Origin of the sequence: Streptomyces sp. CC0208 (genome assembly GCF_003443735.1) — a bacterium.
Classification (GTDB): Bacteria; Actinomycetota; Actinomycetes; order Streptomycetales; family Streptomycetaceae; genus Streptomyces; species Streptomyces sviceus.
On the sequence record NZ_CP031969.1, the window covers coordinates 5,415,984 to 5,473,654 of the forward strand.

The 57,671-nt window shown below is 70.8% G+C and carries 45 protein-coding genes, 1 other RNA gene and 2 pseudogenes (1 of these 48 only partly in view); 31 read left to right on the forward strand and 17 right to left on the reverse strand.

Translation table 11 applies throughout. The features are described 5' to 3' along the window. Positions 1-85: 85 nt before the first annotated feature. Entirely contained in the window at positions 86-724 is a 639-nt protein-coding gene (locus tag D1369_RS24905; RefSeq protein ID WP_037900289.1) for a TetR/AcrR family transcriptional regulator, read from the forward strand. A 109-nt stretch (positions 725-833) separates the two neighbouring features. Here the strand turns inward: D1369_RS24905 and D1369_RS24910 are convergent, their stop codons facing one another. Together D1369_RS24910 and D1369_RS24915 are read right to left on the reverse strand one after the other, a co-directional pair. Further along, the gene (locus tag D1369_RS24910) at positions 834-1,781 is read right to left on the reverse strand and encodes an ADP-ribosylglycohydrolase family protein (protein ID WP_007382440.1); all 948 of its coding nucleotides are present in this window, start codon (positions 1,779-1,781) and stop codon (positions 834-836) included. Between the two features lie 618 nt (positions 1,782-2,399). Further along, the gene (locus tag D1369_RS24915; RefSeq protein WP_007382439.1) at positions 2,400-2,813 is read right to left on the reverse strand and encodes an organic hydroperoxide resistance protein; all 414 of its coding nucleotides are present in this window, start codon (positions 2,811-2,813) and stop codon (positions 2,400-2,402) included. 120 nt (positions 2,814-2,933) lie between these two features. Here D1369_RS24915 and D1369_RS24920 point away from each other — a divergent pair, with 120 nt between their 5' ends. Both D1369_RS24920 and galE read left to right on the forward strand, forming a co-directional pair. Further along, positions 2,934-3,419: a MarR family transcriptional regulator gene (locus D1369_RS24920; RefSeq protein ID WP_037900287.1), complete on the forward strand. Its 486-nt coding sequence runs from the start codon at positions 2,934-2,936 to the stop codon at positions 3,417-3,419. Between the two features lie 278 nt (positions 3,420-3,697). Beyond that, complete coding sequence (galE, locus tag D1369_RS24925) at positions 3,698-4,678, forward strand: UDP-glucose 4-epimerase GalE (RefSeq protein ID WP_007382437.1); 981 nt, start codon at positions 3,698-3,700, stop codon at positions 4,676-4,678. A 141-nt stretch (positions 4,679-4,819) separates the two neighbouring features. On the opposite strand, the gene D1369_RS24930 is transcribed toward galE, so the two are convergent. The 5 genes from D1369_RS24930 to D1369_RS24950 all read right to left on the reverse strand — a co-directional run bounded on the left by D1369_RS24930 (position 4,820) and on the right by D1369_RS24950 (position 15,105). Then, a complete protein-coding gene (locus D1369_RS24930) occupies positions 4,820-7,078 on the reverse strand; it encodes a bifunctional glycosyltransferase family 2 protein/CDP-glycerol:glycerophosphate glycerophosphotransferase (RefSeq protein ID WP_118082614.1) in 2,259 nt (752 codons plus the stop codon). 140 nt (positions 7,079-7,218) lie between these two features. After that, positions 7,219-8,127, reverse strand: a complete 909-nt coding sequence (locus tag D1369_RS24935) for a carbohydrate ABC transporter permease (RefSeq protein WP_007382435.1) — start codon at positions 8,125-8,127, stop codon at positions 7,219-7,221. Further along, the gene (locus D1369_RS24940) at positions 8,124-9,467 is read right to left on the reverse strand and encodes a sugar ABC transporter permease (protein WP_082319399.1); all 1,344 of its coding nucleotides are present in this window, start codon (positions 9,465-9,467) and stop codon (positions 8,124-8,126) included. The genes D1369_RS24935 and D1369_RS24940 overlap by 4 nt, the downstream gene beginning before the upstream one ends. A gap of 4 nt (positions 9,468-9,471) precedes the next feature. Further along, the gene (locus D1369_RS24945; protein ID WP_007382433.1) at positions 9,472-10,863 is read right to left on the reverse strand and encodes an ABC transporter substrate-binding protein; all 1,392 of its coding nucleotides are present in this window, start codon (positions 10,861-10,863) and stop codon (positions 9,472-9,474) included. 189 nt (positions 10,864-11,052) lie between these two features. Next, entirely contained in the window at positions 11,053-15,105 is a 4,053-nt protein-coding gene (locus D1369_RS24950) for an FHA domain-containing protein (protein WP_118083152.1), read from the reverse strand. Between the two features lie 328 nt (positions 15,106-15,433). On the opposite strand from D1369_RS24950, the gene D1369_RS24955 reads away from it, so the two are divergent. From D1369_RS24955 to D1369_RS24970, 4 genes are all read left to right on the forward strand, one after another. Then, complete coding sequence (locus D1369_RS24955; protein WP_118082615.1) at positions 15,434-17,140, forward strand: serine/threonine-protein kinase; 1,707 nt, start codon at positions 15,434-15,436, stop codon at positions 17,138-17,140. A 105-nt stretch (positions 17,141-17,245) separates the two neighbouring features. Continuing rightward, positions 17,246-18,499, forward strand: a complete 1,254-nt coding sequence (locus D1369_RS24960) for a serine/threonine-protein kinase (protein ID WP_118082616.1) — start codon at positions 17,246-17,248, stop codon at positions 18,497-18,499. Between the two features lie 60 nt (positions 18,500-18,559). Continuing rightward, complete coding sequence (gene prfB, locus D1369_RS24965) at positions 18,560-19,666, forward strand: peptide chain release factor 2 (RefSeq protein WP_007382427.1); 1,107 nt, start codon at positions 18,560-18,562, stop codon at positions 19,664-19,666. 293 nt (positions 19,667-19,959) lie between these two features. Continuing rightward, positions 19,960-20,622 (forward strand): hypothetical protein, encoded by a 663-nt coding sequence (locus D1369_RS24970; protein WP_007382426.1) that lies wholly within the window; start codon positions 19,960-19,962, stop codon positions 20,620-20,622. 104 nt (positions 20,623-20,726) lie between these two features. Here D1369_RS24970 and D1369_RS24975 read toward each other — a convergent pair whose 3' ends face one another. Continuing rightward, positions 20,727-20,918: a hypothetical protein gene (locus D1369_RS24975; protein WP_007382425.1), complete on the reverse strand. Its 192-nt coding sequence runs from the start codon at positions 20,916-20,918 to the stop codon at positions 20,727-20,729. 237 nt (positions 20,919-21,155) lie between these two features. On the opposite strand from D1369_RS24975, the gene ftsE reads away from it, so the two are divergent. The 5 genes from ftsE (at position 21,156) to ssrA (ending at position 25,214) form a co-directional block, all read left to right on the forward strand. Further along, positions 21,156-21,845 (forward strand): cell division ATP-binding protein FtsE, encoded by a 690-nt coding sequence (ftsE, locus tag D1369_RS24980; RefSeq protein WP_007382424.1) that lies wholly within the window; start codon positions 21,156-21,158, stop codon positions 21,843-21,845. A gap of 42 nt (positions 21,846-21,887) precedes the next feature. Then, positions 21,888-22,805: a permease-like cell division protein FtsX gene (gene ftsX, locus D1369_RS24985; protein WP_007382423.1), complete on the forward strand. Its 918-nt coding sequence runs from the start codon at positions 21,888-21,890 to the stop codon at positions 22,803-22,805. Positions 22,806-22,873: 68 nt separating this feature from the next. After that, positions 22,874-24,046 (forward strand): S41 family peptidase, encoded by a 1,173-nt coding sequence (locus D1369_RS24990; protein WP_205574489.1) that lies wholly within the window; start codon positions 22,874-22,876, stop codon positions 24,044-24,046. Between the two features lie 139 nt (positions 24,047-24,185). Further along, the gene (gene smpB / locus D1369_RS24995) at positions 24,186-24,728 is read left to right on the forward strand and encodes an SsrA-binding protein SmpB (protein ID WP_007382420.1); all 543 of its coding nucleotides are present in this window, start codon (positions 24,186-24,188) and stop codon (positions 24,726-24,728) included. A 99-nt stretch (positions 24,729-24,827) separates the two neighbouring features. Beyond that, positions 24,828-25,214, forward strand: a transfer-messenger RNA (tmRNA) gene (gene ssrA / locus D1369_RS25000). Positions 25,215-25,300: 86 nt separating this feature from the next. Here the strand turns inward: ssrA and D1369_RS25005 are convergent. The 6 genes from D1369_RS25005 to D1369_RS25030 all read right to left on the reverse strand — a co-directional run bounded on the left by D1369_RS25005 (position 25,301) and on the right by D1369_RS25030 (position 33,229). Beyond that, positions 25,301-26,311, reverse strand: a complete 1,011-nt coding sequence (locus tag D1369_RS25005) for a LacI family DNA-binding transcriptional regulator (RefSeq protein ID WP_007382419.1) — start codon at positions 26,309-26,311, stop codon at positions 25,301-25,303. After that, a complete protein-coding gene (yicI, locus tag D1369_RS25010) occupies positions 26,311-28,560 on the reverse strand; it encodes an alpha-xylosidase (protein WP_007382418.1) in 2,250 nt (749 codons plus the stop codon). The genes D1369_RS25005 and yicI overlap by 1 nt, the downstream gene beginning before the upstream one ends. 13 nt (positions 28,561-28,573) lie before the next feature. Further along, positions 28,574-29,398 (reverse strand): carbohydrate ABC transporter permease, encoded by an 825-nt coding sequence (locus tag D1369_RS25015; RefSeq protein WP_007382417.1) that lies wholly within the window; start codon positions 29,396-29,398, stop codon positions 28,574-28,576. Continuing rightward, positions 29,395-30,339 carry a sugar ABC transporter permease gene (locus D1369_RS25020; protein ID WP_037900277.1) on the reverse strand — a complete coding sequence of 315 codons (945 nt, stop codon included), beginning with the start codon at positions 30,337-30,339 and terminating at the stop codon, positions 29,395-29,397. The genes D1369_RS25015 and D1369_RS25020 overlap by 4 nt, the downstream gene beginning before the upstream one ends. Beyond that, positions 30,336-31,628: an extracellular solute-binding protein gene (locus tag D1369_RS25025; protein ID WP_007382415.1), complete on the reverse strand. Its 1,293-nt coding sequence runs from the start codon at positions 31,626-31,628 to the stop codon at positions 30,336-30,338. Before D1369_RS25025 ends, D1369_RS25020 begins: the two co-directional genes overlap by 4 nt. Before the next feature lie 257 nt (positions 31,629-31,885). Further along, positions 31,886-33,229 (reverse strand): MFS transporter, encoded by a 1,344-nt coding sequence (locus D1369_RS25030; RefSeq protein ID WP_082319398.1) that lies wholly within the window; start codon positions 33,227-33,229, stop codon positions 31,886-31,888. Positions 33,230-33,312: 83 nt separating this feature from the next. On the opposite strand from D1369_RS25030, the gene D1369_RS25035 reads away from it, so the two are divergent. The 4 genes from D1369_RS25035 (at position 33,313) to D1369_RS25050 (ending at position 39,155) form a co-directional block, all read left to right on the forward strand. Further along, complete coding sequence (locus D1369_RS25035; protein ID WP_037900271.1) at positions 33,313-34,308, forward strand: LysR family transcriptional regulator; 996 nt, start codon at positions 33,313-33,315, stop codon at positions 34,306-34,308. A 442-nt stretch (positions 34,309-34,750) separates the two neighbouring features. Beyond that, positions 34,751-35,725: a hypothetical protein gene (locus D1369_RS25040; RefSeq protein WP_240436095.1), complete on the forward strand. Its 975-nt coding sequence runs from the start codon at positions 34,751-34,753 to the stop codon at positions 35,723-35,725. Between the two features lie 74 nt (positions 35,726-35,799). Continuing rightward, a complete protein-coding gene (locus D1369_RS25045; protein WP_086023203.1) occupies positions 35,800-37,947 on the forward strand; it encodes a glycosyltransferase in 2,148 nt (715 codons plus the stop codon). Further along, positions 37,944-39,155 (forward strand): acyltransferase, encoded by a 1,212-nt coding sequence (locus D1369_RS25050; RefSeq protein ID WP_007382410.1) that lies wholly within the window; start codon positions 37,944-37,946, stop codon positions 39,153-39,155. The genes D1369_RS25045 and D1369_RS25050 overlap by 4 nt, the downstream gene beginning before the upstream one ends. 88 nt (positions 39,156-39,243) lie before the next feature. Here the strand turns inward: D1369_RS25050 and D1369_RS25055 are convergent. After that, positions 39,244-39,560, reverse strand: a pseudogene (locus tag D1369_RS25055) (hypothetical protein); the annotation flags it as partial. Between the two features lie 245 nt (positions 39,561-39,805). Between D1369_RS25055 and D1369_RS25060 the strand changes: the two are divergent. The 3 genes from D1369_RS25060 to D1369_RS25070 all read left to right on the forward strand — a co-directional run bounded on the left by D1369_RS25060 (position 39,806) and on the right by D1369_RS25070 (position 42,936). After that, positions 39,806-40,090, forward strand: a complete 285-nt coding sequence (locus D1369_RS25060; protein WP_007382408.1) for a hypothetical protein — start codon at positions 39,806-39,808, stop codon at positions 40,088-40,090. 210 nt (positions 40,091-40,300) lie between these two features. Further along, positions 40,301-41,683 (forward strand): nitrate/nitrite transporter, encoded by a 1,383-nt coding sequence (locus D1369_RS25065; RefSeq protein WP_007382407.1) that lies wholly within the window; start codon positions 40,301-40,303, stop codon positions 41,681-41,683. A gap of 98 nt (positions 41,684-41,781) precedes the next feature. Further along, positions 41,782-42,936, forward strand: a complete 1,155-nt coding sequence (locus tag D1369_RS25070) for a uroporphyrinogen-III synthase (protein ID WP_007382406.1) — start codon at positions 41,782-41,784, stop codon at positions 42,934-42,936. A 37-nt stretch (positions 42,937-42,973) separates the two neighbouring features. Here D1369_RS25070 and D1369_RS25075 read toward each other — a convergent pair whose 3' ends face one another. Then, the gene (locus D1369_RS25075) at positions 42,974-43,456 is read right to left on the reverse strand and encodes an anthrone oxygenase family protein (RefSeq protein ID WP_237557630.1); all 483 of its coding nucleotides are present in this window, start codon (positions 43,454-43,456) and stop codon (positions 42,974-42,976) included. Between the two features lie 226 nt (positions 43,457-43,682). Between D1369_RS25075 and D1369_RS25080 the strand changes: the two genes are divergently transcribed. From D1369_RS25080 to D1369_RS25105, 6 genes are all read left to right on the forward strand, one after another. Further along, complete coding sequence (locus D1369_RS25080; protein WP_007382404.1) at positions 43,683-44,267, forward strand: ABATE domain-containing protein; 585 nt, start codon at positions 43,683-43,685, stop codon at positions 44,265-44,267. 319 nt (positions 44,268-44,586) lie between these two features. After that, a complete protein-coding gene (locus D1369_RS25085) occupies positions 44,587-45,108 on the forward strand; it encodes a sigma-70 family RNA polymerase sigma factor (protein WP_010039908.1) in 522 nt (173 codons plus the stop codon). 59 nt (positions 45,109-45,167) lie between these two features. Further along, positions 45,168-45,935, forward strand: coding sequence for a zf-HC2 domain-containing protein (locus D1369_RS25090; RefSeq protein ID WP_158680207.1), 768 nt, complete (start codon positions 45,168-45,170; stop codon positions 45,933-45,935). A 63-nt stretch (positions 45,936-45,998) separates the two neighbouring features. Then, entirely contained in the window at positions 45,999-48,446 is a 2,448-nt protein-coding gene (locus D1369_RS25095; protein WP_007382401.1) for a UvrD-helicase domain-containing protein, read from the forward strand. 301 nt (positions 48,447-48,747) lie between these two features. After that, positions 48,748-50,163: an NAD-dependent malic enzyme gene (locus D1369_RS25100; RefSeq protein WP_007382400.1), complete on the forward strand. Its 1,416-nt coding sequence runs from the start codon at positions 48,748-48,750 to the stop codon at positions 50,161-50,163. Positions 50,164-50,490: 327 nt separating this feature from the next. Further along, a complete protein-coding gene (locus D1369_RS25105; protein ID WP_007382399.1) occupies positions 50,491-50,772 on the forward strand; it encodes an HU family DNA-binding protein in 282 nt (93 codons plus the stop codon). A gap of 101 nt (positions 50,773-50,873) precedes the next feature. On the opposite strand, the gene murA is transcribed toward D1369_RS25105, so the two are convergent. Next, complete coding sequence (gene murA, locus D1369_RS25110; protein WP_007382398.1) at positions 50,874-52,220, reverse strand: UDP-N-acetylglucosamine 1-carboxyvinyltransferase; 1,347 nt, start codon at positions 52,218-52,220, stop codon at positions 50,874-50,876. Between the two features lie 254 nt (positions 52,221-52,474). On the opposite strand from murA, the gene D1369_RS25115 reads away from it, so the two are divergent. From D1369_RS25115 to D1369_RS25140, 6 genes and pseudogenes are all read left to right on the forward strand, one after another. Further along, a complete protein-coding gene (locus D1369_RS25115) occupies positions 52,475-53,047 on the forward strand; it encodes a YqgE/AlgH family protein (RefSeq protein WP_020139023.1) in 573 nt (190 codons plus the stop codon). A gap of 29 nt (positions 53,048-53,076) precedes the next feature. Further along, positions 53,077-53,355, forward strand: a complete 279-nt coding sequence (locus D1369_RS25120; protein WP_020121221.1) for a DUF3039 domain-containing protein — start codon at positions 53,077-53,079, stop codon at positions 53,353-53,355. Positions 53,356-53,627: 272 nt separating this feature from the next. Beyond that, a pseudogene (locus tag D1369_RS25125) lies at positions 53,628-53,869 on the forward strand (carbohydrate ABC transporter permease); the annotation flags it as partial. Between the two features lie 8 nt (positions 53,870-53,877). After that, positions 53,878-55,509 (forward strand): beta-N-acetylhexosaminidase, encoded by a 1,632-nt coding sequence (locus D1369_RS25130; protein ID WP_007382394.1) that lies wholly within the window; start codon positions 53,878-53,880, stop codon positions 55,507-55,509. Between the two features lie 235 nt (positions 55,510-55,744). Further along, positions 55,745-56,638, forward strand: a complete 894-nt coding sequence (locus D1369_RS25135; RefSeq protein WP_037900260.1) for an FAD binding domain-containing protein — start codon at positions 55,745-55,747, stop codon at positions 56,636-56,638. After that, positions 56,635-57,671: the 5' portion of a (2Fe-2S)-binding protein gene (locus tag D1369_RS25140; protein ID WP_007382392.1), read on the forward strand. 847 nt of this gene lie beyond the right edge of the window; 1,037 of the gene's 1,884 nt are visible here — the first part of the coding sequence; it begins with the start codon at positions 56,635-56,637; the stop codon falls past the right edge of the window. The genes D1369_RS25135 and D1369_RS25140 overlap by 4 nt, the downstream gene beginning before the upstream one ends.

Genomic DNA, 57,671 nt, shown 5'->3' on the forward strand with positions numbered 1-57,671 from the left:
TGCCGTCGTGGTGTGCGCCGTCGCGTCGATACGGCTCCGTCGCGGCCACCCGCGTCGGAACGGGACCGTTTCGTCGCTACGCCCTATGCTGGTCCGCATGACGACCAACGCCGACGCGCCGCAGACCCCTACGCGCCGCCGTGCCCCGGCAGGAGCCGCCGTACTCCGTGAGGATGTGACGGAAGCCATTCGGGCGGCCGTCTTCGAGGAGCTCGCGGCCTCCGGATACGCGCGGATGTCGATCGAGGGCATCGCACGTCGGGCGGGCGTGGGCAAGACCGCGGTCTACCGCCGTTGGCGTTCCAAGCTGCATCTGGTCCTCGACGTCGTGTCGGAGATCGCGGTGATGGGTCTGCCGGTGCCGGAGACGGGCTCGCTGGAGGACGACCTGCGGATGCTGTACGAGGTGACCTCCCGGGCGCTGCGGCACCCGGTGGCCTCGCAGATCATCCCGGACCTCCAGGCCGAGGCGGCCCGTAACCCCGAGATCGCCGAGGCCCTGCAGAACGCGTTGCAGAAGGGCCAGGAGGGTGTCGCCAGCAAGATCATCACGGCGGCGGAGCGGCGCGGGGAGCTCCGCACCGGCTTCAACGACGAACTGGCCCTCGACCTGATCTCCGGCCCCCTGTACTGGCGCTCGGTGGTGATCCGGAGCCCGAAGCTGCCGAAGGGGTATCTCGCGGCGCTGGCCCGGGTGACGACGGAGGCGCTGAAGGCGCTCTGAGCCTCAGTGGCCCGGAGGACTGCCACTCCGGGCAGGCGGGGGCGGCCGGCCTCGCCCGCGAGGGGAGTCGCATGTCGGCAAAGGCCCGCGCCCCTTCCGGGCGCTGCCGTCAGCCGGTGAAGGGACAGCCGGTGAGGAGAAGGGTGAGGGCAGCCAGGTCGGCCGCCCTCAGCACCCGGTCGGCGAAGCCCGGCAGCGGGACATGCAGGGGTGTCGTCCAGCGCTCCGGGACGGCCGTGACGCCGTACACCGCTCCGGCCAGGCCGCCCGTCACCGCGGCCACTGTGTCCGTGTCGCCGCCCAGGTCGATCGCAGCGCGTACGGCTGTCTCGTACGAGGTCGTCGTACGCAGCGCCCAGACGGCGGAGCCCAGGCAGGGCCATACGGCACCGTTGAACTCCGTGGCCTGGTCCGGGTGCCAGTCGGGGGCCAGGACGGTGGCGTAGCGTCCGCGGTGGTCTTCGTGGACCGCGTCCAGGGTGGCTTCCACGGCGTCCAGCGGGTCGTCGCCGGCCAGGGCCACTCGTACCAGTTCGTGGAAGACGGCCGTGCCCTCCCAGGCCGCCCGGTCGCCGTGGGTGAGGGCGGCCAGGCGGCGGCCGGCGGACATGGTGGCCTCGCGGCCGTGGGCAGCGAAGTACACGGCGGACGGGACCGCCCGCATCAACGCGCCGTTTCCCGCCGCCCGTTGGCTCACCTGGAAGTGGAGAGCGGCGGCGCTGTCCCAGGGGTCGCCGCTGCTCAGTACGGCCTCGGTCTGAAGGCCGATGTCCTTCGGCTCCGCCGCCGCCCACCGCTGGAACCGCCGGAAGACGTCCGGGAGTTCGAGCCCACCGCACTCCACCAGGGACTCGGCGACCAGGACCGCCATCTGTGTGTCGTCGGTCGCCTCACCCGGCTCCCAGCCGCCACCCCCGCACATCTCGCCGCCGTGCCCGGGCTCCGGAAAGCGGTCCGAGAAGGCACCTTCCGGCCCGAACTCGAAGGGGGCACCCAGCGCGTCCCCCGCAGCGGAACCGACGACGGCGCCCAGGGCGCGCTCTGCGCGTACGACCATCCGTGCAGGCTAGTCGCGAGCAGTTACGGCGACTGCGCGGGCCGACCGAACCGTCACGGCATCCGCGCGGGCCCGCCCCGAGCTGCTAAGGCTTCGCGCGCGAGCCGGGGCCAAATTGCCGTGCCCGTGCTGGGGCCGGCCCCGAGCCGCTGCGGCTCTCCGCCTGGTCGAGCCCTGAGTGGCCGGTACGCCGGTACGCCGGTCGCCGCGCGGCCAAGCGCCCTGGCCCAGGGTGCGACGGCTCGTGCAGGGCGCCCTGAGCAGTCATCGTTCTCTCCCGGAGCCGTTCCCGGATGGCTTCCCGTGCGGGCCGGCGCCAAGACCGCTGTGCCCGTGCTCGGGGCCGGCCCCTAGCCGCTGCGGCTCTCCGCCCGATTCGGCCCCGAGCCGCTGAGAGCCCGCGCGGACAAGCACGCCGGCTCAGAGTGCGACGGCCCGCCCAAGGCGCCCCTGGGCAGTCACCCTCGTCCCCCCGAGCCGCCCGTGAACCGAGACGGCCTCGCGCGCGGGCCGGCGCCAACCCCTGCGCCCGTGTGGGCGGGGTGGGCCCCAAGCCGCCGCGACCCACCGCCCGGTCCGGTCCTGGGTCGTCAGATCCCCAGGGCTACTCGATGACCCCTACTCGATGACGAGGTCGACCTCGATGTTGCCGCGGGTGGCGTTGGAGTAGGGGCAGACCTGGTGGGCCTGCTCGACGAGCTTGCGGCCGGTCTCCGCGTCCACGGAGTCGGGCAGCTCGACGCGGAGGGCGACCTTGAGGCCGAAGCCCTCGCCCTGCTTGCCTATGCCGACCTCGGCGGTGACGGCGGCGTCGCTGACGTCCACCTTGGCCTGGCGGCCGACAAGACCGAGGGCGCTGCCGAAACAGGCGGCGTAGCCGGCGGCGAACAGCTGCTCCGGGTTGGTGCCCTGTCCGTTGCCGCCCAGCTCCACCGGCGGGGCCAGAGCGACGTCGATCTTGCCGTCGTTCGTGTAGGCGCGGCCGTCGCGGCCGTGGGTGGCGGTGGCGACAGCGGTGTAGAGCGCGTCCATGAAAACCGTCCCTCTCGAAGTTCGTTCCGGCGGCTCTTCCGCGGCCGCCTCACGGCCGTAAGTAGAGCACACAATTCAATTGCGCACAACTAAATGGCTCGCAAGGGCTATCCTGGACGCATGGACACGTCCCCGGCCACCACCGACTGGCTCCGCCTCGACCAGCAGATCTGCTTCTCCCTGAACGCGGCCTCCCGCGCCTTCGGCAGCGTCTACCGCGTGATCCTCAAGGACCTGGGGATCACTTACCCGCAGTACCTGGTGATGCTGGTGCTGTGGGAGCACGGCGATCTGCCGGTCAAGAAGCTCGGCGAGCACCTGCGGCTCGACTCGGGCACCCTCTCCCCGCTCCTCAAGCGACTGGAGGCGGCCGGCCTCGTCCGGCGCGAGCGCAGCGCCCGCGACGAGCGCTCGGTGGAGGTGCGGCTCACCGAGGAGGGCGTCGCCCTGCGCGAGCGCGCGGAGCGGGTGCCCCGCCGGATCGTCTCAGCGACCAGTTTCGACGTGGACGAGATCAGCGCCCTGCGGGCCCGCCTCGACCAGCTCACCTCGGCCCTGGACGCGGCGGTGCACGCCGAGCTGCCCGACGAGGACTTCAGCCGGTGAGGGCTCGTGGTCACCTGAGTGGCCGTGGCCGTGGCCGCTGTCGTCGTCGCCTTGGCCACGCCAGGGCAAGGCCGACGGGCTCGCGGTGCTGGGGTTGCCGGCCCCGCAGATGCCGAGTCCCTGCCTCCTCGAGTGCCGCTGGGCCTTCACGAACACGCACTGATTCTGATGAGAGGGCTGAAAGGGCTGCGAGCCAGAACCGCGTGGCACCCGCCCGACCCGGCCGCCTGGTTCACTGATACGCGCACACGGGTCAACCGAAGAGGGGACGGCCGTACATGACCTGGCTGATCACCGGCGGCGCCGGCTACATCGGGGCGCATGTCGTGAGGGCGATGACCGGGGCGGGCGAGCAGGCGGTCGTGTACGACGACCTGTCCACCGGCATCGCCGAGCGCGTGCCGGCCGACGTGCCGCTGGTGACGGGTTCCACGCTGGACGCCGAGCGGGTCGCGCACACCCTGGCGGACCACGAGGTCACCGGTGTGGTCCACCTCGCGGCGAAGAAGCAGGTCGGCGAGTCGGTGGACCAGCCGCTGCACTACTACCGGGAGAATGTCGAGGGCCTGCGCGTCCTCCTGGAGGCGGTGACGACGGCCGGGGTCCCCTCCTTCGTCTTCTCGTCCTCCGCGGCGGTGTACGGCATGCCGGACGTCCCGTTGGTGACGGAGCGGACCCCGTGCGCGCCGATGTCCCCGTACGGCGAGACCAAGCTGGCGGGGGAGTGGCTGGTCCGCGCCACGGGCCGGGCGACCGGCCTGTCCACCGCGTGCCTGCGCTATTTCAACGTGGCGGGCGCGGCGAGCCCCGAGCTGGCCGACACGGGCGTCTTCAACATCATCCCGATGGTGTTCGAGAGGCTCACCCAGGACGCGGCCCCGCGTATCTTCGGCGACGACTACGACACCCCCGACGGCACCTGCGTCCGCGACTACATCCACGTCGCCGACCTGGCCGAGGCCCACGTGGCTGCCGCCCGCACTCTGCAGTCCTCCCCGGGACGCGACCTCACCGTCAACATCGGACGCGGCGAGGGTGTCTCCGTCCGCGAGATGATCGACCACATCAACGCCATCACGGGCTACGACCGCCCCCCGACCGTCACTCCCCGCCGTCCCGGGGACCCGGCCCGGGTCGTCGCCTCCGCCGACCAGGCGGCCACAGAACTCGGCTGGAAGGCCAAGCACGACGTCCAGGACATGATCACCTCGGCCTGGGAGGGATGGGTGCGGCTGCATCCGGAGGCGGCTCGGGGCTAGGACCGGTGCCGTTGCCTGAAGCCGGCCTGATCCGCCGGACAGGCCCTAGCGGCGGCGCCCGCGCCCCGGCCGTCCCACCGGGCGCCAGGTGGACGGACGGGTCGGTGTGGGATGGGACGGGCTGGACGGCATGGGCCCCTCCTAACGGGTCTCGGTGACGGGCGTGTGCGTCGCGGGGCGGGGGACGGTGGCCAGCGGGGAGCGGTCGAGCGCTGCCGCCGCCGACGGCACCGGGTGGCGCTCCGCGAGCGGCACCACGGCCGGCGACCCGGACTCGCCCAGGACGACATGGCGTACGACGCGTTCGGCGGCGCGGCCGTCGTCGTAGGGGCAGAAGCGTTCGCGGAAAGCCGACCGCAGCTGGGTGGAGCGGGAGCCGCGCCAGTGGCCGGTGGCGAAGATGTCGATCAGTTCGTCCTCGTTGCGCGCGACCGCGCCCGGCGCGAAGGACCGCAGGTCGAAGTAGGTGCCGCGGGCCGCCTCGTACGCCTCACGGTCGTCGGCGTGGATCACGATCGGGCGGTCCAGGTTGGCGTAGTCGAACATCAAGGACGAGTAGTCGGTGACCAGGGCGTCCGAGGCCAGACACAGGGACTCGACGCTCGGGTGGTCGCTGACGTCGATGACCCGGCCGGTCGCGGGGGAGACGAGCGGGCCGCCGTGGCGGTGGTGGGCGCGGGCCAGCACGACGAAGCGGGGGCCCAGACGGCGCAGGACGCGGTCCAGGTCGAGGGTGGTGCGCTGGGTGCGGCGGTAGTCGCGGTGGGTGGGCGCGTACAGGATCGCCACCGAGCCCTCGGGGACGCCCAGGGACTCGCGCAGGCGCCGTACGTCCTCCGAAGTGGCCCGCTGGAACACGTCGTTGCGGGGATAGCCGTAGGGGAGCGTGGTGTAGCGGCCGGGGTAGACCCGCTCCCAGGTCAGGGTGGTGTGGCGGTTGGGGGACAGGAGGTAGTCCCACTGGTCGACGCCCCTCAGCATCGCCTCGAAGTCCACGTCCCCTGCCGCCGCCGGGCGTTCCTGGAGGTCCAGGCCCATGTGCTTGAGGGGCGTGCCGTGTTGGGTCTGGACGAGGACCTGGCCGGGGCGCTTGACCAGGCGGCGGTCGAAGTCGGTGTTGTCGACGAGGTACTTGGAGCGGGCCAGCGCCGTCCAGTAGGCAGCCGTGCCCGGGCGCAGCCTGAGGGTGGCCGTCGGGATGGTGTGGTGGTGCTCGGGACGGGCGATCCACGCGGTGCGGATGTGCGGGGCGAAGGTGCGGAACGCCTCCTCCAGCGCGCCCGGGTTGCAACTGTGGCCGCGGCCCCCGTACGCGGCGAAGACGGCACGGTCCTCGCGCAGCGGGAGGCGGAGCTGGACGCGGTAGTGGAGCCGGAGGGCCACCGCGTGCAGGGACTTGGCGAGGCGTACGACCGGGCGGGCGGTCCGGCGGCCGAGGCTCAGGGCCAGTTCGGTGAGCCGTTGGGTGCGGTAGAGGCCCAGGCGGATCACGGTGTGGCGCAGCCGGGAGCGCGCCGGGACCGGGTGGCCCGGGACGCGGTGGGCGCGGTAGTGGTCGCGGGCCCGCCGCAGGAACTCGGCCCGGGTGCCGTGCGGGAGGCGGTGCCGGTCGGTGAACACCGCCGAGAGGTGGTCCACCATGAGGCGGAACAACACCGGCCGCCACCGGGCGAGTTCGGGGCGCGCGTCGATGTGTGCGAAGACCCTGTCGTACTGGTCGAAGAGGTCGAAGTGGCCGGCCGCGTCGGGGAGTTCGCCTCCGCGGTGCCGCCGGTGGTGGACGCAGACGCGGTCCAGGGTGGCGATCGACTCGGCGGCCGTCAGGGCCGGGTAGGTCCAGGGCAGGTCCGTGTGGTGACCGGGCGGGAAGGTGAGACCCGCACGCTCGACGAACTCCCTGCGGTACGCCTTGTTCCAGGCCACCGAACGCACCCGCAGCAGCCCCGGACGGTCCTCCAGGCGGAACGGCGCCGGGCCCCGCTCGGTGAGCCGGCCCGCGAAGGCGTCGCGGACGCTCTCGCCCGACCAGTGGACGAGCGCGTGGTCGTGGACCAGGACGTCCGGCTCGCCGGTCTCCTTCAGCCGGTCGGCGATCGCCCGCAGCGCGTGCGGGGCGAGGGTGTCGTCGCCGTCGAGGAACAGCAGGTAGTCGCCGCTCGCCTCGGCCGTCCCGGCGTTGCGGGCGGGACCGAGTCCCGCGTTCTGCGCCAGGTGGACCGCCCGGACCCGTGGATCACGGGCCGCGAACTCGTCGACGATCTCGCCGCACGCGTCCGGCGAGCGGTCGTCGACCGCGATCAGCTCCAGATCCTCGTACGACTGTGACAGCACCGATTCCAGGCACGCCGGCAGGTACGCCTGAACCTTGTACGCGGGGACGATGACACTGAACCTGGGCACGGCACATCCAAGGGTCGGCGCGGGCGGTCTGCCCGGGAACGCCCCACGGCGGCGCGGGGTTACGGTCCGTACGGCATTCGGGCGAACGCGAGGGGGCGGGCCGGTGCCGGCCCGCCCCCTCAATCGGGCTGTCCCACGCGCTACTTGACCGCGCCCGCCATCACGCCGGACACGAACTGCCGCTGGAACGCGAAGAACACGATCAGCGGAATCACCATCGAGATGAACGCGCCCGGTGCCAGGACGTCGACGTTGTCGGCGAAGGCACGCATCTGGGTCTGCAGGGCGACCGTGATCGGCTGGCTGTCGGCGTCCGTGAACACCAGCGCGATCAGCATGTCGTTCCACACCCACAGGAACTGGAAGATGCCGAGGCTCGCGATCGCGGGCCCGCCGAGCGGCATCACCACCCTTGCGAACAGGCGCAGTTCACCCGCGCCGTCGAGCCGTGCCGCCTCCAGGAGTTCGCGGGGGATCTCCGCGAAGAAGTTCCGCAGCAGGAACACCGCGAACGGCAGGCCGAAGCCCACATGGAAGAGGATCACTCCCAGGATGTTGCCGAACAGGCCGATCTTGCCGAAGAGTTCGGCGATCGGGATCAGCGCCACCTGCACCGGCACCACCAGCAGACCGACCACGCCCATGAACCACCAGTCGCGGCCCGGGAACTCCATCCACGCGAACGCGTAACCCGCGAGCGCGCCGATGACGATGACCAGGAGCGTCGCCGGGACCGTGATCAGGATGGTGTTGACGATGGAGTGCGTGATGTCGCTGTTCTGCAGGAGCTTCTGGTAGCTGTCGAGGGTGAGCTGGGACGGCTCGCTGAAGACCTTCCACCAGCCGCTCGCCGTGAGGTCCTCCGGGCTGCGCAGCGAGGAGATCAGCAGCCCGATCGTCGGCACCAGCCAGAACAGGCCGACGACCACGAGGAGGACGCTGATCAGGCCGCCGCTGACGCGCTCGACGAGCCGTGAGCCGAGCGACTGCTTCGCCTTCGCCCTGTCCGCCGGTGCCGTCTCGGGAAGCCTTTCGGCCTGAGTGGTCATCGCCGTACCTCCCGCCTGAGCCGACGAATGTTGAACCACATCACCGGGATCACCAGCAGCAGCAGGAACACCGAGATGGCGCTCGCGATACCCGGCTGGTCCTCGGCGAAGCCCTTGCGGTACAGCTCCAGCGCGAGGACGTTCGCGTCGTCCTGCGAGGAGCCCGGGGGGATGATGAAGACCAGGTCGAAGATCTTCAGGACGTTGATCATCAGGGTCACGGTGACGACCGCGAGGACAGGGGCGAGGAGGGGGATGGTGACCCTGCGGAAGACCTGCCACTCGCTCGCGCCGTCGACCCGGGCCGCCTCCAGGAGTTCGCGGGGGATGCCCGCGAGCCCGGCCGCGATCAGCACCATCGCGAAACCGGCCCACATCCAGATGTACGACCCGATGATCGCCGGCGTCACCAGCGACGGGCCGAGCCAGTCGATCCCGTTGTAGGCCTCCTTGAAGTTGCTCGCCGGAAGCCGCAGTTGGGCCCCGTCGGCCTTCTCCGAGAAGGAGAACGTGCCGTCGTCCCCGGCCTTCGCCGTCTCGACGACCTTGCCGTCCTTGACCGCCTCGATCTTCATGCCGGGGTAGCCGAGTTCGGTCGGGTCCACCCCGCCGAGCTTGCCGACGCCCTTGCCGCGTGTGAAGTCCTGCCAGGTCGTCCCGGTGATCCTGCCCGGGTCCGCCTGCGGCGCCACGGCCTTCTTCGCGTCGCCGGGCATCTGGTCCGGGGCGACGCCCACCAGGGGCAGGGTGATGGTGCCGCCGGTGTGGACCGTGGTCTTGGTGATGAAACCGCCGCCCTGGGCCACCAGTGGCGAGTTCCGGCCCGGGTGGGCCTTCGGGAACGCCGAGGCCTGCGCGAACGTGTCGTGCACGCCCACCCATACCGCGTTCGCGAACCCCTTGTCCGGGTCCTGGTCGTAGACGAGCCGGAAGATGATGCCCGCCGCCAGCATGGAGATCGCCATCGGCATGAAGACGACCAGCTTGAACGCCGTTCCCCAGCGCACCCGTTCGGTCAGCACCGCGAAGATCAGACCGAGCGCGGTGGAGATCGTGGGCGCGAACACCACCCAGATGATGTTGTTCTTCAGGGCCGTGCGGATGCCGTCGTCGGTGAACAGGGCCTTGTAGTTGTCGATTCCGGCGAATCCGTCGCCGGACTGGTTGTAGAAGCTGCGGACGATCGAGTACCCGATCGGGTAGACCACGAGCGCGCCCAGCAGCACGAGGGCGGGCAGCAGGAACATCACTGCCACGGTCCTGCGTGTGCCGGTCACGCTCTTGCGCGACTTGGGGGAGGCAGGGGCCGGTGGGACCCCTGCCTCGGTGACCGATGTCATCGCGTCAGTTCCCGTAGGCGGCCGCCGCGTCGGCCTCCAGCTTCGCCTGCGTGCCCGCGACGTTCTTCGGGTTCGTCAGGAAGTCCTGGAGCGCCTTCCACTCACCCTTGCCGGGGGTGCCGCCGAAGGCCTGCGGGGCCTGGTCGGACATGTCGAAGCGGAAGTCGTCGCCCGAGTCGATCAGCGCCTTGGCGATCTTCTGCTGCACCGGGTTCGGGTACGACGAGATGTCCACGTTCTTGTTCGGCGAGAGATAGCCGCCCAGCTTGGCCTGGATCGTCGCCGCGTCCGGGGAGGCCAGGAACGTGGCCAGTGCCTGCGCCGCCTTGGAGTCCTTGAGGATCACGGCCGCGTCGCCGCCGGAGACCACGGGGGCGGTGTCACCGACCTTCGGGAACGGGAACACCTTCGCGTCCGTGCCGACCTTCGCCTTGGCGGTCTGGATGTTGACCTGCGCGAAGTCACCCTCGTAGACCATCGCCGCCTTGGGCTGGTCGCCGCCGGTGAAGGTCTGGGTCACCGAGGCCGGGAAGTCGGTCTGCAGCGCGCCCTTGGCGCCGCCCGCGACATAGTCCTTCTTGCCCCACACCTGGGCCAGCGTGGTCAGGGCGTTCTTCACGGACGGGTCCGTCCACTTGATCTCGTGCTTGGCGAGCTGGTCGTACTTCTCCGGGCCCGCCTGGGAGAGGTAGACGTTCTCGAACCAGTCCGTCAGGGTCCAGCCCTCGGCACCGCCCACGGAGAACGGGGTCACGCCCGAGTCGTAGACCGTCTGGGCGGTGGTGAGCAGTTCGTCCCACGTCTTCGGCTCGGTGGCGCCCGCGTTCTCGAAGACCTTGGCGTTGTACCAGATCAGCGACTTGTTGGCGGCCTTGTAGTAGACGCCGTACTGGGTGCCGCCGACCTTGCCGATGTCCTGCCAGCCCTGCGAGTAGTTCTTGGCGAGCTCCGCCTTGGCCTCCGTGCCGAGGGGCTTGGCCCACTTCTTGTCCACGGCCTGCTTGATCGCGCCGGGCTGCGGGAGCATCGCGATGTCCGGCGGCTGTCCGCCCGCGACCTTCGAGCCCAGGAAGTTCACGATCGGGTCCTGGGCGGGCACGAAGGTCACCTTGGCGCCGGTGCGCTTCTCGAACTCCGCCAGGACCTTCTTGAAGTTGGCCTGCTCCTCACCGCTCCAGACGGCGGCGACCTCCAGGCTCTGGCCGTTCAGTTTGGGGAGGGTGACCGTGGTGCCGGTCTCCTTGCCGCCTGTGGCGCCCGAGTCACTGCTCTTGTCGTCGTCTCCGCCGCATGCGGTGAGCGACAGGGCGAGGGCCGCCGCCAGGGCGGCGGCCGCCGATTTCGCAGCCCTGTTCGCTGACCTTGGCTTCCGCTGTGTGCTGCTGGTGCTGCGCATCACGACCCCGTTCTTCGTTCCTCGTCGAACGTTCGAGGGCTGTCCCGTGCGATCTGGTCTACGCCGGGGGAACGAGGTCGGCAAGTGGGCGTCCACTGTCAAGCGGGTGATCGTAATGGCGTCGTGACCAGTGCCGGTGCGTCGTGGCATGCGTCGCCCGGGGGCGGTGCCCCCGGGATCCCTCGACGTCTAGAGCAGTGACGGGACCTCTGCTGCTGCCACTTCCCGCGCTGCCCGTTCCAATGCACTCGCCAGCAGGGCAAGATCCGTCGGGCCGTTGCCCAGTTCCCGGACCGGGCGGCGGGCCGGGGGGTCGCCCATGCGGTCCCATTCCAGCGGGACGACCGTGGGCCGCAGGGTCGCGGTACGGGGGATGCGGCCGGTGACCCGGCCGGCCTGGAACGCCGTGATCCGGCCGTCCGGCCAGGTCAGCCGGCCGCGGCCGGGTGCCGGTTCGTCCGGTCCGGTGGCCGGGGGGTCCAGGCTGACGCGGAGAGTGGCCCGGCGGGCCGCTTCCGACTCGGCCGTACGGCCGCCCGGGCCGGTCGCGACCACCAGGTGGACGCCCAGGCGCTCGCCCTCACGGGACACCGCCTCCAGCGCGCGTATGACCGAGCCGGCGGCCGGCCTGCCCGGGGAGCCGAGGGGCGGGGAGACCAGGGCGTCCAGGTCGTCCACGATCACGACCAGACGGTGGAGCGGGGGTGCCGTGTCGGTGCGACGGCGGGCCGCACCGGGGCGCAGGCGGATCGTGGAGCTGGGCGGCGAGTCGAGGTCGCCGCCGGCCTCGTCGCCGGAAGGACCCGCGGTGCCGGTCGGGTTGCGGGGGGACGCCGTGCGCTGGGCGACCATGCGGCCCGACAGCTCCCGGCCGGTGTGCCACTCCGCGAAGTCGCAGCGGCCCAGCAACTCCGCGCGCCGCTTCAGCTCGGCGCTCAGGGACTGGGCGAACTCCCGCATGCGGACCGGGTCGTTGGCGGTGAGGTGGGTGGTCACATGCGGCACGTCCGTGCACACGCGCAGGCCCTCGCCCTGGCCGCCGCTCACACTGTCCCGTCCGTCCATCAGGACGACGCTGAGACGGTCGGGGCGCTCGGCCGCGGCCAGCGAGGCGACGACCGCCCGCAGCAGTTCCGTACGGCCGCTGCCCGCGGGGCCCTCGATCAGCAGATGCGGGCCCTCGGCCACGAGGTCGGCGCAGACCGGGCCGCGCGGTCCGGCCCCCAGCACCGCCCACGCCCGGCCGCCGAGCGACTCCGGGTCGTCGGCCGCGTCCGCCCAGCGGGTCATCAGCGACGGCGGGGTGGCCCGGGCCAGCCCCAACTCGTCCAGCAGGCGCGCCGACTGGGGCAACGGCGAGGACACGCGCGCGTGCCCCGCACCGGCGGTGCCGTCCGTCCGCAGCGGCGCCAGCGCCCGTGCGAACCGCTCGGCCCAGGCCGCGGAGACGGCGTCCACGGCGGCGACCGTGCCGTGGCCCACAGGGGTGGGGGCCGCGGTGAGGTGCAGGGTGTCGGCGTCGGTGCGCGGGCCCGGGCCGGTGGGACGGGCCTTGGCGCCGCTGCGGGACGCGTCCGCGTGACGGGTCTCCGCCGGGCCGGGGCGGTCGGGCCCGGGGTGGTTGCGGGAGGCGCCGGTCACGTCGGTCTCGGCGCCCGCCCCCGCGGGAACCCCGGTCCGGGCCACCCGCATCAGCCGCAATGCCGTCGCCACGTCCCCGCTGAGCAGGCCGACCGCCCCGCACTCGCGGAAGGTCGGGGCCGCCGCGCACGCCGCCTCGTACGTGTCCGTCACCGGAGAGGCGGGCGAGGCCGGGGCCGTCTCCGCCAGGCACACGATGTGGATGCCGGCCCGGGGGCCCTCTGCCGCCAGCCGCGCCACGGCCCTGCGCAGACCCGCGCCGCCGGGGTCGCCGTCCACGACGACCACGGTGTACGGCCCCGGGAAACCACCGCTCGTCTCGTCCTCGGCGTCCTCCCGGGCCCAGGAGGGCCGCCGGGCGGTGTCCCGGGGGCGGTCCTGCGGGGCGGCGGAGCGGGCGGCCGGAACGGTCCTGCGCCCGGGAGCGGGCTCGGCGTCGGCCAGGTGGTCGTCCAGGCGCCGCAGAAGTTCGTCGGTGCGGGCCGCCGCCTGTTCGCGGTCGTGGGCGAGGAGGAGGCGGCAGTCCTGGCCGTGGCCCGGACGGACATGGGGGAGCCAGCCCAGCCAGGACCACTCGGCGGTGCGCTCCTGCGCGGACCGGGAGCGGTCCGTGCTGATCAGGACGATCTCCAGGGTCTCGGGCGCGTGCAGGGCGGCCAGCTGGGCCACCACCGCGCGGGCCAGCCCGGACAGGCGGGCGCGGGGACCGGCCAGGCCCAGGGCGCCGGCCTCGCGCAGATCCGCGGTGACCGGGACGGCCGGCAGCAGCCCCGAGCCGTCCGGGGCCGCCCGGTCGGCGGTGCCGAGCCGCACGGTGAGCGCCTCCGGATGCCCGGGCCCGCGCTCCCACAGACGCGCGCCGGGACCCAGCGCCGTCAGCAGCAGGGCGGCCGGGTCGGGCCAGACCTCGGGCACCTGGGGCGCGTCGGCCGACGGCACCGCGGTGACCGGCGCTGCCGTGCCGTCGTACGCCTCGTCCCGCTCGGACGGCTCCTGTTCGCTCCGCGCCCCGGCCAGCCGCCGGGCCCACGCGGACAGCCCCCCGCGCCGCCGCACGCCCTGCGGTACGTCGGTCCCGCGCAGGGGGGTGCCCTTGCGACGGCCGGCAGCGGGGGCGTCCGGGGCGTCGGAGGCGGGGGTGGAGGACGGGCGGGCGGAGGAAGGGGAGGGCTGGTCCTGGTCGGCAGGCGGAGGTGGGGGGAGGGCGGTCGTGCGCGTGACTTCGAAGGAGCCGAGCCCGGACCGGCTGCCGTGGGTGTCGCCGCCGGAATCCCTGCCACGTCCGTCGGCGGGAGCGTCGGAGACGGCTCCGGCCCGGGGCTTGCCGTCGGTGTCCGGACGGCCGCCGCCGACGTCGTCCCGGCGCTCGATCCGGGGCGCACCGCCCTGGCCGGGCACGACGACCGGTGACTCGGTGGGGCGGTGGCCCTGCGCTCCCGTGGATTCGGGGCCGCCGCCCGAGGAGCCCCAGCTCCCGGAGCCGTAGGCGTGATGGGTCCGGTCGGTGGGCGGCTGGGGCGAGCTGTCGCCGCTGTCCCGGGCGCCCCGCGCGCGGGCCGAGCTCTCGGTCGAGGCCGACGCGGTCCTGCCGGACCTGGACTCCGCGGCCGCCGCCGACACCCTGCTCCGCGCGCGTGGCGAGCGCTCGGCATGTCCGGGGACCGTGCCCGTGACACCTCTGCCGTCCTCGTGGGCTTCCGTGGTCCCGCGCTCCTGGACGGCGCCCGGCGAGTACCCGGCCGGACCGGATTCCGCGGCGGGCACGCTCGGTCCCTGCCGCCCACCGCCCGGCTCCCCGGCCGGTGCCGAAGCTCCGTGTGCCCGGCTGCCGCCCGGTGCGGGCCCGACTCGGCCCACGCGCGCGGCCGCATCCGTACCCCCGCGCCCCCGCTCGTCGCCCGGCACGGTCCCGGCCTCGACGGAGATCACCCGCACATGGCCCTCGCCGTCCGGTTCCGTCCCGAGCCGTCGCCCCCCGCTCGGCGACAGCCGGAGCACCGACTCGCCGATCCTCAGGAGCGCCCCCGGAGGGAACCGGACCGGACGGGTGCCCACGCGGGTGCCGTCCAGGGTCGTGCCGTTGGTGGAGTCGAGGTCGGCCACGGAGACGCGCCCGTCGGGGGCGACCGTGACCGCGCAGTGCAGGCGGGAGACGTCGGGGTCGTCCAGCGGGACGTCGGCGTCAGCGGACCGGCCGATGTGGATCTGGCCGCCGTGCAGCAGATGGACGCCGCCGGCGTCGGGGCCGGCGACCACGTGGAGCTGGGTGGGGGCGTCGTCGAGCTCCGGGTGGGGCTCGGGGGCCGCCGGGGCGCCCAGGGACAGCACGGCACCGTCGATCAGCGGGGGCTCGCCCAGGGTGGCGCGCTGGGCGTCCAGCCGCTCACCGTCCGCGTACAGCACGACCGGACCGCCGCCGCGCTCCGTCTCGCCCGCGCGCGAGGTCCCCCCGTCCCCCGGGACCGCCGAGGCGAGGGCCGTGGCCACCGCGGCCAGTGCGGTGCCGACGGGAGCGGTGACCAGCACGTCGCAGCTCGCGGCGCGGCCCCGGGCCCGGTCGGGCGGGCCCAGCGGGTCTACGACGGTCAGCCGGATCTGCATCGCCGTCAGCGGTCCCTTCTGCTCGGACGCGGACATCCCCACCCCCGCACGAGCACCATCGGCCAGTACTGCAGGCATCCTCGCACCTGCCACTGACAACGCGCCCGTCGCCCGAGGGCAAGTGATCTTGATTGGTCAGCTCTGCCCCCAAAAGTGCCTGACCAGTGCAGCGCCGGCGATCACTTGAGATCGGTCACGTCAACGTCCGGCAACCAGGAGCCCGGGCGGAGCGTCTTTCCTGCGAACGTGCTCGGGAACGCTTACGCGGTGCCAGGAGGAGCGGCACTACAGTGGGTCGGAACGACAGCAAGCAGCAGGGAGTGCAGACGTGCGGCCGGTAGGCAGCAAGTACTTCCTCGAGGAGCCGCTCGGACGCGGTGCCACGGGGACCGTGTGGCGGGCCCGCCAGCGGGAGACCGCGGGCGCCGAGGCCGCCGTTCCGGGACAGCCCGGCGAGACCGTCGCGATCAAGGTCCTCAAGGAGGAGCTCGCGAGCGACCCGGACATCGTGATGCGGTTCCTGCGCGAGCGCTCCGTCCTGCTGCGGCTGACCCATCCGAACATCGTGCGGGTGCGTGACCTGGTCGTCGAAGGCGATCTGCTCGCCCTGGTCATGGACCTCGTCGAGGGCCCCGACCTGCACCGCTACCTGCGCGAGAACGGCCCCTTCAGCCCCGTCGGCGCCGCCCTGATCACCGCCCAGATCGCCGACGCGCTCGCCGCCAGCCACGCTGACGGCGTGGTCCACCGCGACCTCAAGCCCGCCAACGTGCTGCTGCGCCAGTACGGCGGCCAGATGCACCCTCTGCTGACCGACTTCGGCATCGCGCGCCTCGCGGACTCGCCGGGCCTGACCCGGACCCAGGAATTCGTCGGCACGCCCGCGTACGTCGCGCCCGAGTCCGCCGAGGGCCGCCCGCAGACCTCCGCCGTCGACATCTACGGCGCCGGCATCCTGCTGTACGAGCTGGTCACCGGCCGTCCGCCGTTCGCCGGCGGCTCCGCCCTCGAAGTCCTGCACCAGCACCTGAGCGCCGAGCCGCGCCGCCCCTCCACGGTCCCCGACCCGCTGTGGACGGTCATAGAGCGCTGCCTGAGCAAGAACCCGGAGCGGCGCCCCAGCGCCGAGAACCTCGCGCGCGGGCTGCGGGTCGTCGCCGAGGGCATCGGCGTGCACGCGAACTCCGCTCAGATCGCCGCGGCGGACAACGTCGGCGCGCTGCTGCTGCCCGACCCGGACCCGGCCGCCGTGCCGGACACTCCCGGCGCCGCCGATCCGACGCAGGTGCTGCCGCACGGCGCGGGTGGATACGACCCGAACGCCGCGACCAGCTTCCTGCCGCACACCGGCGCCGGGAACCCCGTCGGCGCCGCCGACCCCACCGCCGTACTCCCGAACCGGGGCGCGGCCGATCCGACGGCCGTCATGCCGCCGGTGCCGCCCGGGCAGCCGGGACAGGGGCAGTACGGGCAGCCGGGACACCAGTCGGGCGGGCCCGAGGACCCGCACCCCTGGCAGAACCAGCTGCGCGCGGCCCGGGACCGCAACGAACAGACGCAGGTCCAGTACCTCGACCCGAACGAGGACCCGCTGCGCCGCCGCCCCCAGCGGCAGGTCGCCAGGCCGCAGCAACAGCAGCCGCCGCAGCCGCCCCAGCGGCAGCAGCGGCCCCAGCAACGCCCGCCGCAGGGCGGTTACGGCCGTCAGCCGCAGCAGCAGCCCCAGCAGTACGCCCCGCAGCAGCAGCCGCAGCGGTACGCGCCCCCGCCGCAGCCCGAGCGCCCCGCGCGCGAGCCCCGGCAGCCGCGGCAGCGCAGCGCCAACCCGATGAAGATTCCCGGTCTGGGTTGCCTCAAGGGCTGCCTGTTCACGATCGTCATCCTGTTCGTCGCGAGCTGGCTGATCTGGAAGCTGAGCCCGCTCCCGGAGTGGATCGGAACCGGCAAGAGCTACTGGCAGCAGATCGGGGACATCATCGACACCGTGAGCGGCTGGATCGGGGACCTGGGTGGAAAGTCCTCAGGTCAGCCGTAACTCTGGGGATTTGTCGACTCTCGGCGGGTGATTTCCGTCTCCGCGGTGAAGGTTGGCTCTTCCGGCGCGTAGTTTTAGCGACAACACGCGTCTGTAGGAGCAGCCTTGGCACGGAAGATCGGCAGCCGGTACACCGCCAACCAGATCCTGGGGCGGGGCAGCGCCGGCACGGTGTGGCTGGGCGAGGGACCCGAGGGGCCCGTCGCCGTGAAGCTGCTGCGCGAGGACCTCGCGTCCGACCAGGAGCTCGTCGGACGCTTCGTCCAGGAGCGCACGGCCCTGCTCGGCCTGGAGCACCCCCATGTGGTCTCCGTACGCGACCTCGTCGTCGACGGCAACGACCTCGCGCTCGTCATGGACCTGGTCCGGGGGACCGATCTGCGCACCCGGCTCGACCGGGAGAAGCGGCTCGCCCCCGAGGCGGCGGCGGCGATCGTCGCGGACGTCGCGGACGGGCTGGCCGCGGCACACGCGAAGGGGGTCGTGCACCGGGACGTGAAGCCGGAGAACATCCTGCTGGACATGCAGGGCCCGCTGGGGCCCGGGGGCGCGCATCCGGCGCTGCTGACCGACTTCGGTGTGGCGAAGCTCATCGACTCGCCGCGGCGGACCCGGGCCACGAAGATCATCGGGACGCCCGACTACCTCGCACCGGAGATCGTCGAGGGACTGCCGCCGCGGGCGTCCGTGGACATCTACGCCCTCGCGACCGTCCTGTACGAGCTGCTGGCCGGGTTCACGCCGTTCGGGGGCGGCCATCCCGGGGCGGTGCTGCGACGGCATGTGACGGAGACGGTGGTTCCGCTTCCGGGCATCCCCGACGAGCTGTGGCAGCTGATCGTGCAGTGCCTGGCGAAGGCGCCGGCCTCCCGGTTGCGGGCGTCCGAGCTGGGGGCGCGACTGCGGGAACTGCTGCCCATGCTGGCCGGGATGCCCCCGCTGGACGTGGACGAGCCGGACGCCGAGGAGATGGAACAGGGAGCGGAGGACGCGGCCGCGGACTCCTCCGGGGAGCCGGCGCCGTCCGCGCGACCGGTGCGGCGGGGCGCGGTGCCGTTGGTGCCGGGGGCGAAACCCGCGGACTCCAATCGGGACACGCACACGTCCATGAGGGTGCCCGGTCCCGACGAGCTGGCCGGAGGCGCGCGCGGGACGGCCCGGGTGCCGAGGCCCGCCGGGGCGCCGCGGCCGGGATCCGCGCGGCACCGGGCGACCACGCGGCGGCGGAGGCTGGTCGTGGGGGTCGCGGGGCTGGTGCTGGTCGCTGCGGCGGGCGTCGGGATCTGGGCGGCCGCCTCGGGCGACGACGCGGGAGCGGCGCCGCAGGACACGAAGAACTCGGCGCCCGCCTCTCCCTGAGGGGGCGGGCGGTCCGGGGGACGACCGACGTCGGTTGCCACAGCCGTTAGGCTGGAGGGCGTGGCAGTCGTCGATGTATCCGAAGAGCTCAAGTCCCTCTCCTCGACCATGGAGTCGATCGAGGCCGTTCTGGACCTCGACAAGCTGAGGGCAGACATCGCCGTGCTCGAGGAGCAGGCGGCCGCGCCGTCCCTGTGGGACAACCCGGACGAGGCGCAGAAGATCACCAGCAAGCTGTCCCACCTCCAGGCCGAGGTCAGGAAGGCCGACGCACTGCGCAGCCGGATCGACGATCTCGCCGTGCTGTTCGAGATGGCCGAGGAGGAGGACGACTCGGACACCCTCGCCGAGGCCGAGTCCGAGCTCACCTCCGTCAAGAAGGCGCTCGACGAGATGGAGGTGCGCACCCTCCTCTCCGGCGAGTACGACTCCCGCGAGGCGCTCGTCAACATCCGCGCCGAGGCCGGTGGTGTCGACGCCGCCGACTTCGCCGAGAAGCTGCAGCGGATGTACCTGCGCTGGGCGGAGCAGAAGGGCTACAAGACCGAGATCTACGAGACGTCGTACGCCGAAGAGGCCGGCATCAAGTCGACCACCTTCGCCGTGCAGGTGCCGTACGCCTATGGCACCCTGTCCGTCGAGCAGGGCACCCACCGGCTCGTGCGCATCTCGCCCTTCGACAACCAGGGACGCCGGCAGACCTCCTTCGCGGGGGTGGAGATCCTGCCCGTGGTCGAGCAGACCGACCACATCGAGATCGACGAGTCCGAGCTGCGTGTGGACGTGTACCGGTCGTCCGGTCCCGGCGGTCAGGGCGTCAACACCACCGACTCCGCGGTGCGGTTGACCCACCTGCCCACGGGCATCGTCGTCTCCTGCCAGAACGAACGCTCGCAGATCCAGAACAAGGCGAGCGCGATGAACGTCCTCCAGGCCAAGCTGCTGGAGCGGCGCCGTCAGGAGGAGCAGGCCGCGATGGACGCCCTCAAGGGCGACGGCGGCAACTCCTGGGGCAACCAGATGCGTTCGTACGTCCTGCACCCGTACCAGATGGTCAAGGACCTGCGCACCGACTTCGAGGTCGGCAACCCCGAGGCGGTGTTCAACGGCGAGATCGACGGCTTCCTGGAAGCCGGAATTCGCTGGCGCAAGCAGCAGGAGAAGTAACTTTGTCGACTTGACAACCGTTCTGCAACTGCCGCCCGTCGGGCGGCAGTTTGCTTTATGTCTGGGTTTTACATCACACTCACAGACCGCTTTCCCCGGCAAAGAGCTCTTACCAGGACATCGCGCCCGCAACGGCCTTGACGTTGCTTTGAAAAATGGGAAAGGTGAAGCGTGGCATGCGTATCTCTGGGGCGCATGTGAACCGGGGGACTTGAAGCACAGCTACCTTCTCCCGTCGATCACGGCCCCGAGCGCCGCCTCATTGACGATGAGCTACTGGGGGTAGCAACCACATGACGAAGAAGACGCGGATCCGGATCGCGCGTATAGCCGCCGGTGCCGTGATCGCGGCCGGTGCCTCGCTGACCGCTGCCGGCGCTGCTTCCGCGCTGGAGATCAACGTGGGCGTGGGCGACAGCGGTGTCGGCGTGAACGTCGACACCGGCCTCGGCGACGACCCGACCGACCCGGGTACGGAGATTCCGACCGACCCGGGCACCGAACTCCCCACCGACCCGGCGACCGAGCTTCCGACGGACCCGGTCACGCCGCCGGTCACCGAGGACCCGACCGACGACCCGACGGAGCCCACCGAGGACCCGACCGAGCCGACTGAGGACCCGACCGACCCGGGCACCGGGAACGGCAACGGAAACGGCAACGGCAACGGGAACGGCAACGGGAACGGCAACGCCGGGGGCGGCGGCAACAGCAACACCAGCCCCGACGGCGGTTCCAACACCTCCGTCCAGGAAGAGGGCTCCTCGGCCCTCACCGAGACCGGCACGGACACCACGTCCAACACGTCGGCCCAGGGCAACGGTCAGGAGCTCGCCGAGACCGGTGCCGGCCAGACCGCGTTCCTGGTCATCGGTGCCGCCACGATGATCGCCGGCGGCGTCGGCTTCCGGCTGCTGCCGCGTCTGGCGGGCGGCCGCGGTGGCGCTGCCGCCTGACGGTGACGTCCGGTAGTCGCGCGCCCGCTTAGCGTGCGCACGCTGTACGACGAAGGGCCCGGAGCGGACACGCTCCGGGCCCTTCGTATGTTCTCGACCGCCGCCTACGCGGTCTGGTGCGCCAGCAGAGCCACCGCTGCGATCAGCACCGCGAGCAGCGCGATCAGGGTCGTCGGGTTCAGGCCCGCGAAGGGGTTGTCCTGCTGCAGCCGCTCGCGGTTCGCGCGGCACACATGGCACCGGCCCTCGCTCACGGGTGCCGCGCAGTTTGCGCACACCAGGCGGTCGTACGTCATGCGCGTCACCCTTCCTGCGAACTACGTTCTACGGGAACAACGCCTCCGGGTCGGAGAACGTTCCCCTCTCTACTGTGCCAGGTTCCACCGGGCGTCGCCTGTGCGCTGCCGGAGACGGGGTTCACAGGTGGGCACAAAACCGCCCAACCGATACGCAACCCGAACCGGCGCCTGCGCTCGCGCACCCGGTTCGCGTATGGTCACGCTCATCTACCCCCGGCCTACCGTGGTGCATCCGTGATCCGATTCGACAACGTATCCAAGGTCTACCCCAAGCAGACCCGCCCCGCACTCAGGGATGTCTCCCTGGAAGTGGAGAAGGGCGAGTTCGTGTTCCTCGTCGGGTCCTCCGGCTCCGGAAAGTCCACCTTCCTGCGGCTCGTGCTCCGTGAGGAGCGGACCAGCCAGGGCCAGGTGCACGTCCTCGGCAAGGACCTCGCGCGTCTCTCCAACTGGAAGGTGCCGCAGATGCGCCGCCAGCTGGGGACGGTGTTCCAGGACTTCCGGCTCCTGCCGAACAAGACCGTCGCCGAGAACGTGGCCTTCGCGCAGGAGGTCATCGGCAAGTCGCGCGGCGAGATCCGCAAGTCCGTGCCGCAGGTGCTCGACCTCGTCGGGCTCGGCGGCAAGGAGGACCGGATGCCCGGCGAGCTGTCCGGCGGTGAACAGCAGCGCGTGGCGATCGCGCGGGCCTTCGTCAACCGGCCCAAGCTGCTGATCGCCGACGAGCCCACCGGCAACCTCGACCCGCAGACCTCCGTCGGCATCATGAAGCTGCTCGACCGGATCAACCGGACGGGCACGACGGTGCTGATGGCGACCCACGACCAGAACATCGTGGACCAGATGCGCAAGCGCGTCATCGAGCTGGAGAAGGGCCGCCTCGTCCGCGACCAGGCACGCGGCGTCTACGGCTACCAGCACTGACCGCCGTTCGTAGAGTCCCCGGAAAGGCCTGAAGAAGACGCCATGCGCGCCCAGTTCGTACTCTCCGAGATCGGTGTCGGTCTCCGTCGCAACCTGACGATGACGTTCGCGGTCATCGTCTCCGTCGCCCTGTCGCTCGCCCTGTTCGGCGGTTCGCTCCTGATGAGCGACCAGGTCGGCGCCATGAAGGGCTACTGGTACGACAAGGTCAACGTCTCGATCTTCCTCTGCAACAAGAGCGACGCCGAGTCGGACCCCAACTGCGCCAAGGGCGCGGTGACCGAGGACCAGAAGAAGGACATCCTCTCCGACCTGAAGAAGATGTCGGTCGTCGAGACGGTCATCCACGAGTCGCAGGACGAGGCGTACAAGCACTACAAGGAGCAGTTCGGCGACTCCCCGCTCGCCGCGTCCCTCACGCCGGACCAGATGCAGGAGTCGTACCGGATCAAGCTGAAGGACCCGGAGAAGTACCAGGTCATCGCGACCGCGTTCAACGGCCGCGACGGCGTGCAGTCCGTGCAGGACCAGAAGGGCATCCTGGACAACCTCTTCACGATGCTGAACCTGATGAACAGGGCCGCGCTCGGCGTCATGGCGCTCATGCTGATCGTCGCCCTGCTGCTGATCGTCAACACGGTGCGGGTCTCGGCGTTCAGCCGTCGGCGGGAGACCGGGATCATGCGGCTCGTGGGCGCGTCCGGGTTCTACATCCAGGCGCCGTTCATCATGGAGGCCGCGGTCGCCGGTGCGATCGGCGGCGGGCTCGCCTGTGTCTTCCTGGTCGTCGGCCGGTACTTCACCGTCGACCACGGCATGGCCCTGGCCACGAAGCTCAACCTGATCAACTTCGTGGGCTGGGACGCCGTCCTCACGAAGCTGCCGCTCATCCTCGCCGCGAGCGTGCTGATGCCCGCGCTGGCCGCGTTCTTCGCGCTGCGCAAGTACCTGAAGGTGTGACGCATGCCAAGAGGGCCGTACGGTCAACCGGCCGTGCGGCCCTCTTGCGTTGTCCTAGACTCACCGGCATGTCGGGCCGAGATCTGTTCTGTCAGCCCCGCCGCATCCGCCGGGGGGCGGCCCTGACATTGGTGTTCGCGAGCGTGCTGGTGGCCGGCGCGGCGACCGGTTCCTTCTCCGAGGCCGACGGCAATGACCGGAAGTCCCCGTCGGACGCGGCCCGTTCGGCCGCCCCCGCGGGTCATCACGAGGACGTGGCCGCGGCGGCCGAGAAGGCCATGGCCGACGGCGCGTCTCCCGTGGAGGCCGCCGAGCGCGCCGTCAGCCGCAGCGGGGACCGCTGGGGTGCCGTCTACTCCCGTGGCGAGTACGAGGAGTTCGAGGAGGCCCTCGACGGCCGGTACACCGGCGTCGGTCTGTGGGCCCGGCGCGAGCGGGACGGCCGTATCGAGGTGACCCGGGTGAGCTCGGACTCGCCCGCGGCCGCCGCCGGGATCCGCGAGGGCGACCGGCTGCGCAGCGTCGACGGGGAGCGGGTGGACGGGCATCCGGTCACCGAGGTGGTCTCCTTACTGCGCGGCGACGCCAAGGACGCGGCCGCCGGTACGGCCGTGCGGCTCGGCCTGGAACGCGGCACACACGCGTGGACCGAGACCGTCCGGCGCGCCCGTCTGTCCACGGACTCGCTCGCCGTCCGCGAACTCGCCGGCGGGATCACCGTCATCAGGATCGACTCGTTCACCAAGGGCGTCGGGGACGAGGTCCGTGACGCGGTCCGGGACGCTCCGGCCGGCGGCGGGATCATTCTCGACCTGCGCGGGAACTCCGGCGGGCTGGTCACCGAGGCGGTCACCACGGCGTCCGCCTTCCTCGACGGGGGACTGGTGGCGACCTACGACGTCGACGGGTCGCAGCAGGCGCTGCACGCCGAGCCCGGTGGGGACACGAGCAGGGCGCTGGTCGCGCTGGTCGACGGCGGCACGATGAGCGCGGCGGAGCTGCTCACCGGGGCGCTGCAGGACCGGGGACGGGCCGTGGTCGTCGGTTCCCGTACGTTCGGCAAGGGGTCGGTGCAGATGCCCAGCCGGCTGCCGGACGGGGCCGTGGCCGAGCTGACCGTAGGGCACTACCGGACTCCGTCGGGGCGAGGGGTGGACGGGCGGGGGATCACGCCTGACCTCGAGGTCGATGAGGGGGCTCTTCGGCAGGCCGAGACGGTGCTTGGGGGACTGGGCGAGTAGAGGTCGTCCGTCGGCTGCGGGCCGGTGGGGGCTGGTCGCGCCCACGCGGCGGAGCCGCACATCGACACAGCCCCGTCGATAAGGACTGGTCCTGGCACCCCCACCTAGTGCGAAAATGGGCAGCACTATGAGCAAGGGAATGTACGTACCGAAGGAGTCCCAGCCGAAGCAGGGTGGCGGGGGCGGCAAGGCCCGGGACGGGGAGAAGGGCGGCAAGCGCAAGCTGGTCGCCCAGAACAAGAAGGCCCGGCACGACTACGCGATCATCGACACCTACGAGGCCGGGATCGTGCTCACGGGTACCGAGGTGAAGTCGCTGCGCCAGGGGCGGACCTCGCTGGCCGACGGGTTCGTCCAGATCGACGGCGGTGAGGCGTGGCTGCACAACGCCCACATCCCCGAGTACAGCCAGGGCAGCTGGACCAACCACTCCGCGCGCCGCAAGCGCAAGCTGCTGCTGCACCGCGAGGAGATCGACAAGCTGGAGACGAAGGCCCAGGAGACGGGTCACACGATCGTGCCCCTCGCCCTGTACTTCACCAACGGCCGGGCCAAGGCCGAGATCGCCCTCGCGCGAGGCAAGAAGGAGTACGACAAGCGGCAGACCCTGCGCGAGAAGCAGGACCGGCGGGAGTCGGACCGCGCGATCGCGGCGGTGAAGCGCAAGGAGCGGGGCCAGTAGGGCGCGGCCGCCGGGAATACAGTGGCATCGGCGTGCGTTGGTCACGTACGATGGAGTCAACACCGGCCGCGGTCGGTGGGTTGATTGAAAACAAAACATGGGGATGATCGGTTTCGACAGCGGCTGTTGAGGCAGGGGAAGCGTGTCGAGGAAGCGGCAATGATCTCGTAAACCATATGTCGCAACCAATAATCGCCAATTCCAAGAGCGATTCCCGCGTCTTCGCCCTCGCTGCCTAATAAGCAGTGAGCGAAGGCCCTAACGGGTGTCAGCCCGGGAGTGTTCCCGACCCGGATCCTGGCATAATCTAGGGGACTAAACCATTGCGCCCGGTCACGGGGCGCAATGGGAAATCAAACAGTGACTGGGCCCGTCGGCGACTTGTTCGCGTGATCGCCGGGGCCGAGAAAATCGCAGCGAACTGCACACGGAGAAGCCCTGGTTCTGCACCGTTGGACGCGGGTTCGATTCCCGCCATCTCCACTCGTCCCTCCGGGGACAACCCCATGTGGGCGAAGGCCCCGTTGCTTCACGGCAGCGGGGCCTTCGTCATGTCTGTCAAGGACGGTCACCTATGGAGAAGAAACCGTCCGCCGCCCCGTGCTCGCCCGCTCCGTCATCCTCGGCGGCAGCAGGGTCGCCTCCGGTACGGCCGTCCCGGCCAGCTTCTTCATCAGGAGCTCCACGGCCCGCTCACCCACCTCCGCCGACGGCAGCGCGACCGAGGTGATCGGGACGCGAACCGACTCGGCCAGCTCGTCGGGGCAGATCGCGGTGAGGGACAGGTCGGCCGGGACGCGGAGGCCGAGGTGTTCGAAGGCGTCGAGCAGCGGCCCCAGCAGGGCCTCGTTGTGGACGACCACTCCCGTCAACGCGGGCTGTTCCCGCAGGAGTCGCTCGGCGACCTCGCGGGCCGCGCCCGGCTCGCAGGGGTGCACGGACGACGCCATCCCGCTGCGGTCGGCGGCGTCCGTGAAGCCCTGGACCACCCGTTGGGCGAAGGCCGTGCGGCGCACGTACACCTCCGGCGGGGAACCGACCAGAGCCACCGACCGGTGACCCAGCCGCGCCAGATGCTCCACGCACGCCTCGGCCGCGGCCCTGAAGTCGAGGTCGACGCAGGTCAGACCCTCCGAGGAGGCAGGCAGACCGATCAGCACGGACGGCAGCTCCAGATTCCGCAGCAACGGCAGCCGGGGATCGTCCAGCTGGACGTCCATCACGATCAGCGCGTCGACCAGCGCCGTGTCCGCGACCCGGGTCAGCCCGTCCGTACCCTCCTCCTGGGTCAGCAGCAGCACGTCGTGGTCGTGGCGGCGGGCGGTGGTCACCACGGACACCGCGAACCGCATCACGGTCGGGACGTGGATCCCCGCCCGTAAGGGCACGACCAGGGCCAGCACGTTCGACCGCCGGCCGGCCAGGGCGCGGGCGCCCGCGTGCGGGCGGTAACCCAGCTCGCGGACGGCGTCCTCGACCCGCCGCCGGGTCTCCTCGGAGATCGGGCGCTTGCCGCTGAGGGCGTAGGAGACGGTGCTGGGGGAGACCCCGGCCCGCCGCGCGACATCCGTGATCTTCACCATCAGCCCAGCTCCAGGGAGAGAAAGCCGGTTCCGGCCCGCGCCCGCGTCTCCCGGGCACCCGCGGCCAGCGCCCAGGGCGCCGAGGGGTCGGAGCAGGACGCCCGCAGCGTGTCCCCTTCGCGTACGACGGTGAAGGCGACCTCGCCCACCCGTACCGTGACCTGCTCGCCCCGCCCGAGGCCGTACGCCCGCAGGGTCACCCCGTCGGCGTGGTCGTAGTCGGGCCGGTCGTCCACCGCGCCGACCGGGAGCACCGCGCCCGGCCTGACCAGCAGCGGCACGCTCAGGAAGTCGTGCTTCTCGCGCACCCAGCGCGGTCCGGTGACCGTCTCGCCGGTCACGAAGTGGGTCCAGGTGCCCTCGGGGACGTAGTAGGAGACCTCGCCCTCGTCGTCGAACACCGGCGCCACCAGCAGGTCGGGGCCGAACATGTACTGCCGCTCCAGGTGTGCGCACCCGGGATCGTCCGGGAACTCCAGGACCATCGCCCGCATCACCGGCACGCCCTCGGCGTGGGCGGCGCGCGCGGCCTCGTAGAGATACGGCATGAGCTTCAGCTTGAGGCGGGTGAAGTGCCGCAGTACGTCGACGGACTCCTCGTCGAACAGCCACGGCACCCGGTAGGAGGAACTGCCGTGCAGGCGGCTGTGGGAGGAGAGGAGTCCGAAGGCCAGCCACCTTTTGAACAGGGAAGGTGTCGGGGTGCCCTCGAAGCCGCCGATGTCGTGGCTCCAGAAGCCGAAGCCGGACAGGCCCAGGGACAGGCCTCCGCGCAGGGACTCGGCCATCGACTCGTAGGTCGCCTCGCAGTCGCCGCCCCAGTGCACCGGGAACTGCTGGCTGCCCGCGGTCGCCGAGCGGGCGAAGACGACCGCCTCCTGTTCGCCGCGGTGCTTGCGCAGCACGTCGAAGACGGTCTTGTTGTAGAGGTAGGAGTAGTAGTTGTGCATCCGCTCCGGGTCGGAGCCGTCGGACCACTCCACGTCCAGCGGTACCCGCTCGCCGAAGTCGGTCTTGAAGCAGTCCACGCCCTGCGCGAGCAGCGCCTCCAGCTTGGACGCGTACCAGTCGCGGGCGGCCGGGCTGGTGAAGTCGACCAGAGCCATGCCGGGCTGCCACAGGTCCCACTGCCAGACGCTGCCGTCGGGACGCCGGAGGAGATGGCCGAGCGCCTTGCCCTCCGCGAACAGGGGGGACCGCTGGGCGATGTACGGGTTGATCCACGCGGAGACCCTCAGGCCCCGCGCGTGCAGCCGGGCGAGCATGCCTTCCGGGTCGGGGAAGACCCGTGGGTCCCACTGGAAGTCGCACCAGTTGAACTCGCGCATCCAGAAGCAGTCGAAGTGGAAGACGGAGAGGGGCAGTTCGCGGTCCTTCATGCCGTCGATGAACGACGTCACCGTCTCCTCGTCGTACGACGTCGTGAAGGACGTCGACAGCCACAGGCCGAAGGACCAGGCGGGCGGGAGGGCCGGGCGGCCGGTGAGGGCCGTGTACTTGCGGATGATCTCCTTCGGACTCGGGCCGTAGATGACGTAGTACGTCAACTCCTGAGTCTCGGCGCTGAACTGGACCCGTGACACCGCTTCCGAGCCGACCTCGAAGGAGACCTTGCCGGGGTGGTCGACGAAGACGCCGTAGCCCGCGTCGGTGAGGTAGAACGGGACGTTCTTGTAGGCCTGTTCGGTGGCCGTGCCGCCGTCGGCGTTCCAGATGTCGACGACCTGGCCGTTCTTGACCAGCGGCCCGAAGCGCTCGCCGAGGCCGTAGACAGAGGTGCCCACGCCGAGGCCGAGCTGCTCGCGCAGGTAGTGGGCGCCCGACGCGTCCCGCATGATGCCCATGCCCTTGGGGCCGCTGCCGGTCAGCAGCCGGCCGTCCGCGAGGAAGTCGACCCGCCAGGTGTCCGTGCGGGCCACCCGGACCGACAGCGCGCCGGAGGTGAGGGTGGCGTGCTCCTCGTCGTACTCCGTGTGCGCGGTGAAGTCCTCCGTGCGGACCTCGAACGCGGGGCCCTGCGGCTGCTCGCCCTCGAAGTGGGTGAAGGTGACTCCGATGACGTCGGGTATCGGGGCGTGGGCGCTGATCGTCACGACCGGTCCCTTCAACAGGTCGCCGCGGCGGCGGATGGGCTGGGTCGGCGCGAGGATGTCCAGCCGGCCGTCCGACGCGCTGACCTCGTGAACCTGGGCCGGATGGGCCGCGGTCACGCCCTCTCGCAACAGCCAGTAGCCGTCGGTGAACTTCATCTGTGGGGGGTCCTTACTTCACGGCACCCACGGCGATACCGCGGGTGAGGGTTCGCTGGAAGACGAGGAAGAACACGATCGCGGGGAGCACGCCGAGCAGGGCCGCCGCGTTGGTCATCGTGGCGTCCATCAGGCGCTGGCCCTGGAGGACGCCGAGGGCCACCGACACCGTTTGGTTGTCGTTGGAGATCAGCATGACCAGGGGGAGCAGGAACTCGTTCCAGGTCCAGATGAAGAAGAAGACCAGCAGCACACCGAGGGTGGGGCGGCTGACGGGGACGACGATCCGCCAAAGGACCTGCCACTTGTTGGCGCCGTCGATCCGGGCCGCCTCCAGGATCTCGCGGGGGAACTGGCCGAGCACCGAGGAGAGCAGATACGTGCCGAACGCAGCCTGGATCACCGTGAACACGATGATCACGCTCAACCTGGTGTCGTAGAGGCCGACTTGCTTGCTCAGGTAGTAGACGGGGTAGACCAGCGCCTCCTGCGGCAGCATGTTCGCGAGGACGAAGAAGGCGAGGACCCAGGTGCGGGCCCTGATACGGCCGATGCCGATCGCGTAGGCGTTCAGGACGGACAGCACCACGGCCAGGACCGCCACCGAACCGCTGATCAGCACCGAGTTGACGAGCTTCCGGCCGAAGTCCACCCGCTCCCAGAAGTCCTTGATGCCGTCCGTGTAGAAGCCGTCGGGCAGACTGAGGGGGCCGTTCTGGGCGTACTCCGTGGGGGACTTGAAGGCGTTGACCGTGACGATGAGGAACGGCACGACCATGAACAGGGCCGCGATGCACAGGGCGATCAGCACCGGGTAGCGGCGCAGGGCGGTGGTCACGGGTCGCTCCTCTCCTGGAGCCTCAGACCGATCAGGGAGAGCGCCAGGATGATCACCGTCAGCACGGTGGAGATCGCGGCGCCGTAGCCGACCTGCGTCTTCTCGAAGAACGTGGTGAAGGAGAAGTAGGAGGGCACGTCCGTGGCGCCGCCCGGCCCGCCCTTGGTCAGGACGTACACCGCGCCGAACACCTTGAGCGCGGCGATCGAGCACCAGGTCAGCACGACGTAGATCTCCGGCCGGATCTGCGGCAGCGTGATGTGCCAGAAACGGCGCCACCAGCCGGCGCCGTCCAGCTCGGCCGCCTCGTACAGCTGCGGGTCGACGCGTTGCAGGCCGGCCATGAAGACGACCAGCGGGAAGCCGAGTTGGACCCAGATCATGACGCCCATGACGCTGTAGAGCGCGAGGTCAGGGTCGCCCAGCCAGTCCTGCTGCCAGGAGCCGAGGCCGATCGCCTTCAGGAGCGCGTTGAGCGAGCCGTTGTCCGGGGCGAGGATCCAGCTCCAGACGATGCCGGCGACCGCGATCGGCAGGACCTGGGGGAGGTAGAAGCAGGCGCGGAGAACGGCGGCTGTTCTGGACCCGAAGTGCTTGCCGACGTGGTCGAACAGGGCGGCGGCGAGGACCAGGCCGAGGGCCGTGGGGATCGCCGCCATCGCCACGACCATGAACAGGCTGTGCCGGAACGACGCCCAGAACTCGGAATCGTCCAGCAGCTCGCGGTAGTTGGCGAGCCCGGACCACTCGGGCGAACCCACGCCCTGCCAGTCCGTGAAGCTCACATACGTGTTCATCACGAACGGCAGGACGACGATCGCGAGGAAGGCGAGGGCGCCGGGGAGAAGGAAGAGGGCGTAGGAGTCGCGGGGACCGCGCGGGGGTTTGCCGGCGGTGCCCTTGCCGACCGCCCGCGCGTTCCGTTCGACGGTCACCGTCATTGCTTCGGCGCGCCCTTGTCGTAGGCCTCCTGGAGATCGCTGAGGTAACCGTCGGGCTTCTCGCTGCCCGTGATCAGCTTCTGGGTCCCGGAGACGAGGACGTCGTAGAAGCCGGGGACCGGCCAGTCGGGGTAGAAGGCCAGGCCGTCGTTCTTCGAGAGGGTGTTGAAGTCGTCGATCAGGGTCTTCGACTGGGGGTCGGTGATGGCGGAGGCGTCGGCCGCGACCGGGACACCGCCGGAGTTGCCCAGCAGGTTCTGGATCTTCTTCGACATGGTGATGTCGATGAAGTCGTAGGCGAGGTTCTTGTTCTTCGAACCCTGCGGTACGACCCAGAGGTTGCCACCGGAGCCGAGGGTGAGCTGCGAGTCGGGCCAGCGGAAGGTGCCCCAGTCGAACTTGTTGTCCGTCTTGAAGCGGCCGTACCACCAGCTGCCGGAGAACAGGATCGGCGCCTTGCCGGAGGTGAAGGAGACACCGGCGGCCTCCTCGTTCTGGCCGCTGGAACTCTTGCTGAAGTAACCCTTCTTGACCCAGTCGGCGAAGGTCTCGGCGCCGTAGGTCCAGGCCGCGTCGTGGAAGTCGGTCTTGCCCTTGTAGAGCTGGTAGGCGTCCACCCACGCGCGATCGGCCTTCGAGAGCGCGAGCTGGTAGAGGTACTGCTGGGCGGGGTAGGCGGCGCCGCCGTTGGCGAGCGGGGTGACCTTGTCGGCGACGAACTTGTCCATCGCGGCGGTCAGTTCGCCGAGGGTCTTCGGCACGGCGATGCCGTACTTCTTGAAGAGGTCCTTGTTGTAGTAGACCAGCGTGTACTCGGCGTAGTTGGGGACGCCGTACCACTTGCCGGAGCCCATCACGCCGTTGGCGTCGTAGAGGCTGGTGGTGCGCACGCTCGGGCTGAGCTTCTTGTCCCAGCCGCGCTTGGTGGCCTCTGCCGTGAGGTCGGTGAGCAGTCCCTGCTTGGAGAGCAGGCCCGCGGTCGCGTTGCCCTTGTTGTACTCCATGAGGTCGGGCGCGTCCGAGGAGTTGAGGACCATCGGGGCGGTCTTCTGGATCTGGTCGAAGCTCTTCTCCTCGAACTTCACCTTCACGCCGGGGTGCGTGGCCTCGAACTCCTTGATCGCCTCCTTCCAGGCGATGCCCATCGCGCTGTCCGGGCCCTCGTAGTGCCACAGCCGCAGCGTCTTCCCGTCGGAGGACCCGCTGTCGGAGTTCCCGCAGGAGGTCATCAGCAGCGATCCGGTCAGGACCACCGCCGCCGCCACCGCGCGCCTTCGTGCCGTCAACATCCCGTACCTCCGGGGAGTCGGATGGTTGCTCCGGGCCGGGCGCCGCGCAGGGGTCGTCGAATCGACTCGATTCGACGACCCCTGTCGAAGCGCTTCGACGAAGGAACGTATGTGTCGGCTTTGAAGGTCGTCAATGGGTTGTGCGGGATCAGGTGAAGCGATTCGATGATGGGGGGTGGGGAGGGGCATGTCGTCGTTGGGCTCCCGCCACGAGGGGGCGGTTCAGTTGCCGGTCGTGCCGGTGTCGGTGAGGAGGGTCATGTCCTCGTTGGTCTTGTCCAGGTGAGGGCGATCATCAGTGCTGCCGCGGCGGCGGTGACCGGGACGCCGTAGCCCGCCGCCGGCGACACGTGCTCCGCCGTCCAGCCGCCGGCCGCGCTGCCGCAGGCGATTCCGCCGAGCAGGCCGGTCACGGCGAGGGTCATGCCCTCGTTGAGGCGGCCGGGCGGGGTGCGTCGCTGGACCAGGGTCATTTGGGTGACCATCGTCGGGGCGGTCGCCATCCCGGCGATCAACAGCGCGGCCGCCAGGACGGGCAGGGAGCCGGTGAGGGAGGCGGCCAGCAGGGGGAGCGTCAGCAGTGTCGTCATGGCGGCCACGCACCACACGTACCGGTCCTCGACCGACCCCGACCCCGCCCGCCGGGTCGCGCCGTACACCAGCCCCGCCGCGCAGGAACCGGCCGCCTGGAGCGCGAGCACGATCCCGGCCACCGAGCGGTGTCCCTGCGCGTCGGCGAACGCGATGGTGACCACCTCCATGGAGCCGAACACGGCACCCGTCGCGAGGCAGACGGCGAGGAGTGGAGGGATGCCGGGGGAGCGGAGGGGCGCCTTCGAGGGGCCGTACCCCCGCACCGGCGGCTCCGTCGAGCGCTGTGCCGTGAACACCAGCATGCCCGTCACCAGCAGCACCACCCCGGTCAGCGTGCCCGCCTCCGGGAAGAACGCCGTGCACAGGAAGGCCGCGAGGACCGGCCCCAGCATGTAGCACGCCTCGTCCACGGCCTGCTCGAAGGAGTTCGCGACATGCAGCGAGCTCTCGTCGCCGCGGAGGAGGTGGGCCCAGCGGGCACGGGACATGCCGCCGAGGTTGGGGGTCGTGGCGGTGGCGGCGTACGAGACGAAGAGTGTCCACGCCGGGGCGCCGAGCCGGACGCACAGCAGCAGCGCCAGCGAACCCAGCGCGGCGAGTGCCGTGGCCGGTACGGCGATCTTGGCCTGTCCGTGTCGGTCGACGAGCCGCGCGGTCCACGGGGCGACCACCGCGGTGGCCCCGAGACCGGCCGCGGTGACGGCGCCGGCGAGGGCGTACGACCCACGCGTCCCCGCGATCATGACGACCGCGCTGACGCTGAACATGCCCATCGGAAGCCGGGCGAGAAGATTCCCGATGGTGAAAGCGCGGGCTCCGGGGGTGGCGAGAAGGCGGCGGTAGGGGCCGGGGGCGCGGCGACGACGGGGGGAGCGCGAGGTGCGCGTGTCTCGCGGACCACGCGAGCGTCCTGGCCCACGCGAGCCTCCTGGGCCTCGTGGACTGAAGTCGACGATGACGAGCGCGTCCGCGGTCGTGGTGAACATCGGTCGGTTCGGTTGCGGCATGCGCCCACCGTCGCGTGAGGGCGATCAAGGGGTCCAACACCTGCTCCGCGCCGATTCACGCACCTGTGTTGTAAGTTCGCCCGATGTCCGTGCCCAGCCCGAGTCCCGGCCCCCACCCTCACCACCTCGACCCCCGTCTCCTGCGCGCCTTCCTCGTCGTCGCCGACGAGCTCCACTTCACGCGCGCGGCGGCCCGGCTCTACGTCGCCCAGCAGGCGCTCAGTCGCGATGTGCGGCGACTGGAGCGGGAGTTGGGCGCGGAGCTGTTCGTGCGCACCACCCGGCAGGTGACACTGACCGCCGACGGCGAGCGGCTGGTGCCGTACGCCCGCCGGGCCCTGGACGCCCAGGAAGAACTGCTCGCCGCCTTCGCGCAGGCCCGCCCCCTGCTCGTGGACCTGAACTTCCCCGACCAGGCCACCGCCCGCGCCGTGCTGCTGCGCGCCCGGGAACTCGCCCCTGACCATGAGCTGATGGCCCGCTACGAGAGCGGGCTGACGGGCGCGGCGGCGCAGTTGCTGACCGGTCGCCTCGACGCGTCCTTCGGCCGGTTCGCCGGTCTGGACCCGGCGCTGCGGTCGGGCCTCGACCACCAGCCCGTGCGCTACGAGCCCATGGCCGTCGTCCTCCCCGAGGACCACCGGCTGGCGGCCCTGGAGCGGGTGCCGCTCGCCGCCCTCAAGGGCGAAACCGTGTACGCGGGGGCCGGAAATCCGCGCACCCCGGAATGGACCGATCTCGCTCGTCGGCTGTTCGAAGGACGGGACATCCGGATGGCCCCGCCGGCCCCGCTCGCGGTCGGCGACGAGGAGTTCCAGCGGATCATGGCGAAGACCCGGAACCCGATTCTCGCGGTCGTGGATTTTCCGGCTATGCCTGCCACGGTGCTGCGTCCGCTGGTCGACCCGGTACCGCTGTCACCCGTGTCCCTCGTGTGGCGCAAGGGTCTGGTGCACCCCGCCTTCGATGCCCTCCGGCGTGCCGCAATCGAACTGTCCGTAGAACACGACTGGCTTCATCGGCCCTCCGATGGATGGATTCCAGCCACCGATGAGGCCGTTATGAACATCCACAAATGACACGTGGCAAACACGCACCCTTCGCCTGCGCTACATTCATGGCCTGAGCACGGTGTGGTAAAAGGGGCGCTCGGACCGGGTGGGGGCCCGGTTCAGCCGACGTGTGCTCAAGGTCGAAAGCGCGCCCAGATCAGCCCGTGGGGGGATGTGCGTGCGCGTGAAAAAGTGGCGAGAAGACGCCCAACCGGAATGGCCCGAGGTTGCATCGGGCACCCAGGACATACCGATGACAGGGGGCGCCACCCAGACGTTCCCGGAGACCGGAGCAAACGGAGCGACGGGAGCGTTCGGAGTAACCGGAGCGTTCGGACCAACCGGACCAGCCGGACCAGCCGGAGTATTCGGATCTGCTGGATCCGTCGGATCGGCCGACGGCCCGCCAGCGGGACTCTCCCGCTCGGTCGGCACCGAAGGCCCCGAGCCGACGGCCGACCGCACCGAGATGCCGGCGGGAAAGACCGGAAAGCCGGGAGGGACAGGAAGGCCGGGAAGCACGGGAAAGAGCGGCGACCGGGACTTCCCGGGAGCCCCGAGAGCGGACCGCGACGCGGACCTCCCGGAGCCGCCCGGCCGCAGAACCGTCGTACGCGACCCCTGGGACGAGTCCGGCATCGGTGACGAGGGCGACCACGACCCGCACGAGGTGACCGTCCAGCTCGACGCGATCAGCCTGAGCGGCGACGACCGCATCGAGGGCCGCCCCGGCCGCCCCGGCGGCGACGGCGCAGCCGAGGCTTCCGACGGCCCGGTCTTCGTCGACGAGTCCGGCCGGCGCAGCCGACGCTTCCGCAGGATCGGCATCGCCGTCGGTCTGGCCTGCGCGGTCTACGCCGTCGTCATCGTCGTCACCCTGCTGTCCGGCAACTCCAACGCGCCCTGGCTCCCCATGACCGGCCCGAAGGACGACGCCCCGGCCGGCAAGGTCGACACCAGCCCGATGCCGGCCGAGTCCACCGTGCCCTCCGCCGACGCGGGGGTGATCCCGGGGACCACCCCGACGGTCACCGGCGGGGCGACACCGGTTCCGGGCGTCAGCGGCACCGCGCCCGGCGCCACCGTCAGCCCCGGCAAGGCGGGGACCTCCGCCGATCCGTCGGCCACCGCCACCCAGCCGGGCGGCAACCCGTCGGTCAGCGCCGATCCGTCGACGCAGCCGACGCAGTCGGTCACCCCGCCGCCCAGCCCGTCGGTCACCCCGCCCGTCACCACGAGCCCCGACCCCTCGGTCGCCCCGACCCAGACCACGGGCGGTGACAGTGCCGGACCCGGCACGGTCGCCGACGGACCGGCCTCCCCCTCGCCCATCGCGTCGGAGACCGCCGGTACCTCGCCCGTCACGTCGGAGCCGTCCGCCAGCTCCGCTCCCGTGCTCGCCGGCGCCCCGCTCTCCTCCCCGTCCCCGGAGCACATCCTCTGATGGCATCCCGCACTCGCCGCCCAGGGGCCGCCGCACCAGGAGCCCCCGACGGCTCCAGGCGCCGTCGCCTGCCCATGCGCCGTCGCCTGCCGATGCGCCTGCTGCTGCCCGTGCTCGTCCTCGTCGCCCTCATGGCGATGCTGATGCTGCGCGGCTACGTACACAGCGAGATCCTCGCCGACCACCGCATCCAGGCCGAGGCCGCCACCGACAAGGTGCCGGAGAAGATCCTCGACGGCGGCCCGGTGATCGACACCCGCGGCGGACGCGCCACCAGCCTGAAGGTGCCCGACCACCGGCTCGTCCTCACCTTCGACGACGGCCCCGACCCGACCTGGACCCCCAAGGTCCTGGACGTCCTGAAGAAGCACCACGCGCACGCGGTCTTCTTCGTCACCGGCACCATGGCCTCCCGCTACCCGGACCTGGTCAAGCGCATGGTCGACGAGGGCCACGAGATCGGCCTGCACACCTTCAACCACCCCGACCTGTCCTTCCAGTCGAAGAAGCGCATCGACTGGGAGCTCTCCCAGAACCAGCTCGCGCTCGCCGGCGCGGCCGGTATCCGCACCTCGCTCTTCCGCCCGCCGTACTCCTCCTTCGCCGACGCCATGGACGACAGGTCCTGGCCGGTCACCGAGTACATCGGCACCCGCGGGTACATCACGGTCGTCAACAACACCGACAGCGAGGACTGGCAGAAGCCCGGCGTCCGCCAGATCATCCGCAACGCCACGCCGAAGAGCGGCAAGGGCGCGGTCGTGCTGATGCACGACTCCGGCGGCGACCGCCACCAGACGGTCCAGGCGCTCGACCGGTTCCTGCCGCAGATGAAGGACAAGGGCTACGCGTTCGACAACCTCACCGAGGCCCTCGACGCGCCCACCGCGCACACCGCCGTCGCCGGGCCCGAGCTGTGGAAGGGCAAGGCGTGGATCTTCCTGGTCCAGGCCTCCGAGCGCATCACCGACGTCCTCGTCGTCGGGCTCTCGATCATCGGCTCCCTGGTCATCGGCCGCTTCGCCCTCATGCTGCTGCTCTCGGGCATCCACGCCCGCCGGGTGCGCCGCAAGGGCTTCCGCTGGGGAGCGCCGGTCACCCAGCCGGTGTCGGTGCTGGTCCCGGCGTACAACGAGGCCAAGTGCATCGAGAACACCGTGCGTTCACTGATGGCGAGCGAGCATCCGATCGAGGTGCTCGTCATCGACGACGGTTCGAGCGACGGCACCGCCCGGATCGTCGAGGCGATGGGCCTGCCGAACGTCCGTGTCGTACGCCAGCTCAACGCGGGCAAGCCGGCCGCGCTGAACCGCGGTCTGGCGAACGCCCGTCACGACATCATCGTGATGATGGACGGCGACACGGTCTTCGAGCCGTCCACGGTACGGGAGTTGGTCCAGCCTTTCGGCGACCCGCGCGTGGGAGCCGTGGCCGGCAACGCGAAGGTCGGCAACCGGGACTCGCTGATCGGCGCCTGGCAGCACATCGAGTACGTGATGGGCTTCAACCTCGACCGCCGGATGTACGACGTCCTGCGCTGCATGCCGACGATCCCGGGCGCGGTGGGTGCCTTCCGCCGGTCCGCCCTGGAACGCGTCGGCGGCATGAGCGACGACACGCTCGCCGAGGACACCGACATCACCATGGCCATGCACCGGGACGGCTGGCGCGTGGTCTACGCGGAGAAGGCGCGCGCCTGGACGGAGGCACCGGAGTCCGTCCAGCAGCTCTGGTCCCAGCGCTACCGGTGGTCGTACGGCACCATGCAGGCGATCTGGAAGCACCGGCGTGCGCTGGTCGAACGGGGCCCCTCGGGCCGCTTCGGCCGCGTCGGCCTCCCCTTGGTCTCCCTGTTCATGGTGGTGGCCCCGCTGCTGGCCCCCCTGATCGACGTGTTCCTTCTCTACGGCGTCGTGTTCGGCCCGACGCAGAAGACGATCGTGGCCTGGCTGGGCGTCCTCGCGATCCAAGTGGTCTGCGCCGCCTACGCCTTCCGTCTCGACCGGGAACGCATGACCCACCTGATCTCGCTGCCGTTGCAGCAGATCCTCTACCGCCAGCTCATGTACGTCGTACTGCTCCAGTCCTGGATCACGGCCCTCACCGGAGGCCGCCTGCGCTGGCAGAAGCTGCGCCGCACGGGAGTCGTCGAGGCACCGGGCGGACCGGTACCGCGGCAACGGGCACGCAGTGAGAGCGACGAGCGGAGGCCGGTCGGATGACGCAGGAGTACACGGCGGGCAGGCATGGGGTGGTCACTGCCTCCAAGGCCCCCGGCCGGGACCGCTACCTGGACCTTCTCCGTTCCCTCGCCCTGGTCCGCGTCGTCCTCTACCACCTGTTCGGCTGGGCGTGGCTGACCGTGCTGTTCCCGTCGATGGGCGTGATGTTCGCGCTGGCGGGCTCACTGATGGCCCGCTCGCTGAAGAGGCCGGCGCTGAGCGTCATCAGGGGCCGGATCCGCCGACTCCTGCCTCCCCTCTGGGCGTTCAGCGCGGTGGTGCTGCCGCTGATGTTCCTGGGCGGCTGGAAACTGTCCGAGGACCCGGACCACAGCGGCACCTGGGGCCTGCTGGAGCTGGTGAACTACGTCATCCCGATCGGGGCGCCGCCGTACCCCTGGGAGGTCGGCTTCCCGAACGACCTCCTGGAAAGCACCTGGGCGGACCAGGCGGTGGGCCCGTTGTGGTACCTCCGCGCGTATCTGTGGTTCGTACTGGCCTCCCCGCTGCTGCTGTGGGCGTTCCGCAGGGTGCCCTGGGCGACCCTGCTGGCACCGCTGGCCCTGGCGGCCGTGGTGGGCACGGGTCTGGTGACGATCCCCGGCGAACTCGGCAACGCGGTCACCGACTTCGCGATCTACGGCAGCTGCTGGGTCCTCGGTTTCGCGCACCACGAGGGAGTGCTGGCGAAGGTCCCGCGCTATCTCGCCGTCTCCGGGTCGGTCCTGGTGATGTCCTTCGCCCTGTGGTGGGCCTCCGCCCATCTGGGCCCCGACGGCTGGGACCTGAACGACATCCCGCTCGCCCAGGCGACCTGGTCGTTCGGTTTCGTGGTGATCCTGCTCCAGTACTCGCCGTCCTGGCAGGAGCTCCCGGGCCGCCTCGCCCGCTGGGACAAGCTGGTCACCCTCTCCAACAACCGCGCCGTCACGATCTACCTCTGGCACAACCTGCTGATCATGGCCACGGTCCCGATCATCGACCAGGCCTACAACCTCCCCTTCATGCAGAGCGACCGCGCGGTCGCTGCGCTCGACGCGACGGACATGTTGTGGATGTTCGTCCTGGTCTGGCCGCTGATCGGGCTCTCGATCCTGGCGTTCGGGTGGATCGAGGACTTGGCGGCGAAGCGGAGGCCGAGGCTGTGGCCGAACGGTTCACGACGGGGTCGTGTGGGGGCCGTGGCGACCGGGGGACAGGGGTCCTGACGGACTTTGGGCTCCGCCTCCGTGCGCGCGGGAGGCGGAGCCCAGCCGTGTCATCCGATGGAGAGCCGTTTCGGCCAGTAGGTGTTCGCCTCACGGCACCGTTGGCTGCGACGGCCCAGATGTCCGGGATACCGTCGCTGTTGCCGTCAGGTGTCCCCATCAGCAGCGGAACGTCGGTGGTGTACCAGCCGGAGGCACCGTACTCGGGTCGGCCTTGCCCGAGGAGTTCGCGGCGGACGCCAGGGAGTTGAGGTCGGTCCCTCCTCCGCTCGCGGCGATTCCCTTGCGGAGCAGAAGTCGCCCGGACGAGTCGGTGCGGTAGACCATGTCGGCGGCGCCGTCTCCGCTGACGTCCATGACGGTCACCAGATCACGGTTGGTCCACCCGCCGGACAGAAGGACTGCCGGCGGTGGCGAAGAAGTCGGGAAGCTGTTGTGGTTCGAGGTGGGTGGGGGCGCCGGTGTTCGATCGCGGGTGTGCACCGCCGCCGTAACACCATCAGGCGTACAGCGGTGGTGCACAGAGAAGGCGGTCAAGAACGCGCCGTGCCTGCAAGGGCACGCGGGAGGCGAGCTTGAGGGATCCAAGGCAGGCGACGGATGCCGCCCCACTCCCTACGGACGGGAGCGGGAGCACGGTATCCCTGGCCATGCGCGCCCTCGTCGACCGCGGCCTGCCCCAGGATGTGATCGACGTCCACGCGGCCTGTCCGTACTACTCCGTGATCGAGCTCGAGCAGCTGGGTGCATTCGACCTCGTCGAGCTGCGCGACCGGCTGGAGAGTGTCGTATGGGTGAGTGACGAGGAGTTCGCGGCGTACGGGCTCAGCCCCGACGACATCGCCGAGCTGCGGCGATGGGCCCTGGAGTGGGAGTCCGACCTAGGGCTGCGGCTGGCCGAGGACTACGACGACCCCGAGGACGCCGGCGACTGAGGCGGTCGGCCGGCTCTCACGCCCCGGTCCCCCCGAAGCGGAGCTTTTCGTAACACAAGGACTCCACGACCTCTCACCCCGGTCTCCCCGAGGGTGAGAGCAAAGTTCCTTTCCGGTCACCCGGTGCCACAGGCAGGAAACGCGTCCTCCCTACCTTCGGGGTCAGCCACTCGTAGCAGGACCTGAGCCCCGTCGCACCGTGGAGGCGTCATGACAGCCCCTAGTACAGCCCCCGCACCCCCGAGCAGGGGCGGTCGCTGGATCCAGCAGTGGGATCCCGAGGACGAGACCTTCTGGAAGGAGACCGGCGAGAAGGTCGCCAAGCGGAACCTGCTCTTCTCCGTTCTCTCCGAGCACATCGGGTTCTCGGTCTGGACCATGTGGTCCGTGCTGGTGCTCTTCATGGGCCCGGAGTACGGGCTCACCCCGGCCGACAAGTTCCTGCTCACGTCGATGGTCACGCTCGTGGGCGCCGTCGTCCGCGTCCCCTACACCTTCGCCGTCGCGATCTTCGGCGGGCGGAACTGGACGATCATCTCGGCCAGCCTGCTCCTCGTCCCCACCGTCGCCGCGTTCGCCGTGATGAAGCCGGGGACCTCGTTCAACACCTTCCTGCTGGTCGGTCTGCTGGCCGGTATCGGCGGTGGCAACTTCGCCTCCTCCATGACGAACATCAACGCGTTCTTCCCCCTCCGTAAGAAGGGGTGGGCCCTCGGGCTCAACGCCGGCGGCGGCAACATCGGCGTCCCGGTCATCCAGCTGATCGCCCTCGCGATCATCGGCGCCAGCGGCGGACCCCGGGTGCTGCTCGGGATCTACATCCCGCTGATCCTCGTCGCCGCCGTTCTCTCCGCGCTCTTCATGGACAACATCGAGAACGTGAAGAACGACACCGGCGCCGCCAAGGACGCCGCGAAGGACGGCCACACCTGGATCATGTCCTTCCTCTACATCGGAACCTTCGGCTCGTTCATCGGCTACAGCTTCGCCTTCGGCCAGGTGCTGACCAACCAGTTCGGCCGGACCCCGCTGGAGGCCGCGTACGTCACCTTCATCGGCCCGCTGCTCGGCTCGCTGATCCGCCCGGTGGGCGGCGCGCTGGCCGACAAGTACGGCGGCGCGAAGATCACGCTGTGGAACTACGTCGGGATGGGCGCCGCGACAGCCGTACTCATCGCCGCGAGCATGCAGAAGTCGCTCGGACTGTTCACCGTGGCCTTCGTGGTCCTGTTCGTCCTCAGCGGCCTCGGCAACGGCTCGACCTTCAAGATGATCCCGGGCATCTTCCACACGAAGGCCCTGGGTAAGGGACTCGAAGGCGAAGAGGCCGCCGCCTACGGCCGCCGGCTCTCCGGTGCCTCCATGGGGCTCATCGGCGCGGTGGGCGCACTGGGCGGCGTCGGCATCAACCTCGCCTTCCGCCAGTCCTTCCTCTCCTACGGCTCCGGCACCGGCGCGTTCGTCGCCTTCCTCGCCTTCTACGCGGCCTGCTTCGCGGTCACCTGGGCCGTATACCTTCGGCGTACGGCCGCCCAGGGTCAGGCCTCGACCGCCGCAGAGGCGAAGCCGCAGCTCAGCTACGCCGAGGTGTGACGTAACACTGGCGACATGAAGCGGAACCGAGCCTGTCACGAGCCGTTGACAGGCTCGGTCGGCATGTAGGTCAGACGACAGACTGCGGGACGAGAGCCATGTACGAGGAACAGCAGGCAGCAGAGCAACACGGCCCCCTTGCGGGGTTCACCGTGGGAGTCACGGCCGCGCGCCGGGCAGACGAACTCGGTGCGCTGCTCCAGCGTCGCGGGGCCGCGGTCCTGCACGCGCCCGCCCTGCGGATCGTGCCCCTCTCCGACGACAGCGAGCTGCTGGCGGCGACGAAGGACCTGATCGACCAGGCGCCGGACGTCGTGGTGGCCACCACGGCCATCGGCTTCCGGGGATGGGTCGAGGCCGCCGAGGGCTGGGGGCTCGGTGAGACGCTCCTCGACCGGCTGCGCGAGGTGGAACTGCTCGCGCGCGGCCCCAAGGTCAAGGGGTCCATCCGGGCCGCCGGACTGACGGAGGACTGGTCGCCGTCGTCCGAGTCCATGGCCGAGGTGCTCGACCGGCTTTTGGAGGAGGGCGTCGAGGGCCGCCGTATCGCCATCCAGCTGCACGGTGAGCCGTTGCCCGGGTTCGTGGAGGCGCTGCGGGCCGGGGGCGCGGAGGTCGTCGGGGTGCCGGTGTACCGGTGGATGCCGCCGGAGGACATCGGGCCGGTGGACCGGCTGCTGGACGCGGCCGTCTCGCGGGGGCTGGACGCGCTGACCTTCACGAGCGCGCCGGCCGCGGCCTCGCTGCTGTCCCGGGCCGAGGACCGGAGTCTGCTGCCGGAGCTGCTCGCCGCGCTCAACCACGACGTGCTGCCGGCGTGTGTCGGGCCGGTGACCGCGGTGCCGTTGCAGGCGCGGGGGGTGGAGACGGTCGCGCCCGAGCGTTTCCGGCTCGGTCCGCTCGTGCAGTTGCTGTGCCAGGAGCTTCCCGGCCGGGCCCGGGCGCTGCCCATCGCCGGCCACCGGGTGGAGATCCGGGGACATGCGGTGCTGGTCGACGGGGTGCTGCGGCCGGTGCCCCCCGCGGGGATGTCGTTGCTGCGGGCGCTGTCACGGCGGCCGGGCTGGGTGGTGTCGCGGGCGGAGCTGTTGCGCGCGCTCCCCGGTGCGGGCCGCGACGAACACGCGGTGGAGACGGCGATGGCCCGCCTCCGTACGGCCCTGGGGGCGCCGAAGCTGATCCAGACGGTGGTCAAGCGGGGGTACCGGCTGGCCCTTGACCCGGCGGCCGACGCGAAGTACTCCGACGTCTAGCCAGTCGAGTACTCCGACGTCTAGCCAGTAGCTGGAGCTAATCGCGCCCGGCGGCACGACTGCCCGTGGCCTTCACCAGCAGCCCCAGCGTCACCGTCAGCAACACCGTCCGTACGACGTTCCACGCCAACCACGGGTCCTCGAACTCCTCGCGCAGGGCGCCGGGGTCGCCGCCCCGCGCGAGGGCGTCGTTGAGGGGGACGTTGAGGGCGACGGTGACCAGGAACGCCAGGGCGGAGGCCACGAGGGCCGCCCACACCCACCGCCGGTACCCCCGGCCCCGCGCCTGCCAGGCCGCCACCGCCGTGAGCAGCGGGGCGCCCAGGAAGCCGAGGAAGAACACCGGGTTCTGGATGACCTCGTTGATGTCGCGCATCACCTCGACGTAGACGCGGTCGTCGCTGCGGGCCAGGGCCGGCATCACGGCGCACGCGAAGACGTAGAAGGCCCCGGCGATCAGGCCCGTGGCGATCGTGGCCGCACCGAGGACGAATCCGCTGCTCCTGCTGTTCTGTGTCATGGCTCCAGTCGTCATGGCTCCAGTCAAGGGTCCCGTCCACCGGGCCGACATGGCCGAGACGCGCTGTCGCATACGTGCGCGTCCAGCCACCGCTCCCGGTCCGAGGGGTTCCGGCGGCGAGGGCGGGAGGGCACTGTTGGAGGGGAGCCCCGGAACGGCCCCGCACAGCCTCGAAGCATCTCACCGACCCCTTACCACCGGGGCACCCCTAGGCGGTGACAGGCACATGGCACTGGGTACGGCCACGGTCGCGTACGAGCTGCGCTTCGACGCCGGACGGATCTGTCTCGACCTCCTCGCGACCACCCACCCCGAGGAACGCCTCGACTCGACGGAGGTGCTCGGCGCCTGGATCGTCGGTTCGGGACTGGTGCCGCAGGGGACGGACCTGGCCCACGCGGACCCCTCCTGGCTGATCGGCTTCCACGAACTGCGGCGATGTATCGGACAGTTGGTGCGGGGAGCCCCCGGCCACGGCACCGACCTCGCGCTCGCCCACGTCAACGCCGCCGCCCGCGCCGCGCCTCCCGCCCCGCGAGCCGTACCCGACGAAGACGGCGGGCTGGTGCGCGAGTTGGTCGGTCCGCCCGACTGCGCGGCCCTGCTCGGGGCCATCGCCCGGGACGCCGTGGAGCTGCTGACGGACCCGGTCGCGCGGGCCGGGATCAGAGAGTGCGAAGGGGACAACTGCCCCATCGTGTACCTGGATACGTCACGGGGACGCAGGAGGCGCTGGTGCTCCAGTGAGGTCTGCGGGAACCGGGAAAGGGTGGCCCGACATCGTCGGCGCGCGGCACTCTCGCGCACCTGACTGGTCGTTATGTCCCTTCTGTGGAGCGGTTGTCGAAGTGATTTCGATTACATCTCGTTTACTCGCTCAACCTCACGGGCCGTAGTTGCGATCTTGTCTGTGTGGTGGAAATGTGAAGATCGCGCGGCGGGAATGTGCATGCATGTCCTGTCTCGTCACGTCACTCAGAAGAAAACTGTCGTCGCGCTTTGAACACCCGGCACCCCGCGTCCGTACCCCTCGTCGAGCGACCGACTGGGGGAACCCCCGGACATCGGAGGTGGGCGTGCGCAAGGATTCCGTCGTGGCCAATGAACGTGGATCGAGGGCCCGACATCGCATGTCCCAGCCCTCGGAACCTGATGAGGAGCTGATGCGTGCCCTTTACAGGGAGCACGCCGGGCCTCTCCTTGCGTATGTCCTCCGGTTGGTTGCGGGTGACCGCCAAAGAGCCGAGGACGTGGTGCAGGAGACGCTCATCCGTGCCTGGAAGAACGCCGGACAGCTCAATCGAGCGACCGGATCGGTACGCCCCTGGCTGGTGACGGTCGCCCGGCGCATCGTCATCGACGGCCACCGCAGCCGGCAGGCCCGGCCGCAGGAGGTCGATCCGTCGCCGCTGGAGGTCATCCCCGCGGAGGACGAGATCGACAAGGCGCTGTGGTTGATGACGTTGTCCGATGCGCTCGACGACCTGACCCCGGCCCACCGGGAGGTCCTGGTCGAGACGTATTTCAAGGGGCGTACCGTCAACGAGGCGGCCGAGACCCTGGGCATCCCCAGCGGAACAGTCCGCTCGCGGGTCTTCTACGCCCTGCGGTCGATGAAGCTCGCACTGGAGGAGCGGGGGGTGACAGCGTGATGGGTGTTTACGGGGGTAACCAGGGATTCGGCACAGGTGGTTCGGGTATGTCTGGCTCCATGATGGGATCTCCGGTGCCGAACGAGCACGAGACCGTCGGCGCCTACGCCCTCGGGATCCTCGACGACGCCGAGGCGACCGCCTTCGAGGCTCATCTCGCGACCTGCGAATGGTGCGCCCAGCAGCTCGACGAGCTCGCCGGCATGGAGCCGATGCTCGCCGCCCTCGCGGACCTGCCGGGCTCCGGCACCCCCGCGATCGGGGAGTCGCTGTCCGCCAAGCCCAGTCCGCGGATCGTGAACAAGCTCGTGGACGAGGTCGCCGAGCGCCGTGCGCAGAAGCGGCGCCGCAGCTTCTACATGGTCGCGGCCGCGGCCGCGCTGATCATCGGCGGTCCGTTCGTCGCGATGGCGGCGAGCGGCGGCGACACGGACGGCGGGCCCAAGCAGAACCAGGTCCTGGCGGCCACCCCGAAGGAACTCTTCGAGTCCATGAGCGACAAGGTGTCCGCGACCGACTCCTCCACCGGCGTCAGCGCGACCGTCGCCATGCAGGAGAAGAACTGGGGCACCTCGCTCGGTCTGGAGCTCAAGGGCGTCAAGGGACCGCTCAAGTGCTCCCTGATCGCGGTCGGCACCAACGGCGAGCGCTGGACGGCCTCCACCTGGTCCGTCGGCAAGTGGGGCTACGGCATCCCCAACGGCAAGACCGCGGAATCCAAGCAGCCGCTCTACATCGGCGGCGCGGTCGCCCCGGCCCAGAACGAGATCGACCACTTCGAGGTCGTGGACTCCGACGGCAACAAGCTCGTCCAGGTCGCCGCGTAACTTCCCGCCGGGGCCCCCTTCGCGTACGGTTGACGGCTGCCCAGCACGTCAGAAGGGGGCCCGGTGGCCGCTCAGGCTCAACCATCTGCGGTCGGCTCGGTTCAGGACTCCGTCCGGGACCGTGAGATCAGCGTCGAACAGGAACATCTGGACCGGGTCTACCGGCGTCTTGAGGAGAAGATCCACGAGGCGGAGTTCCTGATGAACGACGCGGCCAAGCGTGGCCAGGTCGGCACGCCCGGCGCGCTCGCCGAACGGGACGCCCAGGTCTTCCGGGCCGGCGTCCACCTCAACCGGCTCAACAACGAGTTCGAGGACTTCCTGTTCGGCCGGATCGACCTGCTCCCCGGCAGGGACGGCAAGAAGGGGCCCGACGGCGCCTACACCGCCGTGGAGCCGGCCGAGGGCGCTGTCCGCGAGGACAGCACCGCCGACATCGCGGAGACCCTGCACATCGGCCGGATCGGGGTCCTGGACTCCGAGTACGCGCCGCTCGTCATCGACTGGCGGGCCCCGGCCGCCGCGCCCTTCTACAGGTCCACTCCGGTGGATCCCGGGCGTGTCGTACGACGCCGGGTCATCCGCTCCAAGGGCCGCAGGGTCCTCGGCGTCGAGGACGACCTCATGCGCCCCGAGCTCAAGGCCTTCCTCGACGGCCACGAGCTGCCCGTCATCGGCGACGGCGCCCTGATGGCCGCGCTCGGCCAGGCCCGCAGCCACACCATGCGGGACATCGTCGCCTCCATCCAGGCCGAGCAGGACATGGTCATCCGCGCCCCCGCCGCGTCCGTGACGTACGTCGAGGGCGGCCCCGGCACCGGCAAGACCGCCGTGGCCCTGCACCGCGCCGCGTACCTCCTCTACCAGGACCGCCGCCGGTACTCGGGCGGCATCCTCATCGTCTCGCCCACCCCCCTGCTGGTCGCCTACACCGAGGGCGTCCTGCCGTCCCTCGGCGAGGAGGGCCAGGTCGCCATCCGCGCGATCGGCTCCCTGGTCGACGGCGTCGAGGCCACCCTGTACGACTCCCCGGCGGTGGCCCGCGCCAAGGGCTCGTACCGGATGCTGAAGGTGCTGCGGAAGGCGGCACGGGGAGTGCTGGAACTGGGCGCCGGCGGCAGGGAGGCCGGCCCGGGCGGTACCGGCAGAGCCTCCGGCCGGTCCGACTCCGGGCAACTCTCCTTCGGGGACTTCGGTGCCTCCGACGCCGCTGCCGGTGACGGGAACGGCGCCGCCACCGCCGTATCCCCGCAGTCCCCGTCCGGACCCCCCACCCGCCTGCGCGTCGTCGCCTTCGGGCGGCGCCTCGAGCTGGAGGCGGACGAGCTGGAACGTATCCGCCGCAACGCCCTCGGCGGCACCGCGCCGGTGAACCTGCTGCGGCCCCGGGCCCGCAAGCTGCTCCTGGACGCGCTGTGGGCGCGGTCCGGGGCGGGGGGCCGGCACACCGATCCGGAGCTGGCCGCCGAGCTGCGGTCGTCGTTCGACGAGGACATCACCTCCGAGGACAGCTTCATCGAGTTCCTCGACGCCTGGTGGCCCGAGCTCACCCCGAAGACCGTTCTCGACGCCATGGCCGACGAGCGGCGCCTGGGGCGCTGGGCCCGCCGGATCCTCAACCCCGGCGAGATCCGCAGGGTCGCCCGCTCGCTCAGGCGGGACGGCCTGACCGTGCACGACATCGCCATGCTCGACGAGCTCCAGGCGGTCCTCGGCGCCCCCGCCCGCCCGCGCAAGAGGCGCGAACTGGACCCGCTCGACCAGCTCACCGGCCTGGAGGAGCTGATGCCGGTCCGTGAGGAGTCGCAGCGCGAGCGGGCCGAGCGGCTGGCCCAGGAGCGGGTCGAGTACGCCCACGTCATCGTCGACGAGGCCCAGGACCTCACGCCCATGCAGTGGCGCATGGTCGGCCGCCGCGGCCGGCACGCCACCTGGACGGTCGTCGGTGACCCCGCCCAGTCCTCCTGGTCCGACCCCGACGAGGCCGCCGAGGCCCGCGACGAGGCCCTCGGCTCCCGGCCCCGCCGCCGCTTCGAGCTGACGGTGAACTACCGCAACCCCTCCGAGATCGCCGAGCTCGCGGCGAAGGTGCTGGCGCTGGCCATGCCCGGCGCCACGTCCCCCTCGGCCGTACGGTCCACCGGCGTCGAGCCCCGTTTCACCGTCGTACGCAAGTCGCTCGGGGAGACCGTCCGCGAGGAGGCCGCCCGGCTCCTGGATCTCGTCGACGGCACCGTCGGCGTCGTCGTCGCGATGAACCGGCGCGAGGAGGCGGCCCGCTGGCTCACCGGACTCGGCGACCGGGTGGTCGCGCTCGGCAGCCTGGAGGCCAAGGGACTGGAGTACGACGCGACGGTCGTCGTCTCCCCGGCCGAGATCGCCGACGAGTCGCCGGCCGGACTGCGGGTGCTCTACGTCGCCCTCACCCGGGCCACCCAGCAGCTCACGGTCGTCTCGGCGGAGCGCGACCAGCCAAACGCGGAGGGCGTGCCGGATCTGCTGAGAGATTGAACTCTCCGCGGGGGAATGGTCTTTCGGGATCCGTTTGTTAGCCTGGACGTGACACCGGCCCGATCCAAGCCCCCGGGCCCAACCTTCGTCGCCACGAGCGACCACTTGCCGCGAGGCGAGCATGGCGGGTCGGTGTCATTGACCTGGTAAGAGGCCCACGTCCATGTGACGTGGGCCTCTTTCGCATGAACCGCTCCGTGAACAAAAAGTCCGCAATCCAGTGCGGCTAACGCCTACTCATCAGTAGGTGCGACCATCGGACGGCATCAGCGTCACCAGGTGAAAGCAGAGGAAGTCGGCCATGGCAACGGCGCCCAGCGTCTCCTACTCGATCACGGTCCGTCTGGAGGTGCCCGCGAGCGGAACCGCGGTCTCCCAGATCACCACGGCCGTGGAGTCCCACGGAGGCTCGGTGACGGGCCTCGACGTGACCGCGTCCGGCCACGAGAAGCTCCGCATCGACGTCACCATCGCCGCGTCCTCCACCGCGCACGCGGACGAGATCGTCCAGCAGCTGCGCGGCATCGAGGGCGTCACGCTCGGCAAGGTCTCCGACCGTACGTTCCTCATGCACCTCGGCGGCAAGATCGAGATGCAGTCCAAGCACCCCATCCGCAACCGTGACGACCTCTCGATGATCTACACGCCGGGTGTGGCCCGCGTGTGCATGGCGATCGCCGAGAACCCCGAGGACGCGCGCCGCCTCACCATCAAGCGCAACTCCGTTGCGGTCGTGACGGACGGCTCGGCCGTGCTGGGCCTGGGCAACATCGGTCCCAAGGCCGCCCTCCCGGTCATGGAGGGCAAGGCGGCCCTCTTCAAGCGGTTCGCCGGCATCGACGCCTGGCCGCTGTGCCTGGACACTCAGGACACCGACGCGATCGTCGAGATCGTCAAGGCGATCGCCCCCGGGTTCGCCGGCATCAACCTCGAGGACATCTCCGCGCCCCGCTGCTTCGAGATCGAGGCCCGGCTGCGCGAGGCCCTCGACATCCCCGTCTTCCACGACGACCAGCACGGCACCGCGATCGTCGTCCTCGCCGCCCTGACGAACGCACTTCGCGTCGCGGGCAAGACGATCGAGAACATCCGGGTCGTCATGTCCGGCGCCGGTGCGGCCGGTACGGCCATCCTCAAGCTGCTGATCGCCGCCGGCGTCAAGAACGCCGTCGTCGCCGACATCCACGGCGTCGTGCACGCCGGCCGCGAGGACCTCGTCGACGCCGCCCCGGGCTCGGCGCTGCGCTGGATCGCCGACAACACCAACCCCGAGAACCTGACCGGGACCCTGAAGGAGGCCGTCCGCGGCGCCGACGTCTTCATCGGTGTCTCGGCCCCCAACGTCCTGGACGGCACCGACGTGGCCGCCATGGCCGAGGGTGCGATCGTGTTCGCGCTCGCGAATCCCGACCCCGAGGTCGACCCGGCGATCGCCCGTCAGACGGCGGCCGTCGTGGCCACCGGGCGGTCCGACTTCCCGAACCAGATCAACAACGTGCTGGTCTTCCCGGGTGTCTTCCGCGGTCTGCTGGACGCCCAGTCCCGCACGGTCAACACGGAGATGATGCTCGCGGCCGCGAAGGCCCTCGCGGACGTCGTCACCGAGGACGAGCTGAACCCGAACTACATCATCCCGAGCGTCTTCAACGACAAGGTCGCGGGCGCGGTGGCGGGTGCGGTGCGGGACGCGGCGAAGGCCGCGGGCGCGACGGCGTAGGGCCCCCGCCCACGGCTCCGGCCCCGGGTCTACAGTGGACGTCGTATGTTTGTTCGGCTGTGAGGATTGCCACGGCGGTCCTCCGGCCCGGCGCGTCGCGAAACCGGGCGGTTCGCGCAACCCTCTAGGGTGGCGCCACGCCCAGGCCTCTGTTCGTGTGACCCCCTAGGGTGTTCATACGAGTCCTACGGGTGCCGGATTGGCTTTCCCGCAGCAGGTAGGGGCAGGATGCGTCCCTGGGCGCGAGCGCATCGGCTTCGCTGTGCCTCGTGTGCGGCCCCGCCGCGTGGCACACCCCAACGGCAAGAAGAACACGGGAGTAACAACATGAACCGCAGTGAGCTGGTGGCCGCGCTGGCCGACCGCGCCGAGGTGACCCGCAAGGACGCCGACGCCGTTCTGGCCGCGTTCGCCGAGACCGTCGGCGAGATCGTCGCCAAGGGCGACGAGAAGGTCACCATCCCCGGCTTCCTGACCTTCGAGCGCACGCACCGTGCCGCTCGCACCGCGCGCAACCCGCAGACCGGTGACCCGATCCAGATCCCGGCCGGCTACAGCGTCAAGGTTTCGGCGGGCAGCAAGCTCAAGGAAGCCGCCAAGGGCAAGTAGGTCCGACGGTGCGTCTCGGGACGACGTACACGTCTCAGTAACGTCAATGGGGCGGCCACCCGGTTCCGGGTGGCCGCCCCATCGTCGTGTGCGGGAACCTGTCAGCCGAGTGCCTTGCCCGGCAGCTCCACCTTCGCGCCCAGCTCGACGAGCTTCTCCATGAAGTTCTCGTAGCCGCGGTTGATCAGGTCGATGCCGTGGACCCGGGACGTGCCCTGGGCCGCCAGCGCCGCGATCAGGTACGAGAAGCCGCCGCGCAGGTCGGGGATGACCAGGTCGGCGCCCTGGAGCTTGGTGGGTCCTGAGACGACCGCCGAGTGCAGGAAGTTGCGCTGGCCGAAGCGGCAGTTCGAGCCGCCCAGGCACTCGCGGTAGAGCTGGATGTGAGCACCCATCTGGTTGAGCGCGGAGGTGAAGCCCAGGCGGGACTCGTACACCGTCTCGTGGATGATCGACAGGCCGGTGGCCTGGGTCAGGGCGACCACCAGCGGCTGCTGCCAGTCCGTCTGGAAGCCCGGGTGCACGTCCGTCTCCAGCGCGATGGACTTCAACTGGCCGCCGGGGTGCCAGAAGCGGATGCCCTGGTCGTCGATCTCGAAGGCACCGCCCACCTTCCGGTAGGTGTTCAGGAACGTCATCATCGAGCGCTGCTGGGCGCCGTGGACGTAGATGTTGCCCTCGGTCGCCAGCGCCGCGGACGCCCAGGAGGCGGCCTCCAGGCGGTCCGGCAGCGCGCGGTGGTTGTAGCCGCTCAGCCGGTCCACGCCCGTGACGCGGATGGTCCGGTCGGTGTCCATCGCGATGATGGCGCCCATCTTCTGCAGGACGCAGATGAGGTCCTCGATCTCCGGCTCCACCGCCGCGTTCGAGAGCTCGGTGACGCCCTCCGCGAGGACGGCCGTCAGGAGCACCTGCTCGGTCGCGCCCACGGACGGGTAGGGCAGCCGGATCTTCGTGCCGCGCAGCCGCCGCGGCGCCTCCAGGAACTGTCCGTCCGCGCGCTTCTCGATCGTCGCGCCGAACTGTCGCAGCACCTCGAAGTGGAAGTCGATGGGCCGGCCACCGATGTCGCAGCCGCCGAGACCGGGGATGAAGGCGTGTCCCAGGCGGTGCAGCAGGGGACCGCACAGGAGGATCGGGATCCGCGAGGAACCCGCGTGGGCATCGATGTCAGCGACGTTGGCGCTCTCGACATGCGTCGGGTCCATCACCAGCTCGCCCGGTTCCTCACCCGGACGGACCGTCACCCCGTGCAATTGCAGCAGACCGCGTACGACGCGCACGTCACGGATGTCCGGAACGTTGCGCAGTCGACTCGGCTCGCTGCCCAGAAGGGCGGCGACCATGGCCTTCGGTACGAGGTTCTTCGCACCGCGGACACGGATCTCGCCCTCCAGCGGGGTTCCGCCGTGGACAAGCAGTACGTCGTCAGAGCCGTTGACGGTCATGTATCTCGCGTTCCGATGAGTCGGGCAGGGGCCGGAAGGGACAAGGGTAATCGCCGCCCACCCCCCTTCTGTAAGCCCAAGTGCCGCTCAGTCACGTCATAGGTCTGTCACAACACGTGCCGTCCCCTGTCGGGCACATGGGGTCACCGGCGCCGGGCGTGCGCGTGGGGCGCATCGTTGCGCTCTGAGCTGCATCCACTGCCGTAGCGGCATTGCCTCCCCACGCGGAGGGAAGATGCGGGATCATGTCTGGCATGACCGAGGTGTCCTCGCTCACAGGGCGGTTGCTCGTGGCAACGCCCGCCCTGGCGGACCCGAACTTCGACCGAGCGGTGGTGCTCCTTCTCGACCACGACGAGGAGGGCTCCCTCGGCGTCGTCCTCAACCGGCCCACCCCGGTGGACGTCGGCGACATCCTCGAGGGCTGGGCCGACCTCGCGGGCGAACCGGGCGTCGTCTTCCAGGGCGGCCCGGTCTCCCTGGACTCGGCGCTGGGGGTCGCCGTCATCCCCGGGGGCGGGGCCGTCGACGGGGCCCCGCTGGGCTGGCGCAGAGTGCACGGCGCGATCGGACTGGTCGACCTGGAGGCCCCGCCGGAGCTGCTCGCCTCGGCCCTCGGCAGCCTGCGCATCTTCGCCGGTTACGCCGGCTGGGGCCCCGGTCAGCTGGAGGACGAGCTGGTGGAGGGCGCCTGGTACGTCGTCGAGTCGGAACCGGGCGACGTGTCCTCCCCGGCCCCGGAGAGACTGTGGCGTGAGGTCCTGCGCCGCCAGCGCAACGAGCTCGCGATGGTGGCCACGTATCCGGACGACCCTTCGCTGAACTGATCCATGTGAGCTTCAGTACCCTTGGCCGTATGAGCACTCTCGAGCCCGAGCGCGGGACTGGTACGGGGACCCTCGTCGAGCCCACGCCGCAGACTTCCCACGGCGACGGCGACCACGAGCGCTTCGCCCATTACGTCCAGAAGGACAAGATCATGGCGAGCGCCCTCGACGGCACGCCCGTCGTGGCGCTGTGCGGCAAGGTGTGGGTGCCGGGCCGCGATCCCAAGAAGTACCCCGTGTGCCCCATGTGCAAGGAGATCTACGAGTCCATGGGTTCAGGGGACGACGACAAGGACGGCGACAAGTAGCCGTTCCTGCTTGAGTTCCACCTGAGTTCCGCCTGAGTTCCACCTGGGTTTCGCGAGCCCCCGGGATGCGTACGGCGCGTCCCGGGGGCTTTCGCGTTCTCTGGTCACGAAGTGGTTGAGACCTCTTGTGGACAGGCTCATGTTCTCCCTAACCTCCGTTGTGTTGTGCACAGCGAAACGGCCATTGCGTATGTTGCAATGCGCTAGCCCGGTCGGTATTTCGTCAACAGCCTTGTCGTCGCATGCAGTGTGGTGATCGTCTCGGCACTGATCACGTTTCTGCCTTCTCGCTGCCCTTCGCGATCTGGATGCTGAGCGGGTTCGTGAAGGCCGTACCGGAGGCTTTGGAGGAGGCCGCGGCCACGAGCGTGTTCTCGTTCATCTCGGCCTGGAACGATTTCCTGTTCGCCAAGTCGTTCTGTCGACGGTGATGACGATTCCGGTGCTGGTGTTCTTCGTACTCGTACAGCGACGCCTGGTCTCGGGACGGGACGGGACGGGGCGGAGCGGTTAAGGACTGACGTGACTTCACTGATTCCGGCGCCGTCGAGCGTCGGCGCCCCCGGCGGGCGGCCGTTCGTCCTCGACGAGGACACCGAGATCGAGGCCGGCCCGGGCGCCGGAGGCGTGGCCCGCTGGCTGCGCACCACGGTCGGCGCGGCGACGGGCCTGCCGCTGGAGCCGTACACCTCCGGCGCAAGCCGCATCCTGCTGCGGATCGCGCCGTCCCTCGCCGACGAACTCGGCACCCCCGAGGCGTACCGCCTCACCGTGGACGAGCACGCCGTCGTCATCGAAGCGGCCGGCCGGGAGGGCTTGTTCTACGGCGCCCAGACCTTCCGTCAGCTGCTCGGCCCCGTCGCCTTCCGGCGCGCCCCCGTCACCTCCGGGCGCGTCTGGGAGATGCCCCCGGTCACCATCAGCGACGCTCCGCGATTCCGCTGGCGCGGTCTCATGCTCGACGTGGCCCGGCACTTCACGCCCAAGGACGGAGTCCTGCGCCACCTCGACCTGATGGCCGCGCACAAACTCAACGTCTTCCACTTCCACCTGACGGACGACCAGGGCTGGCGGATCGAGATCAAGAGGTACCCCCGGCTCACCGAGGTGGGCTCATGGCGGGCGCGTACCAAATTCGGCCACCGGGCCTCGCCGCTGTGGGAGGAGAAGCCGCACGGCGGCTTCTACACCCAGGACGACATCCGGGAGATCGTCGCCTACGCGGCCGAGCGGCATATCACCGTCGTCCCCGAAATCGACGTGCCCGGACACTCGCAAGCCGCCATCGCCGCGTACCCGGAACTCGGCAACACCGACGTCATCGACACGTCCTCCCTCACGGTCTGGGACAACTGGGGCATCTCTTTGAACGTACTCGCCCCCACTGACAACACCCTGCGCTTCTACGAGGGCGTGTTCGAGGAACTGCTGGGGCTGTTCCCTTCCGAGTTCATTCACATCGGCGGCGACGAATGCGCCAAGGAGCAGTGGCGGGAGTCGCCCCTCGTCCAGGCCCGGATCGAGGAACTCGGCCTCGCGGACGAGGACGAGTTGCAGTCCTGGTTCATCGGGCACTTCGACAAGTGGCTCTCCGCGCGCGGGCGCAGGCTCATCGGCTGGGACGAGATCCTGGAGGGCGGGCTGGCCGAAGGCGCGGCGGTCTCGTCCTGGCGCGGCTACGCGGCCGGCATCGCGGCCGCCCGCGCCGGCCACGACGTCGTCATGTGCCCCGAGCAGCAGGTGTACCTGGACTACCGGCAGGACGCGGGCGCGGACGAACCGGTCCCCATCGCCTACGTCCGCACCCTGGAGGACGTCTATCGGTTCGAGCCCGTTCCACCGGAGTTGACGCCCGAGGAGGCCGCGCACGTCCTCGGCGCGCAGGCCAACGTGTGGACCGAGGTGATGGAGGACCAGGGACGCGTCGACTACCAGACCTTCCCCCGGCTGGCGGCCTTCGCCGAAGTGGCCTGGAGTCCTCTGCCCGCCCCCGCGGAACGGGACTTCGCCGACTTCGAGCGGCGGATGGCCGCGCACTACGAACGACTCGACGCCCTGGGCGTCGGCTACCGGCCGCCCACGGGGCCGCTGCCGTGGCAGAAACGACCCGGTGTGCTCGGCCGGCCCATCGAGGGGGCGCCCCCGAACAGGTAGGGGAAAAAGACCTCAAGAGTCACCGAAGAGTGTCAATCGTCATGTGCGGGCGATCCCGGACGAAAACGGACCATCCCCCTGGTGGGGTGGGCGAATGCCGCCGAACGCCTCCTAGCGGACCCCTGTCTTCGGGTGTTGCGAAGATGTGCCAGAGTTGCCACGTCCGCCCTGTCAGCACGTACCGTACGGCAGCAACGGGCAGGGCCAGGTGGGGCAGCGGGAAGGGGCAGCCGGTTTGACCACGCACACACCGCAGGCGGCGCAGGCCGTCACGCTGCCCACAACGCTGGACGAGGCCGTGGCGGCCCTCACCGCCATGCCCGCCGCCGTGCCCGTCGCCGGCGGCACCGACCTGATGGCCGCCGTCAACTCCGGGCAGCTCAGGCCCGCCGCTCTCGTCGGCCTCGGCCGGATCAGCGAGATCCGCGGCTGGCAGTACCAGGACGGGCACGCCCTGCTCGGCGCCGGACTCACGCACGCGCGTATGGGCCGCCCCGACTTCGCCGCCCTCATCCCCGCGCTCGCCGCCGCCGCCCGCGCCGCGGGCCCGCCGCAGATCCGCAACGCGGGCACCCTGGGCGGCAACATCGCCTCGGCGGCACCCACGGGCGACGCGCTGCCCGTCCTCGCCGCCCTCGAGGCCACGCTGATCATCGCGGGCGCCGACGGAGCCCGCCGCGAGATGCCGGTCTCGCACCTGCTGGCCGGCATGGAGATGCTGCGCGCCGGTGAACTCATCGGCTTCGTGCGCGTGCCGCTGCTGCACGCCCCGCAGGTCTTCCTCAAGGTCACAGGCCGCACGGGACCGGGCCGCGCGATGGCCTCCGTCGCGCTGGTCCTCGACCCGGCCCGGCGCGGGGTCAGGTGCGCCGTCGGGGCCATAGCGCCGATGCCGCTGCGCCCCCTGGACGCCGAGCAGTGGGTCGCCCGGCTCATCGACTGGGACAACAACCGCGCGATCGTCCCGGAGGCCCTGGAGGCCTTCGGCGAGTACGTCGCCGCGGCCTGCATCCCCGACCCGGCACCGGGCCCGGACGGCTCCGTGCCGCAGCATCCGCCCGCAGTACTGCACCTGCGGCGCACCGTCGCCGCGCTGGCCCGACGAGCACTGGGGAGGGCACTGTCGTGACCGACGACCAGCACGAAGAGGGCACGCCCCGGGCCGCCGGCCGCTGGGACCCGCTGCCCCAGGGTGACTACGACGACGGCGCGACCGCCTTCGTGAAGCTCCCCGAAGGGGGCATCGACGCCCTCCTGGCCTCCGCCGACAGCCCGCTGGCCGCGCCCGGCCACGGGTATGTGCCGCCGCAGATAACGTCCGCGGCGGGCGACGGGAGCGACCCGGCGGGCACGGGCGGCTGGGCCGTACCCGCCGAGGGCGCGCAGTGGCCCGACCCGAGCACCCTGCCGCAGGGCCAGACCGGGCAGTTCACGTACAACCCCGCGACCACCCAGCAGTGGCACGTCGAGGACACCGCGGCCGCGCCCGCGCCGGGCCACGACGTCACCGGCCAGTGGTCGATCCCCGTGGCCGGCGGCGAGCTCCCGGACGAATCGGGCGAGTTCACCACGTCGTCCCTGGTCGAGCAGTGGGGCGGCACCCCCCCGGCGACCCTGCCGGGCGGTGCGTCCGCGCCCTGGGCGACACCGCAGGCACAGCCGTGGGGGGACCAGCCCCAGGACGGCCCTGGAGCGGAACCCGAGCACGGCGGACCGGCCGGGGAACGGCACCCGCACCTGCCGCACGGTGACGGACACTCCGGCCACTTCGACGGCGGCTTCGGCGACGGTTACGGCGGCCCGGTCGGCGCCGGCCACGCGCACGTGCCCGCCGGTGAGGCACCGGGCGGCGAGGCCGACGCCCCGCACGGTGGCCCGGCCGGTGACGCGCACACGCCGTCCGCCGCGCATCCCGGAAGCCACACGGTCACCGACGCCCCGCAGCGGCCGGAGCCGGACGAGGCGACCCCCGAGACGGCCCAGGACTCCACGCAGGGGCACACCCACACCAACGGCCACGGCATCGCTCTCGCGCAGCCGCACACCGACACCGACGGCCACGGCACGGCTCTCGCCGAGCCGCACGGCACGCCCCAGCCCCACGACCCCGCCGAGCCCTACCGGGACGGGCCCTCCGCAGCCGCCTCACAGCCCTCACCGCG

Bases quoted from the DNA above. Each gene is read 5' to 3' on its own strand.
- D1369_RS25065 (WP_007382407.1), top strand. From the start codon at position 40,301: ATGACAGCCCCTAGTACAGCCCCCGCACCCCCGAGCAGGGGCGGTCGC.
- D1369_RS24950 (WP_118083152.1), bottom strand. From the start codon at position 15,105: ATGCAGATCCGGCTGACCGTCGTAGACCCGCTGGGCCCGCCCGACCGG.
- D1369_RS25060 (WP_007382408.1), top strand. From the start codon at position 39,806: ATGCGCGCCCTCGTCGACCGCGGCCTGCCCCAGGATGTGATCGACGTC.
- D1369_RS24970 (WP_007382426.1), top strand. From the start codon at position 19,960: ATGACGAAGAAGACGCGGATCCGGATCGCGCGTATAGCCGCCGGTGCC.
- D1369_RS25030 (WP_082319398.1), bottom strand. From the start codon at position 33,229: ATGCCGCAACCGAACCGACCGATGTTCACCACGACCGCGGACGCGCTC.
- D1369_RS25120 (WP_020121221.1), top strand. From the start codon at position 53,077: ATGAGCACTCTCGAGCCCGAGCGCGGGACTGGTACGGGGACCCTCGTC.
- D1369_RS24910 (WP_007382440.1), bottom strand. From the start codon at position 1,781: ATGGTCGTACGCGCAGAGCGCGCCCTGGGCGCCGTCGTCGGTTCCGCT.
- D1369_RS24905 (WP_037900289.1), top strand. From the start codon at position 86: ATGCTGGTCCGCATGACGACCAACGCCGACGCGCCGCAGACCCCTACG.
- D1369_RS25075 (WP_237557630.1), bottom strand. From the start codon at position 43,456: ATGACACAGAACAGCAGGAGCAGCGGATTCGTCCTCGGTGCGGCCACG.
- D1369_RS25045 (WP_086023203.1), top strand. From the start codon at position 35,800: ATGCGCCGTCGCCTGCCGATGCGCCTGCTGCTGCCCGTGCTCGTCCTC.
- ftsX (WP_007382423.1), top strand. From the start codon at position 21,888: ATGCGCGCCCAGTTCGTACTCTCCGAGATCGGTGTCGGTCTCCGTCGC.
- D1369_RS25050 (WP_007382410.1), top strand. From the start codon at position 37,944: ATGACGCAGGAGTACACGGCGGGCAGGCATGGGGTGGTCACTGCCTCC.
- D1369_RS24915 (WP_007382439.1), bottom strand. From the start codon at position 2,813: ATGGACGCGCTCTACACCGCTGTCGCCACCGCCACCCACGGCCGCGAC.
- D1369_RS25025 (WP_007382415.1), bottom strand. From the start codon at position 31,628: ATGTTGACGGCACGAAGGCGCGCGGTGGCGGCGGCGGTGGTCCTGACC.
- D1369_RS25105 (WP_007382399.1), top strand. From the start codon at position 50,491: ATGAACCGCAGTGAGCTGGTGGCCGCGCTGGCCGACCGCGCCGAGGTG.
- D1369_RS24975 (WP_007382425.1), bottom strand. From the start codon at position 20,918: ATGACGTACGACCGCCTGGTGTGCGCAAACTGCGCGGCACCCGTGAGC.
- D1369_RS24945 (WP_007382433.1), bottom strand. From the start codon at position 10,863: ATGCGCAGCACCAGCAGCACACAGCGGAAGCCAAGGTCAGCGAACAGG.
- D1369_RS25085 (WP_010039908.1), top strand. From the start codon at position 44,587: ATGTCCCAGCCCTCGGAACCTGATGAGGAGCTGATGCGTGCCCTTTAC.
- D1369_RS24990 (WP_205574489.1), top strand. From the start codon at position 22,874: ATGTCGGGCCGAGATCTGTTCTGTCAGCCCCGCCGCATCCGCCGGGGG.
- D1369_RS25090 (WP_158680207.1), top strand. From the start codon at position 45,168: ATGATGGGATCTCCGGTGCCGAACGAGCACGAGACCGTCGGCGCCTAC.
- D1369_RS24940 (WP_082319399.1), bottom strand. From the start codon at position 9,467: ATGACATCGGTCACCGAGGCAGGGGTCCCACCGGCCCCTGCCTCCCCC.
- D1369_RS25100 (WP_007382400.1), top strand. From the start codon at position 48,748: ATGGCAACGGCGCCCAGCGTCTCCTACTCGATCACGGTCCGTCTGGAG.
- murA (WP_007382398.1), bottom strand. From the start codon at position 52,220: ATGACCGTCAACGGCTCTGACGACGTACTGCTTGTCCACGGCGGAACC.
- D1369_RS25080 (WP_007382404.1), top strand. From the start codon at position 43,683: ATGGCACTGGGTACGGCCACGGTCGCGTACGAGCTGCGCTTCGACGCC.
- D1369_RS25035 (WP_037900271.1), top strand. From the start codon at position 33,313: ATGTCCGTGCCCAGCCCGAGTCCCGGCCCCCACCCTCACCACCTCGAC.
- smpB (WP_007382420.1), top strand. From the start codon at position 24,186: ATGTACGTACCGAAGGAGTCCCAGCCGAAGCAGGGTGGCGGGGGCGGC.
- D1369_RS25020 (WP_037900277.1), bottom strand. From the start codon at position 30,339: ATGACGGTGACCGTCGAACGGAACGCGCGGGCGGTCGGCAAGGGCACC.
- D1369_RS25115 (WP_020139023.1), top strand. From the start codon at position 52,475: ATGACCGAGGTGTCCTCGCTCACAGGGCGGTTGCTCGTGGCAACGCCC.
- galE (WP_007382437.1), top strand. From the start codon at position 3,698: ATGACCTGGCTGATCACCGGCGGCGCCGGCTACATCGGGGCGCATGTC.
- yicI (WP_007382418.1), bottom strand. From the start codon at position 28,560: ATGAAGTTCACCGACGGCTACTGGCTGTTGCGAGAGGGCGTGACCGCG.
- D1369_RS25005 (WP_007382419.1), bottom strand. From the start codon at position 26,311: ATGGTGAAGATCACGGATGTCGCGCGGCGGGCCGGGGTCTCCCCCAGC.
- D1369_RS25070 (WP_007382406.1), top strand. From the start codon at position 41,782: ATGTACGAGGAACAGCAGGCAGCAGAGCAACACGGCCCCCTTGCGGGG.
- D1369_RS25040 (WP_240436095.1), top strand. From the start codon at position 34,751: ATGCCGGCGGGAAAGACCGGAAAGCCGGGAGGGACAGGAAGGCCGGGA.
- D1369_RS24935 (WP_007382435.1), bottom strand. From the start codon at position 8,127: ATGACCACTCAGGCCGAAAGGCTTCCCGAGACGGCACCGGCGGACAGG.
- D1369_RS24920 (WP_037900287.1), top strand. From the start codon at position 2,934: ATGGACACGTCCCCGGCCACCACCGACTGGCTCCGCCTCGACCAGCAG.